This window comes from Cryobacterium mannosilyticum (assembly GCF_004402705.1).
Lineage (GTDB): Bacteria > Actinomycetota > Actinomycetes > Actinomycetales > Microbacteriaceae > Cryobacterium > Cryobacterium mannosilyticum.
In genome coordinates, this window is record NZ_SOFM01000024.1 from 1 (window position 1) to 56,112 (window position 56,112).

59 protein-coding genes and 2 tRNA genes (1 of these 61 only partly in view) are annotated in these 56,112 nt (G+C 66.5%); 44 read left to right on the forward strand and 17 right to left on the reverse strand.

The genetic code is table 11. The features are described 5' to 3' along the window. On the reverse strand, positions 1-197 hold a 197-nt coding region (locus E3O32_RS17465; protein ID WP_206750994.1), incomplete at its 3' end, for a hypothetical protein. On the opposite strand from E3O32_RS17465, the gene lepA reads away from it, so the two are divergent. Genes lepA through hemW form a run of 3 tightly spaced genes read left to right on the forward strand, consistent with a single transcriptional unit; the run spans position 196 to position 3,932 of the window. Beyond that, positions 196-2,049, forward strand: coding sequence for a translation elongation factor 4 (lepA, locus tag E3O32_RS08725; protein ID WP_134508630.1), 1,854 nt, complete (start codon positions 196-198; stop codon positions 2,047-2,049). The genes E3O32_RS17465 and lepA overlap by 2 nt on opposite strands. A 4-nt stretch (positions 2,050-2,053) precedes the next feature. Further along, on the forward strand, positions 2,054-2,701 hold the full coding sequence (locus tag E3O32_RS08730; protein WP_134508631.1) for a DUF1990 family protein: 648 nt from the start codon (positions 2,054-2,056) through the stop codon (positions 2,699-2,701). A gap of 4 nt (positions 2,702-2,705) precedes the next feature. Further along, positions 2,706-3,932, forward strand: coding sequence for a radical SAM family heme chaperone HemW (gene hemW / locus E3O32_RS08735; RefSeq protein WP_134508633.1), 1,227 nt, complete (start codon positions 2,706-2,708; stop codon positions 3,930-3,932). Positions 3,933-3,955: 23 nt separating this feature from the next. Here the strand turns inward: hemW and E3O32_RS08740 are convergent, their stop codons facing one another. Continuing rightward, complete coding sequence (locus tag E3O32_RS08740) at positions 3,956-4,327, reverse strand: DUF4870 domain-containing protein (protein WP_241974728.1); 372 nt, start codon at positions 4,325-4,327, stop codon at positions 3,956-3,958. Between the two features lie 43 nt (positions 4,328-4,370). After that, positions 4,371-4,823, reverse strand: coding sequence for a DUF4870 domain-containing protein (locus E3O32_RS08745; protein WP_134508635.1), 453 nt, complete (start codon positions 4,821-4,823; stop codon positions 4,371-4,373). A gap of 169 nt (positions 4,824-4,992) precedes the next feature. Here E3O32_RS08745 and hrcA point away from each other — a divergent pair, with 169 nt between their 5' ends. The 11 genes from hrcA to leuA all read left to right on the forward strand — a co-directional run bounded on the left by hrcA (position 4,993) and on the right by leuA (position 18,081). After that, positions 4,993-6,024 carry a heat-inducible transcriptional repressor HrcA gene (gene hrcA / locus E3O32_RS08750; protein ID WP_134508637.1) on the forward strand — a complete coding sequence of 344 codons (1,032 nt, stop codon included), beginning with the start codon at positions 4,993-4,995 and terminating at the stop codon, positions 6,022-6,024. Positions 6,025-6,103: 79 nt separating this feature from the next. Beyond that, complete coding sequence (gene dnaJ, locus E3O32_RS08755) at positions 6,104-7,213, forward strand: molecular chaperone DnaJ (protein WP_134508639.1); 1,110 nt, start codon at positions 6,104-6,106, stop codon at positions 7,211-7,213. Positions 7,214-7,219: 6 nt separating this feature from the next. Then, on the forward strand, positions 7,220-7,960 hold the full coding sequence (locus E3O32_RS08760) for a 16S rRNA (uracil(1498)-N(3))-methyltransferase (protein WP_134508640.1): 741 nt from the start codon (positions 7,220-7,222) through the stop codon (positions 7,958-7,960). Between the two features lie 19 nt (positions 7,961-7,979). Continuing rightward, positions 7,980-8,372: an HIT domain-containing protein gene (locus E3O32_RS08765; protein ID WP_134508642.1), complete on the forward strand. Its 393-nt coding sequence runs from the start codon at positions 7,980-7,982 to the stop codon at positions 8,370-8,372. 82 nt (positions 8,373-8,454) lie between these two features. Then, positions 8,455-9,468, forward strand: coding sequence for a PhoH family protein (locus E3O32_RS08770; protein ID WP_134508737.1), 1,014 nt, complete (start codon positions 8,455-8,457; stop codon positions 9,466-9,468). Further along, complete coding sequence (gene ybeY / locus E3O32_RS08775) at positions 9,465-9,932, forward strand: rRNA maturation RNase YbeY (RefSeq protein ID WP_134508644.1); 468 nt, start codon at positions 9,465-9,467, stop codon at positions 9,930-9,932. Before E3O32_RS08770 ends, ybeY begins: the two co-directional genes overlap by 4 nt. Next, the gene (locus E3O32_RS08780) at positions 9,929-11,257 is read left to right on the forward strand and encodes a hemolysin family protein (RefSeq protein ID WP_134508646.1); all 1,329 of its coding nucleotides are present in this window, start codon (positions 9,929-9,931) and stop codon (positions 11,255-11,257) included. The genes ybeY and E3O32_RS08780 overlap by 4 nt, the downstream gene beginning before the upstream one ends. Next, the gene (era, locus tag E3O32_RS08785; RefSeq protein ID WP_134508648.1) at positions 11,241-12,143 is read left to right on the forward strand and encodes a GTPase Era; all 903 of its coding nucleotides are present in this window, start codon (positions 11,241-11,243) and stop codon (positions 12,141-12,143) included. Before E3O32_RS08780 ends, era begins: the two co-directional genes overlap by 17 nt. Before the next feature lie 155 nt (positions 12,144-12,298). After that, the gene (locus tag E3O32_RS08790; protein ID WP_134508650.1) at positions 12,299-13,561 is read left to right on the forward strand and encodes an alpha/beta hydrolase; all 1,263 of its coding nucleotides are present in this window, start codon (positions 12,299-12,301) and stop codon (positions 13,559-13,561) included. Positions 13,562-13,638: 77 nt separating this feature from the next. After that, positions 13,639-16,128 carry a bifunctional lysylphosphatidylglycerol flippase/synthetase MprF gene (locus E3O32_RS08795; protein ID WP_241974729.1) on the forward strand — a complete coding sequence of 830 codons (2,490 nt, stop codon included), beginning with the start codon at positions 13,639-13,641 and terminating at the stop codon, positions 16,126-16,128. A gap of 180 nt (positions 16,129-16,308) precedes the next feature. After that, the gene (gene leuA, locus E3O32_RS08800) at positions 16,309-18,081 is read left to right on the forward strand and encodes a 2-isopropylmalate synthase (protein ID WP_134508652.1); all 1,773 of its coding nucleotides are present in this window, start codon (positions 16,309-16,311) and stop codon (positions 18,079-18,081) included. A 130-nt stretch (positions 18,082-18,211) separates the two neighbouring features. Here the strand turns inward: leuA and E3O32_RS08805 are convergent, their stop codons facing one another. Together E3O32_RS08805 and E3O32_RS08810 are read right to left on the reverse strand one after the other, a co-directional pair. Next, positions 18,212-18,865, reverse strand: a complete 654-nt coding sequence (locus tag E3O32_RS08805) for a hypothetical protein (protein WP_198417542.1) — start codon at positions 18,863-18,865, stop codon at positions 18,212-18,214. Between the two features lie 213 nt (positions 18,866-19,078). After that, complete coding sequence (locus E3O32_RS08810) at positions 19,079-19,777, reverse strand: trimeric intracellular cation channel family protein (RefSeq protein ID WP_134508654.1); 699 nt, start codon at positions 19,775-19,777, stop codon at positions 19,079-19,081. Between the two features lie 75 nt (positions 19,778-19,852). On the opposite strand from E3O32_RS08810, the gene recO reads away from it, so the two are divergent. From recO to E3O32_RS08885, 16 genes are all read left to right on the forward strand, one after another. Then, on the forward strand, positions 19,853-20,575 hold the full coding sequence (gene recO, locus E3O32_RS08815) for a DNA repair protein RecO (RefSeq protein ID WP_134508656.1): 723 nt from the start codon (positions 19,853-19,855) through the stop codon (positions 20,573-20,575). Then, positions 20,572-21,390, forward strand: a complete 819-nt coding sequence (locus E3O32_RS08820) for an isoprenyl transferase (RefSeq protein ID WP_134508658.1) — start codon at positions 20,572-20,574, stop codon at positions 21,388-21,390. The genes recO and E3O32_RS08820 overlap by 4 nt, the downstream gene beginning before the upstream one ends. 166 nt (positions 21,391-21,556) lie before the next feature. Further along, positions 21,557-22,360, forward strand: coding sequence for a heliorhodopsin HeR (gene heR, locus E3O32_RS08825; RefSeq protein ID WP_134508660.1), 804 nt, complete (start codon positions 21,557-21,559; stop codon positions 22,358-22,360). Positions 22,361-22,435: 75 nt separating this feature from the next. After that, positions 22,436-23,095 (forward strand): DsbA family oxidoreductase, encoded by a 660-nt coding sequence (locus E3O32_RS08830; RefSeq protein WP_134508662.1) that lies wholly within the window; start codon positions 22,436-22,438, stop codon positions 23,093-23,095. Next, positions 23,092-23,223 carry a hypothetical protein gene (locus tag E3O32_RS17710; RefSeq protein WP_255453687.1) on the forward strand — a complete coding sequence of 44 codons (132 nt, stop codon included), beginning with the start codon at positions 23,092-23,094 and terminating at the stop codon, positions 23,221-23,223. The genes E3O32_RS08830 and E3O32_RS17710 overlap by 4 nt, the downstream gene beginning before the upstream one ends. An 82-nt stretch (positions 23,224-23,305) precedes the next feature. Further along, entirely contained in the window at positions 23,306-24,481 is a 1,176-nt protein-coding gene (gene dusB / locus E3O32_RS08835) for a tRNA dihydrouridine synthase DusB (RefSeq protein WP_134508664.1), read from the forward strand. Further along, on the forward strand, positions 24,474-25,721 hold the full coding sequence (locus E3O32_RS08840; RefSeq protein ID WP_134508666.1) for a deoxyguanosinetriphosphate triphosphohydrolase: 1,248 nt from the start codon (positions 24,474-24,476) through the stop codon (positions 25,719-25,721). Before dusB ends, E3O32_RS08840 begins: the two co-directional genes overlap by 8 nt. Positions 25,722-25,746: 25 nt before the next feature. Further along, complete coding sequence (dnaG, locus tag E3O32_RS08845; RefSeq protein ID WP_134508668.1) at positions 25,747-27,630, forward strand: DNA primase; 1,884 nt, start codon at positions 25,747-25,749, stop codon at positions 27,628-27,630. A gap of 179 nt (positions 27,631-27,809) precedes the next feature. Continuing rightward, the gene (locus tag E3O32_RS08850) at positions 27,810-29,441 is read left to right on the forward strand and encodes an ABC transporter substrate-binding protein (RefSeq protein ID WP_134508670.1); all 1,632 of its coding nucleotides are present in this window, start codon (positions 27,810-27,812) and stop codon (positions 29,439-29,441) included. Positions 29,442-29,538: 97 nt separating this feature from the next. Continuing rightward, positions 29,539-30,624: an ABC transporter permease gene (locus tag E3O32_RS08855; protein ID WP_134508672.1), complete on the forward strand. Its 1,086-nt coding sequence runs from the start codon at positions 29,539-29,541 to the stop codon at positions 30,622-30,624. A 16-nt stretch (positions 30,625-30,640) separates the two neighbouring features. Continuing rightward, positions 30,641-31,681, forward strand: a complete 1,041-nt coding sequence (locus E3O32_RS08860; protein WP_174776498.1) for an ABC transporter permease — start codon at positions 30,641-30,643, stop codon at positions 31,679-31,681. After that, positions 31,678-33,366, forward strand: coding sequence for an ABC transporter ATP-binding protein (locus E3O32_RS08865; protein ID WP_134508674.1), 1,689 nt, complete (start codon positions 31,678-31,680; stop codon positions 33,364-33,366). The genes E3O32_RS08860 and E3O32_RS08865 overlap by 4 nt, the downstream gene beginning before the upstream one ends. Positions 33,367-33,371: 5 nt before the next feature. Next, positions 33,372-34,298, forward strand: a complete 927-nt coding sequence (locus E3O32_RS08870; RefSeq protein WP_134508676.1) for an ATP-binding cassette domain-containing protein — start codon at positions 33,372-33,374, stop codon at positions 34,296-34,298. 109 nt (positions 34,299-34,407) lie between these two features. After that, positions 34,408-35,316, forward strand: coding sequence for a D-isomer specific 2-hydroxyacid dehydrogenase family protein (locus tag E3O32_RS08875; RefSeq protein WP_420898104.1), 909 nt, complete (start codon positions 34,408-34,410; stop codon positions 35,314-35,316). 61 nt (positions 35,317-35,377) lie between these two features. Continuing rightward, positions 35,378-35,450 (forward strand) — tRNA-Asn (locus tag E3O32_RS08880). Between the two features lie 79 nt (positions 35,451-35,529). Further along, the gene (locus tag E3O32_RS08885) at positions 35,530-36,393 is read left to right on the forward strand and encodes a sensor histidine kinase (protein ID WP_134508678.1); all 864 of its coding nucleotides are present in this window, start codon (positions 35,530-35,532) and stop codon (positions 36,391-36,393) included. A gap of 26 nt (positions 36,394-36,419) precedes the next feature. On the opposite strand, the gene def is transcribed toward E3O32_RS08885, so the two are convergent. After that, a complete protein-coding gene (gene def / locus E3O32_RS08890) occupies positions 36,420-36,986 on the reverse strand; it encodes a peptide deformylase (RefSeq protein ID WP_134508680.1) in 567 nt (188 codons plus the stop codon). A 40-nt stretch (positions 36,987-37,026) separates the two neighbouring features. On the opposite strand from def, the gene E3O32_RS08895 reads away from it, so the two are divergent. From E3O32_RS08895 to E3O32_RS17245, 6 genes are all read left to right on the forward strand, one after another. Further along, positions 37,027-37,941 carry a DMT family transporter gene (locus E3O32_RS08895; RefSeq protein ID WP_134508682.1) on the forward strand — a complete coding sequence of 305 codons (915 nt, stop codon included), beginning with the start codon at positions 37,027-37,029 and terminating at the stop codon, positions 37,939-37,941. A gap of 197 nt (positions 37,942-38,138) precedes the next feature. Then, positions 38,139-39,395: a glycosyltransferase gene (locus E3O32_RS08900; RefSeq protein WP_241982360.1), complete on the forward strand. Its 1,257-nt coding sequence runs from the start codon at positions 38,139-38,141 to the stop codon at positions 39,393-39,395. An 11-nt stretch (positions 39,396-39,406) separates the two neighbouring features. Then, positions 39,407-39,480, forward strand: a tRNA-Ile gene (locus E3O32_RS08905). A gap of 171 nt (positions 39,481-39,651) precedes the next feature. Continuing rightward, complete coding sequence (locus tag E3O32_RS08910) at positions 39,652-39,888, forward strand: helix-turn-helix transcriptional regulator (protein WP_134508686.1); 237 nt, start codon at positions 39,652-39,654, stop codon at positions 39,886-39,888. Beyond that, positions 39,888-41,156, forward strand: a complete 1,269-nt coding sequence (locus E3O32_RS08915; RefSeq protein ID WP_134508688.1) for a tyrosine-type recombinase/integrase — start codon at positions 39,888-39,890, stop codon at positions 41,154-41,156. Before E3O32_RS08910 ends, E3O32_RS08915 begins: the two co-directional genes overlap by 1 nt. 577 nt (positions 41,157-41,733) lie before the next feature. Beyond that, positions 41,734-41,874 (forward strand): hypothetical protein, encoded by a 141-nt coding sequence (locus tag E3O32_RS17245; protein ID WP_166790806.1) that lies wholly within the window; start codon positions 41,734-41,736, stop codon positions 41,872-41,874. Here the strand turns inward: E3O32_RS17245 and E3O32_RS08920 are convergent, their stop codons facing one another. Further along, positions 41,875-42,180: a hypothetical protein gene (locus E3O32_RS08920; protein WP_134508690.1), complete on the reverse strand. Its 306-nt coding sequence runs from the start codon at positions 42,178-42,180 to the stop codon at positions 41,875-41,877. 146 nt (positions 42,181-42,326) lie between these two features. Between E3O32_RS08920 and E3O32_RS08925 the strand changes: the two genes are divergently transcribed. Further along, positions 42,327-42,752, forward strand: coding sequence for a hypothetical protein (locus tag E3O32_RS08925; RefSeq protein WP_134508692.1), 426 nt, complete (start codon positions 42,327-42,329; stop codon positions 42,750-42,752). Between the two features lie 157 nt (positions 42,753-42,909). Here the strand turns inward: E3O32_RS08925 and E3O32_RS08930 are convergent, their stop codons facing one another. From E3O32_RS08930 to E3O32_RS08945, 4 genes are all read right to left on the reverse strand, one after another. Further along, on the reverse strand, positions 42,910-43,272 hold the full coding sequence (locus E3O32_RS08930) for a GntR family transcriptional regulator (protein WP_134508694.1): 363 nt from the start codon (positions 43,270-43,272) through the stop codon (positions 42,910-42,912). Next, complete coding sequence (locus E3O32_RS08935; RefSeq protein ID WP_134508696.1) at positions 43,269-43,910, reverse strand: hypothetical protein; 642 nt, start codon at positions 43,908-43,910, stop codon at positions 43,269-43,271. Before E3O32_RS08935 ends, E3O32_RS08930 begins: the two co-directional genes overlap by 4 nt. Positions 43,911-44,504: 594 nt before the next feature. Continuing rightward, complete coding sequence (locus E3O32_RS08940) at positions 44,505-45,017, reverse strand: hypothetical protein (RefSeq protein WP_134508698.1); 513 nt, start codon at positions 45,015-45,017, stop codon at positions 44,505-44,507. Between the two features lie 200 nt (positions 45,018-45,217). Next, positions 45,218-46,387, reverse strand: a complete 1,170-nt coding sequence (locus E3O32_RS08945) for an epoxide hydrolase family protein (protein ID WP_134508700.1) — start codon at positions 46,385-46,387, stop codon at positions 45,218-45,220. 63 nt (positions 46,388-46,450) lie between these two features. Between E3O32_RS08945 and E3O32_RS08950 the strand changes: the two genes are divergently transcribed. Further along, a complete protein-coding gene (locus tag E3O32_RS08950; protein WP_166790807.1) occupies positions 46,451-47,449 on the forward strand; it encodes a helix-turn-helix transcriptional regulator in 999 nt (332 codons plus the stop codon). A gap of 74 nt (positions 47,450-47,523) precedes the next feature. Continuing rightward, positions 47,524-48,168, forward strand: a complete 645-nt coding sequence (locus tag E3O32_RS08955; RefSeq protein ID WP_166790808.1) for a 2'-5' RNA ligase family protein — start codon at positions 47,524-47,526, stop codon at positions 48,166-48,168. Between the two features lie 105 nt (positions 48,169-48,273). On the opposite strand, the gene E3O32_RS08960 is transcribed toward E3O32_RS08955, so the two are convergent. Continuing rightward, entirely contained in the window at positions 48,274-48,765 is a 492-nt protein-coding gene (locus E3O32_RS08960; protein ID WP_134508706.1) for a GNAT family N-acetyltransferase, read from the reverse strand. A 74-nt stretch (positions 48,766-48,839) separates the two neighbouring features. Further along, positions 48,840-49,451 carry a bleomycin resistance protein gene (locus E3O32_RS08965; protein ID WP_198413009.1) on the reverse strand — a complete coding sequence of 204 codons (612 nt, stop codon included), beginning with the start codon at positions 49,449-49,451 and terminating at the stop codon, positions 48,840-48,842. Positions 49,452-49,487: 36 nt separating this feature from the next. Between E3O32_RS08965 and E3O32_RS08970 the strand changes: the two genes are divergently transcribed. Together E3O32_RS08970 and E3O32_RS08975 are read left to right on the forward strand one after the other, a co-directional pair. Next, on the forward strand, positions 49,488-50,093 hold the full coding sequence (locus tag E3O32_RS08970) for a GNAT family N-acetyltransferase (RefSeq protein WP_134508708.1): 606 nt from the start codon (positions 49,488-49,490) through the stop codon (positions 50,091-50,093). 244 nt (positions 50,094-50,337) lie between these two features. After that, on the forward strand, positions 50,338-50,808 hold the full coding sequence (locus E3O32_RS08975) for a GNAT family N-acetyltransferase (protein ID WP_134508710.1): 471 nt from the start codon (positions 50,338-50,340) through the stop codon (positions 50,806-50,808). A 126-nt stretch (positions 50,809-50,934) separates the two neighbouring features. On the opposite strand, the gene E3O32_RS08980 is transcribed toward E3O32_RS08975, so the two are convergent. Both E3O32_RS08980 and E3O32_RS08985 read right to left on the reverse strand, forming a co-directional pair. Then, complete coding sequence (locus E3O32_RS08980; protein WP_134508712.1) at positions 50,935-51,282, reverse strand: type II toxin-antitoxin system PemK/MazF family toxin; 348 nt, start codon at positions 51,280-51,282, stop codon at positions 50,935-50,937. Further along, entirely contained in the window at positions 51,269-51,499 is a 231-nt protein-coding gene (locus tag E3O32_RS08985; protein ID WP_134508714.1) for a ribbon-helix-helix domain-containing protein, read from the reverse strand. The genes E3O32_RS08980 and E3O32_RS08985 overlap by 14 nt, the downstream gene beginning before the upstream one ends. Positions 51,500-51,850: 351 nt before the next feature. On the opposite strand from E3O32_RS08985, the gene E3O32_RS08990 reads away from it, so the two are divergent. Together E3O32_RS08990 and E3O32_RS08995 are read left to right on the forward strand one after the other, a co-directional pair. Then, positions 51,851-52,354 carry a helix-turn-helix domain-containing protein gene (locus tag E3O32_RS08990; RefSeq protein ID WP_166788586.1) on the forward strand — a complete coding sequence of 168 codons (504 nt, stop codon included), beginning with the start codon at positions 51,851-51,853 and terminating at the stop codon, positions 52,352-52,354. Continuing rightward, on the forward strand, positions 52,351-52,893 hold the full coding sequence (locus E3O32_RS08995) for a DUF6036 family nucleotidyltransferase (RefSeq protein ID WP_134508718.1): 543 nt from the start codon (positions 52,351-52,353) through the stop codon (positions 52,891-52,893). The genes E3O32_RS08990 and E3O32_RS08995 overlap by 4 nt, the downstream gene beginning before the upstream one ends. A 145-nt stretch (positions 52,894-53,038) precedes the next feature. On the opposite strand, the gene E3O32_RS09000 is transcribed toward E3O32_RS08995, so the two are convergent. After that, positions 53,039-54,091, reverse strand: a complete 1,053-nt coding sequence (locus tag E3O32_RS09000; RefSeq protein ID WP_134508720.1) for an SDR family oxidoreductase — start codon at positions 54,089-54,091, stop codon at positions 53,039-53,041. A 96-nt stretch (positions 54,092-54,187) separates the two neighbouring features. Here E3O32_RS09000 and E3O32_RS09005 point away from each other — a divergent pair, with 96 nt between their 5' ends. Next, the gene (locus E3O32_RS09005; protein WP_134508722.1) at positions 54,188-54,502 is read left to right on the forward strand and encodes an ArsR/SmtB family transcription factor; all 315 of its coding nucleotides are present in this window, start codon (positions 54,188-54,190) and stop codon (positions 54,500-54,502) included. A gap of 284 nt (positions 54,503-54,786) precedes the next feature. Here the strand turns inward: E3O32_RS09005 and E3O32_RS09010 are convergent, their stop codons facing one another. After that, positions 54,787-56,112 carry the 3' portion of an oleate hydratase gene (locus tag E3O32_RS09010; protein ID WP_134508723.1) on the reverse strand. Its footprint extends 432 nt past the window's final position, so only the last 1,326 of its 1,758 coding nucleotides appear in the window; its start codon lies off the right edge, out of view; it ends in the stop codon at positions 54,787-54,789.

Sequence of the window (56,112 nt, forward strand, 5' to 3'; positions counted from 1 at the left end):
CACAGCGCCCGATCGCCCGCGCCGACACCAGCCCATCGACATCCGACATGGGACTGAGCGCTGGCCTCGATCGCCAGCCTCCAATAATCAACACGCTCGCCCGCGGTCGCGGGCTGCCGAATCCGGCGCGGCCCCAGGGCCGGCATCGGCCCGGCGAAACCGGCGGCCAGCCAGCTATGGGAGAATTGCCAGACCATGTCACCGAGACCCCTCACCGCGCTTGAACCGGCCGCAACACCTCCCGAGTTCATCCGTAACTTTTGCATCATTGCCCACATCGACCACGGAAAGTCGACGCTGGCCGACCGGATGCTGCAGATCACCGGGGTCGTCGACGACCGGGCGATGCGCGCCCAGTACCTGGACCGGATGGATATCGAGCGCGAGCGCGGCATCACCATCAAGAGCCAGGCCGTGCGGATGCCGTGGGAACTCGACGGACAGACCTACGCCCTGAACATGATCGACACCCCCGGCCACGTCGACTTCACCTACGAGGTCTCCCGTAGTCTGGCCGCCTGCGAGGGTGCCATCCTGCTCGTCGACGCCGCCCAGGGCATCGAAGCCCAGACCCTCGCCAACCTCTACCTGGCGCTCGAGAACGACCTCACGATCATCCCCGTGCTCAACAAGATCGACCTGCCGGCGGCCGACCCCGACAAGTACGCGAAGGAACTGGCCAGCCTCATCGGCGGCAGCCCCGACGACGTGCTGCGCGTCTCCGGCAAGACCGGCGTCGGCGTCGCCGAACTGCTCGACCGGGCGACCCGGTTGATCCCGGCGCCGGTCGGCGATCCGGCCGCCCCCGCCCGCGCCATGATCTTCGACTCGGTCTACGACAGCTACCGCGGCGTCGTCACCTACGTGCGCATGATCGACGGCAAGCTGAACCCGCGCGAGAAGATCCAGATGATGTCCACCCGGGCAACCCACGAGATCCTCGAGATCGGCGTGACCAGCCCGGAACCCACCGTGAGCAAGGGACTCGGCGTCGGCGAGGTCGGCTACCTGATCACCGGGGTCAAGGACGTGCGCCAGTCGAAGGTGGGCGACACCGTCACCACCGCCCTGCGTCCCGCCACCGTGGCCCTGCCCGGCTACACCGAGCCCAAGCCGATGGTGTTCTCCGGCCTGTACCCGATCGACGGCAGCGACTACCCGGCCCTCCGCGAGGCCCTCGACAAGCTCAAGCTGTCGGATGCCTCCCTCGTCTACGAGCCGGAGACATCCGTCGCCCTCGGCTTCGGTTTCCGCTGCGGCTTCCTCGGCCTGCTGCACCTGGAGATCATCACCGAACGCCTCGACCGTGAGTTCGGGCTCGACCTGATCACCACCGCGCCCAGCGTGATCTACGAGGTCACCACCGACGACAAGAAGACCGTCACGGTCACCAACCCGAGCGAGTTCCCCAACGGCAAGATCGCGAAGGTCGAGGAACCGATCGTCAAGGCCGCGATCCTCGCGCCCAAGGACTACGTCGGCGTGATCATGGAACTCTGCCAGAGCCGCCGCGGCACCCTGCTCGGCATGGACTACCTCGGTGAGGACCGGGTCGAGATCCGCTACACGATGCCGCTCGGCGAGATCGTCTTCGACTTCTTCGACAACCTCAAGAGCCGCACCGCCGGCTACGGGTCGCTCGACTACGAGCCGATCGGCTCCCAGGAGGCCGACCTGGTCAAGGTCGACATCCTGCTCCAGGGCGAGCAGGTCGACGCGTTCAGCGCGATCGTGCACCGTGACAAGGCCTACGATTACGGCGTGCTGATGACGGGCAGGCTGCGCAAGCTCATCCCGCGCCAGCAGTTTGACGTGCCGATCCAGGCCGCGATCGGCGCCCGCATCATCGCCCGCGAGTCGATCAGCGCCATCCGCAAGGACGTCCTGGCCAAGTGCTACGGCGGCGACATCTCCCGCAAGCGCAAGCTGCTGGAGAAGCAGAAAGAGGGCAAGAAGCGCATGAAGATGGTCGGCCGGGTCGAGGTTCCCCAGGAGGCCTTCATCGCCGCGCTCTCCGGCGACGAGCCGCCCAAGAAAGAGAAGAAGTAACCGGATGCGACGCGCCACCTTCACCGACACGGCCGTGAGCTACGCGGCCATCGGAGGCACCCTCGCCCCCGACCTTCTCCGCTACCCGCCGAACGGCTACCGGCCGATCGAGCGCACGGTACGCCTCGGCAGCGGGGAGGAGCGCTTCCAGCTGGCCTCCAAGTCGCTGATGACCTGGGGTGTGCAGCGGGGGAGCGGGATGACCGTGACCGACCTGCTGAGCAGCACCGGAGAGCAGTACACCGGCCTCGTCTTCAACGCCGACGGCCAGGCCGCCAGGGACCAGAAGAGCGCGGCGAACGAGGCGACGTTCGGCGACGACGGCACCCCGTACATCGTCAACGGCATGTCAGCGCACCTGTCCGTCAAGGTCGGCCCGTTCACCATCGACGCCCCCGTGCGGGTCGTCTACGTGATCGACGAGCCCGACCGGGTCGGCTTCGCCTACGGCACCATGGTCGGGCACCCGGCCAGCGGCGAGGAATCCTTCATCGTCGACAAGCGGGACGACGACTCGGTCTGGCTGACCATCCGCGCCTTCTCCCGGCCGAGCACCTGGCGCTACCGGCTCGGCTGGCCCGTCGCTCGGTTGCAGCAGGCGAAGTTCACGAAACGCTACCTGCGCGCGCTGCACCCGCTCGGCGCGGCCTAACCCGATGGGCAGCGCCCTTCCCCTCGGTGACCCTGCACCCCGCGACGGTCTGCTGCCTGAGTCGGCGGCGGCCGGCGCTGCCGGACGTGACTTCGGCGTCTACCTGCACGTGCCGTTCTGCCGGGTGCGCTGCGGTTACTGCGACTTCAACACGTACACGGCCACCGAACTGCGCGGGGCGTCCCAGCACGACTACGCCGGCCAGGCGATCACCGAGGTCGAGGCGGCCGGGCGCATCCTGGACGCGTCAGGGATGCCCGCCCGTGAGGCGGCCACCGTCTTCTTCGGCGGCGGCACGCCGACCCTGCTGCCGGCCGACGACCTGATCCGGATGCTGGACTCCGTGCGCAGCACCTGGGGTCTCGCAGCAGGCGCCGAGGTCACCACCGAGGCGAACCCCGACTCCGTCGACGCGGCCTACCTCGCCCGGCTGGCCGCCGCGGGATTCACCCGGGTCTCGTTCGGCATGCAGTCGGCCGTTCCGCGCGTGCTGGCCACCCTCGAGCGCACGCACGACCCGGAGAAGGTGCCGCTCGTCGTGCAGTGGGCCCGTGACGCCGGACTCGACGTGAGCGTCGACCTGATCTACGGCACGCCGGGGGAGACGCTCGCCGACTGGCGGGCGAGCCTCGAGCAGGCCATCGGCCTGGCGCCGACCCACATCAGCGCGTATTCGCTGATCGTCGAGGAGGGCACCAAGCTCGCCCGGCAGATCAAGCGCGGCGAGCTCGTTCCGGTCGACGAAGACCAGCAGGCCGAGTTCTACGAACTCGCCGACGAGCTGCTCGCCGACGCCGGTTACGGCTGGTACGAGGTCAGCAACTGGGCGACGGATGAGGCCCACCGGTCCCGGCACAACCTCGCCTATTGGACCAGCCAGGACTGGTGGGGCGTCGGACCCGGCGCGCACAGCCACGTCGGCGGGGTGCGCTGGTGGAACGTCAAGCATCCGTCGGCGTACGCCGACCGGATCCTCGCCGGGGACTCCCCGGCGGCCGGCCGGGAGACCCTCGACGCAGCCACCCGGGAGGTCGAGCGCGTGCTGCTGCTCACCCGGATCCGGGAAGGCATCCCGATCGCTTCGCTCTCCGTGCCGGGCCGCCACGAGGTCGCCGGGCTGATCGCGGATGGGCTCATCGACGCGAAAGCCGCCCTGTCCGGGTCGATTGAACTGACTCGGAGAGGACGGCTGCTCGCGGATGCGGTCGTGCGCCGGTTGCTGACCGACTGACCGGTGTTCGAGCCTGCTCCGACCTAGCTGATGAACTTGATGGTGAGCGGGTACGTGTAGTACTCGCCCTTGTTGGCGGCCAGGGCCGCCATGATCCCGAACACGATCGTGAGGATCCACGCGGCGAACAGCACAAGGAAGCCGACCAGGACCAGGGTCAGGATTCCACCGACGATATAAGCGATGAGAAGCGTGATCTGGAAGTTCAGCGCCGTCGCGGTGTGCGCACGGATGAACGGTCCGCGGTCCTTGAGTACCAGGTAGCCGATCAGCGCCGGCAGGAAGCCGAACAGGATTCCACCGATGTGGATCAGGGTGGCCCAGAGTTTCTCATCGGACGGATTCATGGGGGTCGGCGCCTGGTAAGGGCTGGCCGGTGGGGGCATGGCGGACATTCGAACTCCTTCTATCAGTGACGGTCGACGGGCGTCGGCTGGACTACTTGATCAGGCGGAGGGCGAACGGGTACTGGTAGTGCTGACCGTCCTTTGCCTTCAGGAAGCCCATGATCGAGAAGATCACTCCGACGACCCACAGCACCCACGCTAGTCCTGCGAGGACTCCGCCGATGCCGAACGTGACCATCGCGATGAAGGTCGCGAGGATGTTGACGGCGACATAACCGATCAACAGGGTGATCTGGAAGTTCAGTGCCTCCTTCGCCTCCACCGCCGTGAACCGGCCGCGGTCCTTGAACACGAGCCAGATGATCAGCGACGGCAGGAAACCGAGCACTCCGCCGAGGTGGGCGAAGGACGCCCACTGGCGGTCATCGACGTCGGAGAGCGGTGCCGCGGCCACCGGGGCGGAGGCTGCCGGCTGGTACGGAGCTTGCGGGGGCCGTTGGCCCAGGTTCGGGTCTTCGGGGGTGTGACCGGTGGAATCGCTCATGATCGTGCCTTTCAGCGCACAGGGAGAGGTGCATTACATGCCTAAGCTACTGCGCCTATTCCTCACGGGGCAATGGGACGCGCCCAGCGGCTGGCGGTATGATTGGCAGTCAAACACCCCGAGTGCCAGCCGAGACCGGCGCTCGCGACCGACTGAGGAGGCGATTCGCATGGTGTCAGATCGCAGTCTCGAAGTTCTGCGCGTGATCGTGCAGGACTATGTCGCGTCGAGGGAGCCCGTCGGGTCCAAGTCCATCGTCGACCGCCACTCCTTCGGGGTCTCCGCGGCCACCATCCGCAACGACATGGCCATCCTTGAGGAAGAGGAGCTGATCGCGGCCCCGCACACCTCCTCCGGCCGGATTCCCACCGACAAGGGCTACCGGGTGTTCGTCGACCATCTCGCCGACCTGCGTCCCCTCTCCGTCGCACAGCGCCAGGCCATTGAGACGTTCCTCGGCCAGTCCGCCGACCTCGACGAGGTGCTGTCCCGCAGCGTGCGGCTTCTGTCCCAGCTCACCCACCAGGTCGCGCTCGTGCAATACCCGTCGCTGTCCCGGGCCAGGGTGCGGCACATCGAACTCGTGCCTCTCTCCGACACCCGGCTCCTCTCCATCCTGATCACCGACGCGGGCCGGGTCGAGCAGCGCGTGATCGAGCTGCCTCGCCCGCTCGACGAACCCGTCCTGGTCGACCTCCGGGCCCGGCTCAACGCCGCGGTCATCGGCCTGAGCATGACCGAGGCCGCGGCGGCGCTGGTCGCGACCGACCTCGCGGGTGCCTCCGGCCCCGGCCCCGCGCCGCAACAGGAGGCCGTCGACCTGATCAGGGACACCCTCCGCAACCAGATCGGCGCCAATCGGCAGGACCGGCTCGTGATGGCCGGGGCGGCGAACCTGGTCAGAACAGAGGAAGACTTCACCGGGAGCATCTACCCGGTGCTCGAGGCCATCGAGGAGCAGGTCGTGCTGCTGCGCCTCTTCGGCGAAATGGCCACCGACCAGCACGGCGTATCGGTGAGCATCGGCCGCGAGAACGCGCCGTTCGGCCTGGCCGAGACCTCCGTGCTCACGAGCGGTTATTCCTCACAGGGCGGGGACCTCGCCCGGCTGGGCGTGCTCGGCCCGACCCGGATGGACTACTCGAACAACATGGCCGCCGTGCGCGCCGTCGCCCGCTACCTGTCCCGCATCCTCGAATAAGCCCCAGATCGAATAAGCCCAGACTCCACACCGAACACACCCACAGATCCAAACCCGAACAGACCTAGGAGAGCCAGCTTTGGCTGACCATTACGAAGTACTCGGTGTCGCCCGCGACGCCACGACCGATGAAATCAAGAAGGCCTACCGGCGCCTCGCCCGGCAGCTGCACCCCGACGTGAACCCCGGTGCGGATGCGTCGGAGCGGTTCAAGTCGGTCACCCACGCCTACGACGTGCTCAGCGACGCGAAACAGCGCGACAACTACGACCGCGGTGGCAACGGCCGCTCCGGCGGAGGGTTCGACGCGGGCAACTTCGGCAACTTCGGCGACATCTTCGAGACCTTCTTCGGCGGCGGCGGCACCAGCCGCGGCCCCAAGTCCCGCCGCGACCGCGGCCAGGACGCACTGATCCGGGTCGAGCTCGACCTCGACGAGATCATCTTCGGCACCCACCGCGACCTCGAGGTCGACACGGCGGTCCTCTGCGCGAGCTGCAGCGGCACCTGCTGCCAGCCGGGAACCGCGCCGGTCACCTGCGACATCTGTCACGGCACCGGCAGCATCCAGCGGGCCGTGCGTTCGCTGCTCGGCAACGTGATGACCTCGAGCCCCTGCGGCTCCTGCCGCGGCTACGGCACCATCATCGCCACCCCGTGCGTCACCTGCCAGGGCCAGGGGCGCGTGCGCGCCCGTCGCACCGTCCCGGTCGACATCCCGGCCGGCGTCGACACCGGCCTGCGCCTGCAGATGCCCGGCAGCGGTGAGGCCGGTCCGGCCGGCGGGCCGAACGGTGACCTGTACCTCGAGATGAAGGTGCGCCACCACGACGTCTTCAGTCGCGACGGCGACGACCTGCTCGCCACCCTCGAGGTGCCGATGACGGACGCGATCCTCGGCACCACCGCCACCGTCAAGGCCCTCGACGGCGACATCGAGGTGGAGGTGCGGGCCGGCGTGCAGAGCGCGGAGGTCATCACCATCAAGGAACGCGGCGTCACCCGGCTGCGCGGCAACGGGCGCGGCGACCTCAAGATCGGCGTGCACGTCGCCACCCCCACCAAGCTCGACCACAAGGAGCGGGAGCTGATCGAAGCGTTCGCCGCCCGGCACAAGTCCCCGGCGCCCACGCTCAGCGCGGTGCAGCAGGGACTCTTCTCAAAGCTTCGCGACCGGTTCCGCGGCTAGAAGACCGTGGCGCATTTCTTCATCGACGATTCCCTGCGCGCCGGCTCGGCCGTGCCGGGCAGCGTCCTCTCCATCGACGGCGCCGAGGCGAGGCACGCCGTCACGGTGAGCCGGGTCAAGCCGGGCGAGCGGCTTCGGATCGGGAACGGCGCCGGCCTGATGCTCGACGTCACCGTGACGGGCGTCGACGGGGGCCGGCTCACCTTCCGGGTCGATGAGGCCGACGTCGTCGAACCCGGCACGCCGCGGATCCTGCTCGTGCAGGCCCTGGCCAAGGGCGACCGCGACGAGATGGCCGTGCAGGCCGCGACCGAACTCGGCATCGACGGCGTCCTCCCGTGGGCCGCGTCCCGGTCGGTCGCCCGCTGGGAGGGCCCCAAGGTCGCGAAGGGCCAGGCTCGCTGGGCGAGCATCGTCCGGGAAGCATCCAAACAGTCGATCAGGGCGTGGCTGCCGGAGGTGGCCGGGCTGACGAGCACCCGGCAACTGGCCGCCCTGGCGGGAAGCACCCGGATGCTCCTGCTCGAGCCGACCGCGGAGCTCCGGCTCACCGAAATCGCCGCCCCCACCGACGACCGGGACATCCTGCTCGTCGTCGGGCCCGAGGGCGGCATCTCGACGGCCGAACTGGACCAGCTCGAACAGGCCGGGGCCACCCGGGTGCGCCTGGGCGAGACCGTGCTGCGCACCTCGACCGCCGGACCGGCGGCCCTCGCCATCCTCAACGCAACCCTCGGCCGCTGGTAGCGCCGCTTAAGATAGAGCTATGACTTCCACCGGCCAGGAACCGTCCCTCTTCAGCCGCATCGCCGCGCGCGAAATCCCGGCGACTATCGTCGCCGAAACCGACCGGATCATCGCCTTCGAGGACATCGCCCCGCAGGCGCCGGTGCACGTCGTGATCACCACCAGGACCCAGCAGTACCGCAACGTGGTCGAGCTCGCGGCCGGGGATCCCGGGCTGCTGGCGGAGCTCGTCGCGGTCGCGGCCGGGATCGCGGCCGAGCGCTCGAACGGCCAGTTCCGACTGGTCTTCAACACCGGCCAGGCCGCCGGCCAAACCGTGTTCCACGTGCACGCCCACCTGCTCGCGCAGCCCGGACCCGGTTCGCCGGCCGGGGACGACTCGCTCGGGGAGGGCTCCCTTGCGTTCCGCTGACACCGGCGACGACGCCGGGAACCCGGCCGGGAACCAGGCCGAGAACCAGGTCGAGGAGCGGGTGTCGGTCGACGGCATCGCCATGGTCCGCCTCCTCGGCGCCCAGGACCGTCTCCTCAGCACCATCGAACGGGAGCACCCCGGTGTCTCGGTGCACGTGCGCGGCAACGAGATCACCCTGACCGGGCAGGCCGGCGAGGTCGCGGCCGCCCGCCGGCTGATCGATGAGCTGCTGCTGATGATCCGCGGCGGGCGCGACCTCGCCGAGGCCGAGGTGACCTCGTCGTCGCGGATGCTCGGCGCCGACAGTTCGACCAGCCCGTCCGAACGCCTCGGCCCGGCCATCCTCTCCTCCCGGGGAAAGAGCATCCGCGCCAAGACGCTCGGCCAGAAGGACTACGTCGACGCCATCGACACCGCGACGATCGTGTTCGGGATCGGCCCCGCCGGAACAGGCAAGACCTACCTGGCGATGGCCAAGGCGGTCCAGGCGTTGCAGCGCAAGGAGGTCGACCGGATCATCCTGACCAGGCCGGCCGTCGAGGCAGGGGAACGCCTCGGCTTCCTCCCCGGCAGCCTGACCGAGAAGATTGACCCGTACCTGCGGCCGCTCTACGACGCCCTGAACGAGATGATGGACCCGGAACTGGTGCCGAAGCTCCTCGCCTCCGGCACGATCGAGGTGGCGCCGCTCGCCTACATGCGCGGGCGCACCCTCAACTCCTCATTCGTCGTGCTCGACGAGGCGCAGAACACCACTCCCGAACAGATGAAGATGTTCCTGACCCGCCTCGGGTTCGGCTCCAAGATGGTCGTCACCGGCGACATCACCCAGATCGACCTGCCCGTCGGGTCGAGCGGGCTCCGGCTCGTCACCCGCGTGCTCGACCAGGTCGACGACATCCGTTTCGTGCGGCTGACCAGCGCCGACGTCGTGCGCCACTCCCTTGTCGGCCGGATCGTCGACGCCTGGACCGAGTACGACGCCCAGAAACAGGCCCAGCGCTACGAGAGCGAGCAGGCCCATGAATTCGCCAAGCGCGGACCCCGCTCCGGCACCCCACGCGACCGCCTTCCGAAACGGAGCACCTCTTGAGCATCGAAATCAACAACGAATCCACCATCCCGGTCGACGAGGCCGTCATCCTCCGGCTGGCCGCCTATGCCCTCGACTCGATGCACGTGCACCCGGATGCCGAGCTCGCGATCGTTCTCGTCGACGAGGGCGCCATGGAGCAGCTGCACGTGCAGTGGATGGACGAACCAGGTCCCACCGACGTGCTCAGCTTCCCGATGGACGAGCTCCGCCCGGGCACCGAAGACGAGGAGACCCCGCCCGGCCTGCTCGGCGACATCGTGCTCTGCCCGCAGGTGGCCCAGGCCCAGGCCGAGACGGCGGGGCACAGCACGCTCGAGGAACTCCTGCTCCTCACCACCCACGGCGTGCTGCACCTGCTCGGGTTCGACCACGCCGAACCGGCGGAGGAGAAGGAGATGTTCGGAATCCAGCGTGACATCCTGATCGGTTTCGCCCTGCAGGAACGCCTCCGCAACCGATGATCATCGGGTGGTTTCTCACCGCGGCCGTCTTCCTGGTGGCCTTCGGCGGCCTGATGGCCGCCGTGGACTCCGCCATCACCGCGCAGTCCCGGGCCGACATCGCCGACCTGGCTGACACCTCACGGGCCAAACGGTCCCTGGCCGCGATCGCCGCCGACACCGGGGCGCACCTGAACGCGATCAGTTTCATGCGGATCATCGCCGAGACCACCTCGGCGGTGCTCGTGACCCTGGTGTTCGCGACCACGATCGACCAGCTCTGGCTGGCACTGGTGCTGTCCGCCGCGCTGATGACGGCCGTCTCGTTCGTGCTGGTCGGCGCGAGCCCGCGCAGTGTCGGCCGTGCCCACCCGAAACAGCTCCTGGCCGGCACGGCGCCGGTGGTGCATTTCCTCCGGGTGCTCCTCGGCCCGATCGCCAACGCACTGGTCGCGCTCGGCAACCGGGTCACGCCGGGCCGCACCCGGCTCGCCACGTTCACCTCGGAGGACCAGCTGCTCAGCATGGTCGACGAGGCAACCGAACTGGATGTGCTGGAGGAGGACGACCGGGAGCTCATCCACTCCATCTTCGAGTTCAACCAGACCGTCGTGCGCGAGGTGATGATCCCGCGCACCGACATGGTCACCATCGAGGCCGACGCGTCGATCGGCGCCGCCATGGGCCTGTTCCTGAGCAAGGGCATCTCCCGGGTGCCGGTGATCGACGGCGAGGTCGACGACGTCACCGGCATCCTCTACCTGCGCGACGTCGCCCGGCTGGTCTATGAACGGCCGCCGAATGTGGAGGCCCTGACCGTCGCCGAGCTCGAACGCCCGGCCGTGTTCGTGCCGGAGTCCAAGAAGGCCGACGACCTGCTCCGCCAGATGCAGCTCGAGTCGAACCACCTCGCGATGGTGGTCGACGAGTATGGTGGAATCGCCGGGCTGGTCACGCTCGAGGACCTGATCGAGGAACTCGTCGGGGACATCTCGGACGAATACGACCGGGACGTCGTGGAGGTCGAAGACCTCGGCCACGGACGCTTCCGGGTCAGCGCCCGGCTGCCGGTCGACGAACTCGGCGAGTTGTTCGACCTGGAGTTGGACGACGACGAGGTCGATTCGGTCGGCGGGCTGCTGGCCAAGGCACTCGGCCGGCTGCCGGTGGCCGGTTCGGTCGCCCGCACCAGCGGGCTGGTCCTCACCGCGGAACGCACCGAGGGCCGCCGCAAACGAATCAGCACTGTGCTGGTTGAACGAGACGAAGCGCTGATTGACGCGCAGACCGCATTCCTCGGAGTGTCGGACGACGAGGGAGAGAACGGTCATGACGACAGAAAATGAATTCCGGGCGGGATTCGTGTCCTTCGTGGGGCGCCCGAACGTGGGCAAGTCCACCCTGACCAACGCGCTGGTGGGCGAGAAGGTCGCGATCACGTCTTCGAAGCCGCAGACGACCCGCCGTGCGATCCGCGGGATCGTGCACCAGAAGAACGGCCAGCTGATCCTGGTCGACACGCCGGGCATCCACAAGCCGCGCACCCTGCTCGGCGAGCGTCTGAACAGCCTGGTCCAGTCGACCCTGGCCGGCGTCGACGTGGTGGGCCTGTGCATCCCGGCGAACGAGCCGATCGGCCCGGGGGACCGGTTCATCAACGAGCAGCTCGACAACTTCCCGCGGGCACGCAAGGTCGCCATCGTGACCAAGATCGACGCGTCCTCGAAGACCAGCGTCGCCAACCAGTTGCTCGCCGTCTCCGAACTGCGCGACTGGGAGGCGATCGTGCCGATCTCGGCGACCAGCCGCATCCAGCTGGACATCCTCACCGCGGAACTGCTCCGGTTGCTGCCGCATTCGGACGCCCCGCTCTACCCGGCCGACGCGGTCACCGACGAGAGCCTGGAATCGCGCATCTCGGAGTTCATCCGCGAGGCCGCGCTCGAGGGCGTCACCGACGAACTCCCGCACTCGATCGCCGTGACCATCGACGACATCATCGAGCGTGACGACCAGGAACTGGTCGAGGTCTACGCCAACCTCTTCGTCGAACGCGACAGCCAGAAGGGCATCATCATCGGCAAGTCGGGCAGCCGGCTGAAGGATGTCGGCATCCGCGCCCGCAAGCAGATCGAACCGCTCGTGGGCAAACGGGTCTTCCTCTCGCTGCGGGTGAAGGTCGCCAAGGAATGGCAGCGCGACCCGAAGCAGCTCGGACGCCTCGGCTTCTAGCCGAACCGCCCCACGATCCGGCCTGAGCCGCGACCTGTGCGCCTGCAGTGAGTTTGCTGTGGCCTGGCCGACCCGAGTCTGAGGCCTCGCTCAGAACTGGGTATTTCGCGTGCGCCGGCACCGTCGCGGTGTGAGAGTGGGCACGGAGGAATCGAATGAATGCGCTGCTGGACACCAGCCTCGTCGGAGGTCCCTTCCTGATCGGACTGTATCTCCTGACCGGCCTGTTCGTCGCCGGGCTGCTGCTCCGGCGGCAGGGTGTGCGCGCCGCCGCCCTGACCCTGGCCCTCGTGCTGGCCGGCGCCGTCGCCGGCTGGGTGCTGGTCTGGCTGGTGAGCGACGTCTGGGACCTCTTCGGTGTCTCCATGTCCACCCCCACCCGGCTCTGGACGGCCAGCCTGGTCGGAGCCCTCGTGCTCGCCGTCACCAACCTGTTCGGTGCCCGGCCCCGGCGCCGGGTTCTCGCCATCGTCGCGATTCCGCTCTGCCTGCTCACGGCCGCCGCCGGGATCAATGCCGAGTTCGGCCAGTTCAACACCGTGCGAGCCGCCCTCGGCATCCCGCTCTACGGGGCGCTCACGGATGCCCTCGCCGGCCCGGTCCCTCCCATCACCGATACCAGGGGCACCGTCGGCACCGTGACGATCCCGGCCACCGTGTCGGGTTTCGCCGCCAGGGAGGCCATGGTCTACCTCCCGGCGGCGGCCCGGACTGCCAAACCCCCGGTGCTGCCGGTCATCGAGATGCTCTCCGGGCAGCCGGGCAGCCCGAGCGACCTGTTCACGGCCGGCCGGCTGGCCGGCATCCTCGACGCCTGGGCGGCCACCCACCACGGCCTGGCACCGATCGTGGTCGTTCCCGACCAGCTCGGCGCCCCCGACCGGAATCCGATGTGCGTCGATTCGAAGCTGGGCAACTCGGCCGGCTACCTCACCGTGGACGTGCCGGCCTGGATCCGCGCCCACTACCGGGTCGCGGCTGCGCCGGGCGGCTGGGCCATCGCCGGGTTCTCCCAGGGCGGCACCTGCTCGATCCAAGTCGGCGCCGACCATCCGGAGCTCTACGGGACTGTTCTCGACATCTCCGGGGAACTGGCACCCAAGGCGGGCAACCCGCAGCAGACCGTGCAGGCAGGATTCGCGGGCAGCGCGGCCGCCTACGCCGCCGCCGCACCCAGCGCCATCCTGGCCGCGCACGCGCCCTACCGGGCTCTCCACATCATCTTCGCGGTCGGCGGCGACGACACCAGGTACATCGCCTGGACGAATACCCTCAGGGCGGCGGCTGAACGGGCCGGGGCGACCACCGACCTCCTCGTGTCCCCGGGCACGGCCCACGACTGGCACACGGTGGTCTACGCCCTGACCCGGGCGCTGCCCCTGCTGGCCGCGCACACCGGGTTGACGGTGAACCCGTGACCGCGCAGCAGCCCGTGACGGCACCGCGCCGGGCGGAACGGCGCCGGCCGGCACCGCGCTGGGCTGCACTGGGTCGGGTGGTCCGGCATCAGGCGGCGCGTCAGCCGGTCACCCTCGCCTACGCGCTCATCCTCCTGGTCCTGGCCACCGCCACCGGCCCGCTCCACGGCCCGTCCCGGCAGGTGCGGCTGCTGCTGGGAACCGGCTACGAATCCGTCGTCGAGACGGGCCACTGGTGGACGCCGCTCACGTCCGTCTTCCTCGTCGACAACGGCGCCGAGCTGCTGCTCGCCCTGGCCGGCGCGGTCATCCTGCTCGGCTATGCCGAACGCCTGATGGGAAGCGGCCGCACGATCATCGTCTTCGCCGGCTCGGCCGTGCTCGGCGCCGCCGGCGGCATCCTGCTCCAGGACGCCGGGGTCGCCGGCGGCGAACTCTGGTCCCGGGGGGTGAGCGAGCTCTTCGCGCTCGACCCGTTCACGCCGATCTTCGGCACCATCATGGCCGCAAGCTGTTACGCCGGCCCCCTCTGGCGACGGCGCATCCGGGTGCTCACAATCTCCGCAGCCCTGGTCCTCCTGCTCTACTCCGGTCAGCCCTCCGACGTCTACCGGTTGATCGCCGCCCTCGTCGGCCTCGGCATCGGGGCACTGTTCCGGCCCAGCCGGATCGATTTCACCTGGCGGCGCAGTTCGCACCACGAGACCCGCACCCTGCTCGCAGCGGTCGCCGGCGTGCTCGCCGTCGGCCCGCTCATCACGATCTTCTCCGGCGCCCGGTTCGGCCTGCTCGCCCCGCTCGGCCTCCTGCTCACCCAGGACGTGCCCGCAGCCACCGACGTCGTCGACCGGTGCCTGCTCGGCAACATCACCCGGCAGTGCGTGCACGAGCTCACCCTCGAACGCATCGGCGGCGCCGGCCCGGTGCTGGTCAGCCTGCTGCCGCTGCTCACCCTCCTCGTCGCGGCATTCGGCCTGGCGCGCGGCCGACGCTTCGCGGCGTGGCTCGCGATCGTCGTCAACGCCGGGATGGCGGTGCTCGGGGCCTGGTACTACGGTCTGCTGCCAGTCTCCGGCCAGCCGTACGTCTGGCGCTGGCACTCCGCCCACTACTGGGAGATCGCCCTGGTGCTGGTGGTGTCGGTGCTCGTCCCCCTGGCCACGGCGATCGTGCTCGCCGCCAATCTCCGCCGGTTCCCGGTACGGGGCAGACCTGGGCGCCGCCGCCGGTTCGCCCTCACGGTGGTGCTCAGCTTCGTCGGGCTGGCCTCGCTCTACGTCGGCGCCGGTTGGCTGCTCCGCGACAGCTTCCGACCCAGGGTCACCCTGATCGACCTGGTCACGGATGTCCCCGAGCGCTTCATCCCGGTCGGCTTCCTCCGGCTGGAGCGGCTGTCCTTCCTCCCGACCGACTGGATCTCGGCCACCCTGTACCAGTGGGTCGGCCCCGTATTCTGGATCATCGTCATCGTCGGCGCCATCCTCGGCCTGCGCAGCGGCACCGCGGGCGTGGGCCGGGACGACCAGACCCGGTTGCGGGAGATCCTCACCCGCGGTGGTGGCGGCTCCCTCGCGTTCATGGCGACCTGGGAGGGCAATTCAATCTGGTTCACCCCAGCCGGCGACGTCGCCATCGCCTACCGGGTGGTCAACGGTGTCGCGATCACCACGACGGAGCCGATCGGCCGGGCGGAGCGGGGAGCGCAGGCGATCTCCGACTTCGCCACCATGTGTGACGACCACGGCTGGATCCCGGTCTTCTACAGCCTGCACGGCAGCTGGCAGGCGACGTTCAGCCGGATGGGCTGGCAGTCGATGGGCATCGGCGAGGAGACCGTGCTGCGCCCCCGCAGTTGGGACCCGACGGGCAAGAAGTGGCAGGACATCCGTTCGTCGATCAACCGGGCCGACCGGGCCGGAGTGCGAGCGGTCTGGACGGATCACAAGGCCCTCGGCGTGCTCCAGTCCCTGCAGATCACCGAGATCTCCGAGCTGTGGGTGCAGGAGAAGGAGCTCCCCGAACTCGGCTTCACCCTCGGCGGCCTCGATGAACTGCGGGACCCGGCCGTGCGCCTCATGCTCGCCGTCGACGCGGACGAGCGGGTGCACGCCGTGACCAGTTGGATGCCCAGCTACCGGGACGGGATCGTCGTCGGCTGGACCCTCGACTTCATGCGCCGCCGGCCGGACAGCATGAACGGTGTGATGGAGTTCCTGATCGCCCGCACCATGGCGATGATGAGCGAACAGCCGGAGATCGAATTCCTCAGCCTGTCCGCCGCCCCGCTCGCCCAGACCGGGGTGCAGCCGGGCGCGGAGGCAGGCCAGGAGCGGGCCGGCAGCCTGGCGGCACGGATGCTGGACTTCCTCGGCCGCAGCCTCGAACCCGTCTACGGCTTCCGATCCCTGCTGGCCTTCAAGCGCAAATTCCAGCCCGAATTCCAGCCCCTGTTCATGGCCTACCCCGACCCGGTGGCGCTGCCGGCCATCGGGATCGCGCTCGCCCGCGCCTACCTGCCGACGCTGTCGATGCGGGAGGCGCTGGTCTTCGTCCGCGGCCTCGGCTAGGTGCCGGTGCCCCGGCATCCGGTGTCGAAACGCAATCGAAACTGGGGCCAAACGATGCTAAGTTAAAAATGTGTTTGCCGGTGCGCTCCTCCTTAGCTGCCGCGACGAGTCCTACTGAGGCCTCCCTCGTCGCGGAGTTTGTCGTTGGCTGACCACCAATTCGCGAGGAGATGAAGGATCATGAAGAACAACCAGACCGCGTCGGCGATGCCGATCCACAAGTACCGTCCGTACCACGAGCAGTTCCGGGTTGACCTGCCCGACCGCACCTGGCCGACGAAGCAGATCAGCCAGGCACCGCGCTGGTGCGCCGTCGACCTGCGCGACGGCAACCAGGCCCTGATCGACCCGATGAGCCCCGAGCGCAAGCGCATCATGTTCGACATGCTCGTGCGCATGGGCTACAAGGAGATCGAGGTCGGCTTCCCGTCCGCGAGCCAGACCGACTTCGACTTCGTGCGCAGCCTGATCGAGCAGAACGCCATCCCCGACGACGTGACCATTCAGGTGCTCACCCAGGCCCGCGAACACCTGATCCGCCGCACCTACGAGTCGATTGCGGGCGCCAAGCAGGCGATCGTGCACCTGTACAACTCCACCAGTGTGCTGCAGCGCGAAGTGGTCTTCCGGGAAGACAAGCAGGGCATCATCGACATCGCCCTGTTCGGGGCGCGCACCTGCCGGGAGATGGAGAAGACCGTCCCCGGCACCACCGTCTACTACGAGTACTCCCCGGAGAGCTACACCGGCACCGAACTCGAGTTCGCCGTCGACGTGTGCAACCAGGTGATCGAGGTCCTCGAACCGACGCCCGAGCGCAAGGTCATCATCAACCTGCCGGCCACGGTCGAAATGACCACCCCGAACGTCTACGCCGACTCGATCGAGTGGATGGGCCGTCACCTCGCCCACCGCGAGAACGTGCTCATTTCCCTGCACCCGCACAACGACAGGGGAACGGCCATCGCGGCCGCCGAACTCGGTTACCTGGCCGGCGCCGACCGCATCGAAGGCTGCCTCTTCGGCAACGGCGAGCGCACCGGCAACGTGGACCTGGTCGCCCTCGGGGTGAACCTGTTCACCCAGGGCATCGACCCGCAGATCGACTTCAGCAATATCGACGAGATCAAGCGCACCGCCGAGTACTGCAACCAGCTGCCCGTTCCCGAGCGCAGCCCCTGGGCGGGCGACCTCGTGTTCACCGCGTTCAGCGGGTCGCATCAGGACGCCATCAAGAAGGGCTTCGAGGCCATGGCGGCGGATGCCGCGGCGCGAGGCTGCTCGGTCGACGACCTGCCGTGGGCGGTTCCCTACCTGCCGATCGACCCGAAGGACCTCGGCCGCAGCTACGAGGCCGTAATCCGGGTCAACTCCCAGTCCGGCAAGGGCGGAGTCGCCTACCTGCTCAAGACCGACCACGCGCTCGACCTGCCGCGCAAGCTGCAGATCGAGTTCTCCGGGGTCGTGCAGTCCAAGACCGACGCCGAGGGCGGTGAGGTCACCAGCGAGCAGATCTGGGAGATCTTCAACGACGAGTACCTGCCGGCGAGCCACACCACGCCCGACGCCAAGTGGGGGCGCTTCGAACTGCACGCCACCCGCACGTCGAGCGACCTGTCCGGCACGGTTGAACTCTCGGTCGACCTGCGCGACGACAGCACGGTGGCCAGCGCCGTCGGCTCCGGCAATGGCCCGATCGCGGCGTTCCTCGGTGTGATGGCCGAGCGCGGAATCGCGATCACGCTGTACGACTACGTCGAGCACGCCATGTCGGCCGGCGGGGACGCCCTCGCGGCGGCCTACGTCGAACTGGACGTGAACGGCAAGCGGTTCTGGGGCGTCGGCATCGATGCCGACATCTCGACCGCCTCGCTGAAGTCCGTCGTCTCGGCGGTCAACCGCGGCATCCGCGCCGAGGCCGGCAAGCGCCGCCTCGCCGACGCATCCGTCTGACCGCACAACTGCGTGACCGCATGACTGACTGACTGCACAACTTATTCACAACGCATCCGCCGGGAGCCGCCCCTCGTGGGCGACTCCCGGCGGATGCTGTTTGCTGTTCGGACGGACTGTTCGAGGCCGCTCAGCCGCGGGCGTCGACCGACTCGCGGACCCGGGGCTGCGCCGCTTTCGTCGGAGCCTCCGCCGCCGCGGCCGGCTGTTCCGGCGCCTTCCTGGACGTCGCTGTCCGGCCGAGCACGCCGACGCAGTCGTCGATCGACCCGGCGAGCAGCTCGTACAACCGGTCGTCGGGGTTGGGCGTGCACGCCTCGGCGATGCCCTGAACGGCCACCCGGATGATGGTCTCGGCCGTGCGGTCGGTGAACTTCGAGCGGGACCAGGACCCCATCGAGGCAATGAAATCCCGTGCCCAGCGTTCGGCTTCGGGCGCTTCGTCGAATGCTTCCCGGATCCGCAGGGCAAGGCCCTCAGGCAGCTCCCCGGTGTCACCGGCCAGGTGCCGTTCGCAGTTCAGGATCCCGACCGCGAGTGCGTGCTGGTGTTCGGCGCTGGTCACCGACAGCGCCGACGTCGCGGCGCGGACGGCGATCAGCAGGCGCACCCGGGGATCGTCGCCACGGAGGCCGATTACCGACGGGATGAGCGGAACCAGTCGAGACCTGGCCGTGTCTGAGGTGCAGTCGTTCACCATCCTGGCCAGTGAGGCCAGCAGCGGGTGGGTGCAGGTGGGGTGGTCGGTCCAGGCTTCGCCGGCGAGGTAGGAGGCGAACTCCATGAAACATGCGCCCGACCGTGGGTTTCTATGCTTTCCCCTGGAAAGCACGGGCATGAGGTCTGGCACCGGCATCGGGCCGGGTGTGTTTCCTTTCAGTAGATTCATGAGCATCCTCCAAGCAGGGTGAATTCTTCTCACTAGTGTCACCCCGTGCGGCAGGAAAGGCGAGAGTGAATTCGCCCTGCTGTGGGGGATTTCACAGGATTCTGGTCGTCAGGCCCCGCGGTTGCGGCGGCGGAAGGCGACGATGTTCTCGTTGCGTCGCCAGCGCGGCCAGCTGCCGATCGCCCGCTGCTGGGGGAGGCTCCAGCCGTAACGGGCCGCGAGCACGCGGATGACGGTCGTCACCACGACGCAGCTGATCCCGGCGATCGTGATCGGCACCTGGAGCACGAACAGCACCACGAGCAGCCCGCTGCCCACCCCGGCGGCGACGGCGTAGAACGAACCGACGTGCATCACCGCGATCGGCACGTTCAACATCATGTCCCGGAGCGCCGACCCGCCGACGGCCGTGATCACTCCCACGAACAGGGCGGGGATCTCCGGCAGCCCCTGGGCGAGCGCCTTGCTGGTGCCCAGGGCGCCGAACAGGCCGATCGTGACGGCGTCGAGGGTGATGATGAGCGGGCCGAGCCGGTTGAACAGGCTCTGCAGGAGCATGCCGAGCAGGGCTGCCCCGGCCGACACCGGCAGGTACCAGTTGCTCTGCAGGGCGGCCGGCACGCCGTCGAGCATGATGTCGCGGAGCAGGCCGCCGCCGAGCCCGACGGTGATGCCGATGAACGCGATCCCGAGCAGGTCGAAGCGGCGGTCGGTGAAGCGCCCCGCGAACATGGCGCCCTGGATCGCGCCGATCGCGACGGCCGTGAGGTCGAGCCACAGCGGGATCGTGAAGGAGGTTGTGGGCACACCCAATGAAACCACTGAAACGCGCGCTGCGGCGTGCACGCTGGCATCCGTCGCCGCAAGTGGGACAATCGTGATGTGCCTGTCTACCGTGATGAAGCCGTCGTGCTGCGCACCCAGAAGCTGGGTGAAGCCGACCGCATCGTCACCATGCTCACCCGCAAGCACGGCAAGGTGCGCGCGGTGGCCAAGGGAGTGCGGCGCACCGCGTCGAAGTTCGGGGCGCGGCTTGAGCCGTTCATGGTCGCCGACGTGCAGCTCTACGAGGGCCGCAGCCTCGACATCATCACCCAGGCCGAGTCGATCGGGTCGTACGGTGCGCAGATCACCGCCGACTACCCCAGCTACACCGCGGCCAGCGCCATGGTCGAAACCGCCGACAAGCTGACCGAGGCCGAGGGCTCGCTGCAGCAGTACCTGCTGCTGGTCGGCGCGCTGAGGTCGCTGTCCCGCCAGGAGCACGGCGCCGGCCTCACCCTCGACTCCTACCTGTTGCGCGCCCTGTCGATGGCCGGCTGGGCGCCCAGCTTCCAGGACTGCGCCCGGTGCGGCGCCCAGGGCAGCCACTCCGCGATCGTCGTGCAGGTCGGCGGGATCGTCTGCGACGACTGCGCCGCCCCCGGCTCGCCGAGGCTCGACGCCCAGACGATCGCCCTGCTCAGCTCCCTGCTCACCGGTGACTGGGACCACGCCGAATCAACCCCTGAGAAGACCAGAGCCCAGGCCACCGGGGTGGTCGCCGCGTACACGCAGTGGCACCTCGGCCGCGGCCTCCGATCGTTGGAGCATGTCAGTCGATGACCCCGAATCCGTTCGCGCCCAAACCGTTCACCCATAAGGACGCGATGCCGTTCAAGCCCCTGGACTGGACCGGGCTCTACCCGCCGACCCTTCCACTGAAGGTCGTCCCCGAGCATGTCGCCGTGGTGATGGACGGCAACGGCCGGTGGGCGAATGCCCGGGGCCTGCCACGGGTGGAAGGCCACAAGGCGGGGGAGGCGGCGCTGCTCGACGTCGTCGCCGGCGCCATCCAGATCGGCGTCAAGCACCTCAGCGTCTACGCTTTCTCCACCGAGAACTGGAAGCGCTCGCCCGACGAGGTGCGCTTCCTGATGGGGTTCAACCGGGACGTGCTGCACCGCAGGCGTGACCAGCTCAACGAATGGGGGGTGCGCGTGCGGTGGGCCGGGCGGAAGCCCCGGCTCTGGGCATCCGTCATCAACGAGCTGCAGTTCGCCGAACGACTGACCGCCGGCAACGACGTGCTCACCCTGACCATGTGCGTGAACTACGGCGGGCGCACCGAAATCGCGGATGCCGTGCGCGCCCTGGCCGAGGACGTCGCGGCCGGCCGGTTGAAGCCGTCCGGCATCACCGAGAAGTCGATCCAGCGGCACCTGTACACCGCCGACCTTCCCGACGTCGACCTGTTCGTGCGCAGTTCGGGGGAACAGCGCACCAGCAACTTCCTGCTCTGGCAGAGCGCCTACGCGGAGATGGTCTTCCTCGACACCCTGTGGCCGGACTTCAGCCGGGTCGACCTATGGCGGGCGATCGAGCTCTACGCGACCCGGAACCGCCGCTACGGCGGCGCCGTCGACGCTCCCTCCGCCTGAGTCCCGGGCCGGCCCCGCCCGTCGCGACCCGTCCAGCCCCAGCCCGAGCCCCTTTCCGCAGCCCGCGCCCGCCGTCGCTGCCGGGTCTCGACCGGCTCGAGCAGCGGAGGGGCCGAGATCGGATCAATGCTAGGTTGGCCCCAATATCAGGCGAGGGAGGCCAATCATGGCGAAGAAGACATACACCTCTGACCAGCAGATCGACCGGCTGAGGGTTTACAACCTCGTCGCGGGGAGCCTGCACCTTCTCCAGGCCATCGGCTTCGCGATCGTGCTCCTAATGCTCAGTTCGCAAGTTCTCTTCGCCGTCACGGCCGACTACCTGGCCGGTCCTCCCGGATTCCCCATACCGCCCGAGCGTGTCACGGTGTTCGAAGTGAACATCGGAATCGGCGTGGTGGCGTTCCTGGCGTTGAGCGCGTTCTTCCACTTCCTCATCTCGAGCCCCTGGTTCTTCGGCCGGTACAAGGGCGGGCTGCTGCAGAGCCGCAACTACTTCCGCTGGACCGAATACTCGCTGAGCTCCTCAATCATGATCTGGCTGATTCTGGCCATCAACGGCGTGACCGACATCGCGGCGCTGTTCGCCGTCTTCGCGGTGAACGCCGCGATGATCCTGTTCGGTGCCCTGCAAGAGAAGTACGAGCAGCCGGGATCCGGCGGAATGCTGCCGTTCATCTTCGGGTCGATGGTGGGCATCGTGCCCTGGATCCTGATTCTGATCTACTTTCTCCGGCCGGGCAGCGCGAACGAGGTTGCGGCGCCCGGTTTCGTCGTCGGCATCGTCATCTCGCTCTTCGTCTTCTTCAACACCTTTGCCATCAACCAGTGGTTGCAGTACAAGCAGGTCGGAAAGTGGAAGAGCTATCTTCAGGGGGAGCGCACGTACATCACGCTGAGCCTGGTCGCCAAGACAGCCCTGGCCTGGCAGGTCTTCTCGGGGGCGATCATTCCCGCGATAACGGGCTGACCGCGCGGGGCCTGGTCTCGACAGGATCGACCGCCGGGACGGGAATACTGGGGCGCGCCGCCGGTTGGCCTCAGAGTGAGCGAAACCATCAAAGTAGACATCTGGTCCGACGTGCAGTGCCCCTGGTGCTACATCGGAAAGCGCAAATTCGAGGCCGGCGCGGCCCTCTTCGACGGTGACGTCGAGGTCGAATACCACAGCTTCGAACTGGCGCCCGATACCCCCGTCGACTTCGACGGCAGCCCGGTCGACTACCTCAGCCAGCGCAAGGGCCTGCCCGTGGCGCAGGTCGAGGAGATGCTCGAGCGGGTCACCGGGATCGCCGAAAGCGTCGGCCTGCACTACGACTACGACTCCGTGCACCAGACGAACACCGTCATCTCGCACGAGTTGCTCCACTACGCGAAGGCACACGGGCGCCAGCTCGAGATGAAGGAGCGACTGCTCAAGGCCTACTTCGTCGACGGCCTGCACGTGGGCCGGATCGAAGACCTCGCCGACCTGGCCGCCGAAATCGGCCTCGACCGGGCCGACGTGGTCAGGGCGCTCACCGCCCACGACTACCTGGCCGACGTCAAGGCCGACGTCGCCCAGGCCAACGCCTACGGCATCCAGGGCGTTCCCTTCTTCGTCATCGACGGGAAGTACGGGATCTCCGGAGCCCAGGACCCTGATACCTTTGCGCAGGCTCTCCGCCAGGCCGCCACCGAGAAATCCGAGGAGAAGAACAAATGACCGAACAGACCAGCACCGCCGAGGCGACCACCCCGGTCGGCACCCCGGCAGCGGCTCCCGTCCCCACCATCGAACTGCTCGGCAATGCCGGCGGCGGATGCTGCGGCGGCGGCTCCTGCGGAATCTGAACACCCCGCTCGACGACACCGCTTCACGCCGTTCACCGCGGGCGTCGAGCGGTGTCGCCCGGGTCTGGGAGAATTGAACGAAATGATTCCTGAAACTGCGACCAGCCGCGCCGCGCCGCTCTCGATCGGCCCCCTCACGCTGGATGTCCCCGTCGTGCTCGCGCCGATGGCCGGCATCACCAACACCGCCTTTCGCAGGCTCTGCCGTGAATTCGGCGCTGGGCTCTACGTCAGCGAGATGATCACCTCCCGGGCGCTCGTCGAGCGCACGCCCGAATCGATGCGTCTGATCAACCATCATGAGAGCGAAACCACCCGGTCGATCCAGCTGTACGGGGTCGACCCCAAGACCGTGTCCGATGCGGTCACCATGCTCGTCGCGGAAGACCGGGCCGACCACATCGACCTCAACTTCGGCTGCCCGGTGCCCAAGGTCACCCGCAAGGGCGGCGGAGCTGCCCTCCCGTGGAAGCTCGGCCTGTTCCGGCAGATCGTCGAAGCCGCCGTCACCGCGGCCGGCGCCGTCCCGGTCACGGTGAAGATGCGCAAGGGCATCGATTCCGACCACCTCACCTACCTGGAGGCAGGCAAGGCCGCTGAAGGGGCCGGCGTCTCAGCGATCGCGCTCCACGCGCGCACCGCGTCAGAGCACTACTCCGGCGTGGCCGACTGGTCGGCGATCACGACCCTCAAGAACACCATCACCAGCGTGCCCGTGCTCGGCAACGGTGACATCTGGTCCGCCGACGACGCCCTGCGCATGGTCGCTGAGACCGGCTGCGACGGCGTCGTCGTCGGCCGCGGCTGCCTGGGCCGGCCGTGGCTGTTCGGTGACCTCGCGGGGGCCTTCCGCGGCCAGTCGACCGGGGAGCAGACCGCGCTGATCCAGCCGAACCTCGGCCGCGTCGCCGAGACCTTCCGCCGGCACGCCGAACTGCTCACCGAATTCTTCGACAGCGAAGAGCGGGCCTGCCGCGACATCCGCAAGCACGTCGCCTGGTATTTCAAGGGCTACCCGGTCGGCGGCGACCTGCGCGCGAGCCTCGCCTCGGTCGTGTCGCTCGCGCAGCTCGACGACCTGCTCGGCACCCTGGACTGGCAGCAGGAATACCCCGGCGTCGGCGCCGAGGGTCCGCGCGGCCGAGCCGGGAGCCCGAAGAAGACGTCGCTGCCCGAACACTGGCTCGACTCCCGGGAGATCGCCGGCGCGGAACGGGCCAACCTGACCGAGGGCGAAGGGGATACCAGCGGTGGCTAACGAAACCGGGTACAGCAGCACAGACGAGGAACGCTGGCTGCCGGAGGTGCACGGCTCGCGCCGCAGCGACTTCGCGCGCGACCGGGCCCGGCTCCTGCACTCCAGCGCCCTGCGCCGCCTCGCAGCCAAGACCCAGGTGCTCAGTCCCACCGCCGGCCTCGACTTCGCCCGCAACCGGCTCACCCACTCGCTCGAGGTCGCCCAGATCGGCCGGGAGCTCGCGCTCCGGCTCGGCCTCGACCCCGACATCGTCGATACGGCCTGCCTCGCGCACGACATCGGGCATCCGCCGTTCGGTCACAACGGGGAGAAGGCGCTCAACGCGTGGTCCCTGGACATCGGCGGCTTCGAGGGCAACGCGCAGACCCTGCGGCTGCTCACCCGGCTCGAACCGAAGGTCTTCGGCGACGACGGCCGCAGCTACGGGCTGAACCTGACCCGGGCCAGCGTCGACGCCAGCTGCAAGTACCCCTGGCCGGAGGACTCCTCCGTCGCCGATCCCAGCGGCCGGGCCAAGTTCGGTTTCTACCACGACGACATCGCCGCCTTCGAATGGATGCGCGCGGGCGCGCCGGAGCGCCGCCTCTGCATCGAGGCCCAGGTGATGGACCTGTCCGACGACATCGCCTACTCCGTGCACGACTTCGAAGACGCCGTCGTCAACGGGTACCTGGACATCGCCGAACTCGGTGGGCGGGCCAGCACCGAACTCGTCTCCTCGATGCACTCCTGGATCGGCGGCGCCGTCTCGCACGCCGAACTGGCGCAGGCCTATGACCGGCTGGGCGCCCTCGACTACTGGTTGCACGGCTGGACCGCCGGGCGGCGCGACCAGGGGCGGCTGAAGAACCTCACCAGCCAGCTGATCGGCCGGTTCTCCGGCGCAGCGGTGCGGGCCACCCGTCAGGCGTACTCGGGGGAGCAACTCATCCGCTTCGGCGCCCACGTCGTCGTTCCCCGCGAGGTCCAGGCGGAGATCGCCGTGCTCAAGGGCATCGTCGCCGCCTTCGTGATGTCGAAGAACACCCGCCAGCCCATCTACCAGCAGCAGCGGCAGGTGCTCACCCTGCTGGCCGAGCGCCTGCACGCCACCGGCGACGAGCACCTCGACGCCGGCTTCCGCGAGGACTGGCACGCGGCCGTAGACGACGCGGCCCGCAAGCGCGTCGTCGTCGACCAGGTTGCCAGCCTCACCGACCAGTCCGCGCTGGCCTGGTATGAACGTCTCGTGCAGAACTGACAATGGGCAGGACTAGCATTCAGCTATGGCTGGCCTGATTCGACAAAACGACATCGAAGAGGTCAAGGCCCGCACGAACATCGCGGACATCGTCGGCGACTACGTCACCCTGAAGTCGGCCGGAGTCGGCTCGATGAAGGGCCTGTGCCCCTTCCACGACGAGCGCAGCCCGAGCTTCCACGTGCGCCCCCAGGTCGGTTTCTACCACTGCTTCGGCTGCGGCGAGAGCGGCGACGTGTACTCGTTCCTGCAGAAGATGGACCACGTCTCCTTCAGCGAGGCCGTCGAGCGACTCGCCGCCCGGGTCGGGATCGAACTGCACTACGAGGGCGGCGGCGACGCCCCCGACCACACCAACCGGTCTCGCCTCTACGCGGCCAACCAGGCGGCCGCCGAATTCTTCGTCGAACGCCTCGGCAGCGCCGGCGCCCTCGTCGGCCGCAACTTCCTCGGCGAACGCGGCTTCGACTCCCAGGCCGCGGCCCTCTTCGGCGTCGGATTCGCGCCCAAGAGCTGGGACGAACTGACCAACCATCTCCGCGGCAAGGGCTACACGACCGAGGAACTGACCCTGGCCGGACTGGTCTCCAGCCGTGAGGGGTCCACCGGGGTGTACGACCGTTTCCGCGGTCGGCTCGTCTGGCCGATCCGCGACATCACCGGGCAGACCATCGGCTTCGGCGCGCGCAAGCTGCTCGAGGACGACAAAGGCCCGAAGTACCTCAACACGCCGGAGACACCGATCTACCACAAGGCCCAGGTGCTCTACGGCCTCGACCTCGCCAAGCGCGACATCTCGCGCAACCACCAGGTCGTCGTGGTCGAGGGCTACACCGACGTGATGGCCTGCCATCTCGCCGGCGTGACCACCGCGGTCGCCACCTGCGGCACCTCCTTCGGGGTCGATCACATCAAGGTGCTGCGCCGCGTCCTCGGTGATGACAGCGGCGTCGGCGAGGTCGTCTTCACCTTCGACCCGGATGCCGCGGGCCAGAAGGCCGCGATGCGCGCCTTCAGCGAGGAGCAGCGCTTCTCCGCCCAAACGTTCGTCGCCGTCGCCCCCGAGGGCCTGGACCCGTGCGACCTGCGCCTGCACCGCGGCGACGACGCGGTGCGCCGACTCGTCGACTCGAAGAAGCCGATGTTCGAGTTCATGATCCGGCAGTTGCTCGGCCAGTACAACCTCGACACCGTCGAAGGGAGGGTCGGGGCGTTGCGCCAGGCCGCTCCGCTCGTCGCCGACATCCGCGACCCGGCCCTCCGCCCCGGCTACACGCACGAACTGGCTCGCATGCTCGGCATGGAGCTTGGCGAGGTTGCCAGGGCCGTCTCGACGTCGCTGTCGCGCACCCGCTCCGCCGGCGCCGGAAACTCGGCGGGGCAGAGCCACGACGGTGCACGCCGCGACGGCACGGACGAGGCGCCGCGCGAGCAACCGTTCTCGATGACCAACCTGTCCACGGACCCGGTCACCCGGCTGGAACGGGACGGGCTGATGGCCATGCTCCAGCGCCCCGTCCTGGTCGGCGCGGACCTGATCCAGCGCGCGGTGCTGACCAGTTTCGCCCAGCCCTCACTCGCGGTCGTGCGGGATGCGATCGCGGCCAACCTCGAACACCACGACGCCCCCGACTGGCTGGACCGGATCGTGGCGGACGTGCCGCCACCGCTGGAGAACCTGGTCAAGGAGCTGGCCATGGCCCCGCTGCCCGAGCGCAGCGAACGGGAGATCAGCCGCTACGTCCGAGACATCACGGTCGCCCTCGTCGACAAGGACTTGCTCCGCCAGAAGGCTGAACTTCTCGGTCGGCTGCAGCGAGCGGATGCCGCCAACCGCGAGGTCTACGTGGCGCTCCAGCGTGAACTGGTACGGGTCGAGGCCGAACGGCGCAACCTCCGCGAGGACTAGGCACCGCCTTCCGCCGGGGCCTCCCGAGGGCCTCCGCGCTACATTGCAGCTCGGTAAAGATGCCCCGTCGTTGCCGGACGAACCTAGCATTCTGTGCTATTTCTTTCCTTACAGCTATGCCGGGTGACGCGATTGTCGGCGCCCGTGCCTGGATTTTACAGAGGAAGAGGCTCACGGATATGGCATTCTCATCCACTCCCCGCGCTCGAGGGCTCAGCGCCGCAGCAGTAGTCGCTGTCGCCGCGCTGGCCATGACGGGTTGCTCCGCAGGTGGAACCACCGGCGGGACGACCGGCGGCGCGATCACGATAGGCACGACCGACAAGATCACCACGCTTGACCCGGCCGGTTCGTACGACAACGGTTCCTTCGCCGTGCAGAACCAGGTCTTCCCGTTCCTGATGAACACCCCGTACGGCAGCCCGGATGTCCAGCCGGACATCGCGACCAAGGCCGAGTTCACCGCGCCGACCGAGTACACGGTCACCCTCAAGAAGGGCCTCAAGTTCGCCAACGGCAACGACCTGACGAGCTCGGACGTGAAGTTCAGCTTCGACCGCCAGCTCAAGATCGCCGATGACAACGGCCCCTCGTCGCTGCTGTACAACCTCGACAGCACCGAGGCCAAGAACCCGACCACCGTCGTCTTCCGCCTCAAGGCCGCTGACGACCAGATCTTCCCGCAGATCCTGACCAGCCCCGCCGGCCCGATCGTCGACGAGGAATCCTTCTCGGCCACCGCGATCACGCCGGACAACGACATCGTCAAGGCCAAGGCGTTCGCGGGCCAGTACGTGCTGACCAGCTACGACTTCAACAACCTGCTCTCCTACAAGGCGAACAAGGACTACCAGGGTCTCCTGGGCGCGGCCAAGACCGACGTCGTCAACGTCAAGTACTACTCCGACTCCTCGAACCTGAAGCTCGATGTGCAGGAAGGCAACATCGACGTCGCGTTCCGCAGCCTCTCGGCAACCGACATCGACGACCTCCGCGGCAACAAGAAGGTCAAGGTCGTCGACGGCCCCGGCGGCGAGATCCGCTACATCGTCTTCAACTTCGACACCCAGCCGTACGGGGCGAAGACCCCGGAGGCCGACCCGGCGAAGGCCCTCGCGGTTCGCGCCGCAGTGGCCGACGTCGTCGACCGCGCCGAGATCGCCGACCAGGTCTACAAGGGCACCTACACGCCGCTGTACTCCTACGTTCCGGACGGACTCACCGGCGCCACCGAGTCCCTCAAGGGGCTCTACGGAGACGGGTCGGGCAAACCGGATGTCGCCAAGGCGAAGGCGTCGCTCGCCGCCGCCGGCGTCACGACCCCGATCACCCTCAACCTGCAGTACAACACCGACCACTACGGCCCCGGTTCGAGCGACGAGTATGCGCTGATCAAGGACCAGCTGGACGCATCCGGCCTGTTCACAGTCAACCTGCAGTCGACCGAGTACGTGCAGTATGTCAAGGACCGCACCGCCGACGTCTACCCCGCCTACCAGCTCGGCTGGTTCCCGGACTACTCCGACGCTGACAACTACCTGACGCCGTTCTTCCTCACGGAGAACTTCATCAAGAACCACTACAGCGACCCTGAGGTCAACGACCTGATCCTCAAGCAGGCCGTCACCGTCGACCCGACTGCGCGCACCGCCGTGATCAAGGAGATCCAGGACAAGGTCGCGGCGCAACTGCCGACCGTGCCGCTCCTCCAGGGTGCCCAGGTGGCCGTCACCGGAACGAACGTGACCGGAACCCAGACGACGCTGGACGCGTCGTTCAAGTTCCGTTACGCCGCACTGGCGAAAGGTTAGTCCGTCAAACGGCTAGAGTTTCTCTAATTTGAAATCCGGGGGCATCCAGCAGCTCGATCGCTGGGTGCCCCCGACCCTTTCCAAGCGTTAGGCAGGCATGACAACTGTGGCAGCGCGCCCACCGGCCCAAAAAGCCGCTCGGCGCAAACGGACTTCCTCGGGTGGGGGGATCGGGCGGTACATCCTCATCCGCTTCACGCTCATCTTCCCCACCATCTTCATCCTCGTGTCGATGGTGTTCTGGCTGATGCGAGCCACCGGTGACCCGATCACGGCCGCCCTCGGCGGTCGCCTCGGTCCGGAGCAGCTCGCCGAGCGCATCCAGGCGGCCGGCTACGACCGGCCCATCCTGGTGCAGTATTTCGAGTACCTCGGGAACATCTTCACCGGCAACTTCGGCACCACGATCAGCACCAACAAGCCCGTCACCGAGGTGCTCCTCACCTACGGCGTCGCCACCGCCGAACTGGTCTTCTACTCGCTCATCGTCGCGTTCATCGTCGGCATCCCGCTCGGCCTCGTCGCCGCGTACTGGCGGGACAAGGCGCCCGACGCGTTCCTGCGGATCTTCGCGATCCTCTGCTATGCCACCCCGGTGTTCTTCTCGGCGTTGCTCTTCAAGCTCGTCTTCTCGGTCTGGCTCAAGGTCCTCCCGGTCGCCGGGCGCGCGTCGACCGGCTCTGAGCTGCAGATGCAGTTCCTGCCCGGAAAGACGGGCATCTACACCATCGACGCCCTCCAGACCGGCGACCCCCAGATCCTCCTGGACGTGGTGTCGCATGCGGTCCTCCCCGCGCTCGCGCTCGGACTGCTCACCGCCGGCGTCTTCCTCCGCCTCGTCCGCACGAACGTCATCGGCACCCTCGGCGCCGACTACGTCGACTCCGGACGCTCGCGCGGCGTCAGCGAATACCGGCTGGTCACCAAGCACGCGTACCGGCCGGCCCTGATCCCGATCATCACCGTGATCGGACTCCAGATCGCGCTGCTGCTCAGCGGCGCGGTCCTGACCGAGACCGTCTTCGAGTGGAAGGGCCTGGGCTTCGAGCTCGCCCAATTCCTCACCGCCCGCGACTTCGTCGCCGTGCAGGGCATCGTCGCCCTGCTCGCCGTGATCGTGGCCCTGTCCAACTTCGTCGTCGACATCATCGCCGCGCTCATCGACCCGAGAGTGAGGTACTGACATGACTGGTAGTGGCATGACCGATACCGAAATGATCGCCACGTCCACCGCGTCGGGCTCGAGCAAACACGGCCTGTGGAGTCGGCTGCCCGTCGTGCACCAGCTCCGCCAAAGCGTCGGGCTGCAACGCGGGATGCTCGTCGTCGGCCTCGTCATCACCGGGATCTTCATCCTCACCGCCATCCTCGCGCCCCTGGTCTCGCCGTTCGGCTACAGCCAGCTCCGCGACGCGAGCGGCGCTTTCGGCGCCCAGAAGCCCCCGGGCGGTTCGCACCTGCTCGGCACCACCGTCGGCGGCTACGACGTGCTGTCCCGGGTCATCTGGGGTGCCCAGACGGCGCTGATCGTCATCGTCATCGCCGTGATCCTCTCCATCTTCGCCGGGGTCATGCTCGGCCTGGTCTCCGGGTACTTCGGCGGCTGGCTCGACCGCGTGTTCGTCGTCGTCTTCGACGCCGTCTACGCGTTCCCGTCGCTGCTGCTGGCCATCGTGATGTCGATCGTGATCTCCGGGGGCCGGTCGAACCTGATCGGCGGTGTCCTCGCCGCGGCCATCTCCATCACCACCGTGTTCATCCCGCAGTACTTCCGGGTGATCCGGGCGGAGACGGTGCGGATCAAGGCGGAGGCCTACGTCGAGTCGGCTCGCGTGCTCGGGGCCAGCAACGCCCGGATCATGTTCCGCCACGTGCTCCGCAACGCCACCCGCACACTCCCGCTCATCTTCACGCTCAACGCCTCCGAGGCGATCCTGACCCTCGCCGGCCTGGGCTTCCTCGGCTTCGGCATCGAACCGTCCGCCGCCGCCGAGTGGGGCTACGACCTCAACAAGGCGGTGTCGGATGTCTCGAGCGGCATCTGGTGGACGGCACTCTTCCCCGGCCTCGCCATCGTGCTGGCCGTCCTCGGCATGACCCTCGTCGGTGAGAGCCTCAACGACCTGGCCGATCCCCGATTGCGCGGCCGTCGATCGGTGGCGAAGGCGTCCGGGCTGGTGGCCGAGACATCGGTCGTGCCCGGCGGCAGCCTGAAAGACGAATTCGAGGTTCCCCAGTGAGCGACGTCCTGACCATCACCGACCTGGGCATCTCCTTCTCCACGGATGCGGGTGCCGTGCGGGCCGTCGACGGCGTAAGCCTGCGGGTGGCCCCCGGTGAGGTCCTCGCCATCGTCGGCGAGAGCGGCAGTGGCAAGACCGTGACCGCCAAGACCATCCTCGGCCTGCTCCCGGAGACTGCGACCGCCTCCGGCGTGGTGCTGCTCAGCAGCAAGGACGGCTCGAGCGAGCACGACATCCTCTCCATCGGCAAGCGCAAACTGCGCCAGGTGCGCGGCACCGACGTGTCGATGGTCTTCCAGGAGCCGTCGACCGCGCTCAACCCGGTCTACACGGTCGGCTGGCAGATCGCCGAGGGCATCCGGGCGCACGGGCAGTTCAGCCGCAAGGAGGCCAAGGCCAAGGCGATCGAGATCCTCGGCCGGGTCGGGATCCCCGACCCGGAGACCCGGGTCAACTACTTCCCGCACCAGTTCTCCGGCGGCCAGAAGCAACGCGTCGTGATCGCCATGGCCCTCGTGCTCGACCCCGGCCTGATCGTCGCCGACGAGCCGACCACCGCCCTGGACGTGACCGTGCAAGCCGAGATCCTCGACCTGCTCCGGCGCTGCCGCGACGAGTTCGGCACCGCCATCGTGCTGATCACCCACAACATGGGCGTCGTTGCCGACCTCGCCGACCGGGTGGCCGTGATGTACCAGGGCAAGGTGGTCGAGGAGGCCGACGCGCAAACGCTCTTCTCGTCGCCGCAGAACGACTACACCAAGCGCCTCCTCGCCGCAGTGCCGCACGTCGGCCAGGGAATCGCGCACGCCGCGGTGCGCGCGGAGGCCAGGGAGCCGGCCTGGCTGGAACTCCCGCCGGTCGTCGTGGCCGACAACCTCACCATCGAATACCCCGGCCGGTTCGGCCGGGCCGGCTTCACCGCCGTGGACGGCGTGAGCTTCGTCATCCGCCCGGGAGAGGTTCTCGGCCTCGTCGGCGAGAGCGGATCGGGCAAGACGACGACGGGCCGGGCCATCGCCGGCCTGACCCGGGTGACCGGCGGCTCGCTCACGGTGCTCGGGCACGAAATGCACGGGTTCAAGGAACGCGAGTTCAAGAAGCTCCGCAGCGACATCGGCTTCGTGTTCCAGGACCCGGCGTCGAGCTTCAACCCGTTGCTCACGATCGCCGAATGCGTGGCGGAGCCGCTGGTGGTGCACGGGCGGGCCCAGAACCCGGCCGGGGCGCGCACCCGCGTGAACGAGCTGCTCGAGGCCGTTCAGCTGCCCCGGGCCTACGGCGACCGCTACCCGCACGAGCTCAGCGGTGGGCAACGCCAGCGGGCCAGCCTGGCCAGGGCGCTGGCGCTCGAACCGAGCCTGCTCATCGCCGATGAGCCCACCTCGGCCCTCGACGTGTCGGTCCAGGCGAGGGTGCTCGAACTGTTCGCCGAGCTGCAGGAGGAATTCGGTTTCGCCGCCCTGTTCATCAGCCACGACCTTGCCGTCGTCGACATCCTCGCGGACCGGATCGCGGTGCTGTACAAGGGCAAGCTGGTCGAAGAGGGTACCGGCGCCGAGGTCCTGGGGGCGCCGAAGGACCCGTACACGCAGCGACTGCTTGCCTCGCTTCCGGTTCCCGACCCGGCAGAACAAGCCGACCGACGGGAGAAGCTTCGCCGGCTGCGTGCGGCAGGATAGAACGCATGACTCGCGGCGCCAAACCGATTTTCCCGATCTCGACCAGCGATCTCACGGTCGAGTATCCGCCGCACGGAGTGAGCCCGGCCCATGTCGCTGTGCACGGGCTCACTCTGCAGATCAAGCCGGGCGAGGTGCTCGGGCTGCTCGGGGAGAGCGGTTCGGGCAAGAGCACCCTCGCCAGCGTTTTGTCCGGTGCTGCGTTCGCTCCGGGGCTCGGCAGCGCCCGGCCGATCATCACGGGGGGAGAGGCGACGGTGCTCGGCTTCCGGATGCGCCGGATCGGCCGCCGCAAGCTCGCCCGCCTCACCTTCGGGGTCGGCCTGCTCGAACAGAACGCGGCCGACACGCTCCCGCCGACGATGACGGTGGCGGAGATCGTGGCGGAGCCCGTGCTGGAGCGCGACCGGCGCTACAACCGCAAGGCGCTCGACGCGCGCGTGGCGACGATGGTGGACGCCGTGCGGCTCCCGCTGGCGGTGCTGCCTCGCTACCCCTACGAACTGAGCAACGGGCAACGCCAGCGGGTCGCCCTCGCCCGTGCCCTCGTCTTCGGACCAGCCCTGCTGATAGCGGACGAGCCGACCGCCGGGGTCGACGTGACGGTGCGCGACGCGGTGGTCGACCTGATCGGCGAACTCCAGCGTGAACGGTCATTTTCTGCGCTCGTGATCAGCTCGGACCTCACCGTGCTGCGCCGGGTGGCGAACCGGATCGGCGTGCTGTACCAGGGGGTGCTCGTCGGCCTCGGAACCATCGACGAGGTCTTCGAGGACCCGTGGCATCCGTATGTGGCGGGGCTGGCCGCGGCGCTGACCGGGCCGGAGGCAGACGACGAACTGGACAATGAGGCGAGCGACGGTCCGGGCGAGGACGCGGACGCCGATCCGGACGACCACGACCGAGGCGACGACCGTGCCGACGAATCCTGACCGCCGCGTCGCGGACGACACCGAGCCTGCCGCGCAGCACCGGGCCGTGCTCGCCGACGAGGTGACGCCCATTCCCGAGGGGATGCGCCCGGCCCGCGGTCCGATCGCCGTGCTGCCACGGCCCGCAGAGGTCTTCACAGCGGCCGTCCGCGCCGCCCAGGGCGAGGTGGCGGAGCTGTCGCCCGCGACCCGGGGACTGATCTGGCTCTCCTACGCCCAGGCCGACCTGCTCGGGGCCACCCTGGCCGCCAACCCGCAAATCCAGTGGGTGCAGCTGCCCTGGGCCGGCGTCGACGCGTTCAGCGCCATCCTGGCCGCGCAGGCCCGTCCGGACCTGCTCTGGACCAGCGCCAAGGGCGCCTACGCCCAGCCGGTGGCCGAACATGCGCTCGCCCTCGCACTGGCCCTGCTCCGCGTTCTGCCCACGCGGGCCAGGGCCTCAAGCTGGTCCACCGTGCCGGAGGGTCGCTCGCTGTACGGCCGTTCCGTGGTCATCATCGGCGCCGGGGGGATCGCACTGGAACTCATCCGGCTGCTGGAGCCGTTCGGGGCCCGCATCACCGTGGTGCGCCGCAGCAGCCGGCCGGTGCCCGGAGCGGACCGCACCGTGTCGACGGATGCCCTGTCCGAGGTTCTGCCCGAGGCCGACCTGGTCATCGTCGCCGCAGCGCTGACAGAGGCCACCCGGCACCTGATCGGGGCGGTAGAGCTCGCGCTGATGCGTCCGGAGGCGAACCTGGTCAACATCGCACGGGGGCCGCTGGTCGACACGGACGCGCTGGTGGCGGCCCTGGCCGCCGGCTCCATCGCCGGCGCGGCCCTGGACGTGACCGACCCGGAGCCGCTGCCCGACGGGCATCCGCTGTGGAGCGAACCGCGGTGCCTGATCACACCGCACTCGGCAGACACGCCCGAGATGACGGCGCCCCTCCTTGCTGAACGCATCCGGTTGAATGTGAGAGCGTTCCTTGGCGATGGGCGGTTCGTCGGCGTCGTCGACGCCCGGATCGGGTACTGAACCCAGGCCCCGATTTGGCAGATGCCGAACTTTTGATAAAGTAACAGAGTTGTTCAAGCATTCCTCGATAGCTCAATTGGCAGAGCAGCGCACTGTTAATGCGCAGGTTCTTGGTTCGAGTCCAAGTCGGGGAGCTAAAGGCCACCTAGGGCTCCACCCCGGGTGGCCTTTTTTGCACCCGGGGCACTAGCCGCCGCAGGAAAGGCGTAGTCCATGGATTTCTGGTTGATCGCGAGCATCGTGCTGGCAGTCCTCTCCGTGCTGTTGCTCGTGCTGTGGCTGCGAGCGCGGCGAGTCGCCGTCAACCAGTCCGCGGCCGAGCAGCTGCGGATCGACCTCGAGCTGAGCCTCGCTGAGCAGCAGGGCCGACTCGGCATCATCCGCGAGCTCCAGGACATCGCGGTGCTGGCCGTCTCCCGGTTGGTCACCGGGGCCGAGGCGGCCAGGTACACGGCCGAGACAGACCCGTCCAGCGCGGTGCGGGCCGCCACTGCCCTCGCCGAGGACGGGCGCGGCGCCCTCGCGGACATGCGCCGGGTGCTCACCATCGTGCGCGAGGGCGAATCCGTCGCCACCGCGCAGCCGGGCCTCCAGTCGGCCAGGGACCTCTTCCGGGTTATGCGCGATGCCGGCCTCGTCGTGGGTTTCACCGAGGCGGGCGAGCGGTTCCCGCTCAAGCCAGGCGCTGAGCTGGCCATCTTCCGGATTCTCCAGAGCGCGCTGGCCAACTCCCTCAAGCACGGCGGCCCGGGTACGGAAGCGAAGATCACCTTCACCTGGACCCGGGACGGCCTGCAGCTGCAGGTCGACGACGACGGCATTCGTGCCGGCGCCCGGCGTTCAAGCGCCGATGCGGGGGAGTTCGCCGCCCGCACCAGTTACACGATCGACGACGACCTCAAGGCGCTCAGTGAGAGCATCAGCGGTGCGGGGATCACCCAGATGCGGGAACGGGCCGAGTTGTTCGGCGGTGTCTTCAAAGCCGGCACCGTGCCCGGCGTCGGATTCTCCGTGTCCGCGATCTTCCCGTCGCTGCGTTTCCACAACGGTGTGCACGGCGTCGACCTCTCCCGCTGAGCGGGAGGTGGCCGTGTCCCGGTGGCTCAGTCCTCGAGGTTGTCGACCCCGGGGACCCAGCTGAGGTCGGGGATGCCCCAGCCGCGTTTGCGGGTGACCTTGTTGGCGATCTTCGCGTAGAAATGCTCGAGACGGTCCACGTAGAGCGTGCCGTCGAGGTGGTCGTATTCGTGCTGGAAGATCCGGGCCAGCCAGCCCTCGGCATGGATCTCGAACGGCTCCTGGTCCAGGTCGACCGCGCGCAGGATCGCCGACGGGGAGCGCAGGAGGGGGAAACGTTCGCCCGGGTAGGACAGGCAGCCTTCGACGTCCTCGTCCTCGTCCGCTTCACCGGCCGGGACCGGGGTGATCCACAGTTCAGGGTTGATAGCCACACCACGCCATGACCGGTCGTCATCGTCGAGGTAGCTGTAGGTGAAGAGGCGCAGCGGCACGCCGACCTGGGGCGCGGCGAGGCCGACGCCGGGGGCGGCATCCATTGTCTCGTACATGTCCTGTACCAGGACGCGCAGGTCATCGTCGAATTCTTCGACGGATGCTGCGGGGGAGTGGAGAACGGGATCTCCGGAAATAACAATTGCTCGCACGGCCATTCAGCAAGGATAACGGGCTGGTTCTCGATAGGGTCATTGAGTGACCCTCGACCTGACTGACTTGGCTGTGGACCTCACGATCGATCCCCGCCAGGCCATCGGAATCCCGCTCGCCCTGGTCGGCGCGGTCTTCCTCTCCCTCGGGGCGCAGTTTCAGCACCGCGGGGTGACCAAGGTCGAGGCCAGGACCGTGGAGGTCACCGGCGGGCTCAACCCGCGCCAGCTCGCCCTCCTGCTGGGCCGGCCCTCCTGGGTGTTCGGCACGCTGATGCTCGGCCTGGCCATCCTCTTCCAGTTGTCCAGCCTCAACTTCGCGCCGATCATCGTGGTCCAGCCTCTCGGCGCGGTGGCCCTCGTGATCACCTCGATCCTCAACGCGCGCGTCTCCGGCGTGAAGGTCAACCGGGCGTCCAAGATCGCCATCGGCATGTGCGTGGGCGGGGTCGGACTTTTCGTCACTGTCGCCGCGTTCACCGCCGTCGACAAGCCGGTCACGGATGCGAACCTCGTCACGATCCTGATCATGCTGGGCGGTGTCCTGCTCGTGTTCGGGGGCCTCTTCGGCTTTCTGCGCACCCGCTTCCCGGCGATCCTGTACATCATCGGCGCCGGAGTTCTCTATGGATTCGTCGCGACCCTCGCGAAGGTGATCATCAACCGCACCCAGAACGGCAACTTCGAGTGGCTGACGCTGACCTGCGTGGCCGGGCTGCTGCTCGGCGCGACCCTCGGGGCCTACTTCGTGCAGAACGCATACGCGTCCGGTCCGCCCGACCTGGTGATCGCCGGCCTGACCGTGATCGACCCGCTGATCGCGGTCGGCATCGGAATCGTCGTGCTCGGCGAGGTGGCGCAGGCGCCGGCCTGGGCGGCCGTGGCCTTCATCGTCGCCGGTGCCATCGCGATCTACGGCGTCTTCCTGCTCGCCCGCTACCACCCGCAGGCCGCGGGATAGCATCCGCCGGCACCCTCGTTCCGCTTGTGCGATGCCCCTCCGCGGCTCCGCGCAGTGACGCGCCGGTGCCGGGAATGGCTGTAGTCACGACGGTTTAGAATAGGGTGCTAGAAGACCTCGTCGGTGTGCGCGCCGATGAATCCTTGATTTCTTGCCGGATGACGACCTCCGGCTCACTTACGTTGGGACAATTCCACTTGTCAGATTCGACCGATTTGCCGAGCGACGCCTCCCGTGTCGAGCCGGCAACGAAGAAGCCGATTCGGGTTCTCATCGCCGCGGACACTTTTGCCCCTGACGTCAACGGTGCGGCACGCTTCGCCGAGCGGCTCGCCGCCGGCCTGGTCGCGCGCGGCCACGAGGTGCAGATCATGGCACCCGCGCCGTCCCGCAAGCACGGCACCTGGACCGAATTCCACGAAGGCCAGCCGATGGTCGTGCACCGCCTGAAGAGCTGGCGCTGGTACCCGCACGACTGGCTGCGCTTCGCCCTGCCGTGGCTGATCCACGCGGAAAGCCGCCGCATCCTCGACACGTTCAAACCGGATGTCGTGCACTTCCAGTCCCACATCAACGTGGGCCGCGGCGTCACCATCGAAGCCGCCAAGCGCGGGATCCGCATCATCGGCACGAATCACTTCATGCCGGAGAACATGCTCGAATTCACCCTGCTGCCCAAGTGGCTGCACGAGGGCATGGTCAGGGGCGCCTGGAAGGCCGCACGCCGCACCTTCGGCCGCGCCGAAGCCGTGACCACGCCGACCGTGCGTGCCGCCGAGTTCCTCGAGCGCTACACCGGGCTTGAGGGCGTCCACGCGATTTCGTGCGGCATCGACGCGCACAACTACGCGCCAAGCTTCGAACCGCGCACCGAGAACCGAATCCTCTTCGTCGGACGCGTCACCGGGGAGAAGCAGATCGATGTGCTCCTGCACGCCGTGACCCTGCTGTCACCCGACCTGGACGTCAAGGTCGAGATCGTCGGCGGCGGCGACCAGAAACGCAATCTCGAGCACCTGGCCCAGACGCTCGGCATCCGCAACCGGGTCACCTTCACCGGGTATGTGACCGACGAGGAGCTGCGCGCCGCGTATACGCGATCGACGGTCTTCGCGATGCCGTCCATTGCGGAGTTGCAGAGCATCGCCACGATGGAGGCCATGGCCTCCGGGCTTCCTGTGGTCGCCGCGAACGCGATGGCCCTGCCGCACCTCGTGCACGACGGTCAGAACGGGTACCTCTTCGAGCCGGGCAGCGCCAAGGACATGGCCGCCAAGCTCACCCAGGTGCTCACCGCGGCTCCCGACGAACTCGCCGCGCTCAAGCGCGAGTCGCTGAAACTGATCGGTGTGCACGACATCAACCGCACCCTGAACACTTTCGAGTGCCTGTATCGTGGGGAACCCGTGGTTGACACGATCACCTCCGAGGCTGCCGCACACTCCCCGGAGTAACCGCGGTTTTTGGGGCGGTAGCTCAGCTGGTTAGAGCAGCGGACTCATAATCCGTCGGTCCCGGGTTCAAGTCCCGGCCGCCCTACTTTAATTAATATCTGATCAGGGTTTCTTGTCCTCACTGAAAGGGCAAGACTTGATGCCTACATGGTTTATCCATGGTTTATTCGAAAGTGACCGCCTGATACCGGCGCTCGTAGAGAAGGTGCACGACTAGGTTCGATTGAGCTGGAGTGGCCTCGAATGCCTACTTGTCATGGATACTGAACGACTCTTCGGGCTCGGGTTAGAGCCTGTACTGACGACAAGCGTACTCGCCGAGTATCTCGGCGTGCAGGTGCAGGCCATCTATGACCTGCGTACCGACGGGCGCGGTCCCTCCGGCATTCGAGTTGGACGGGAGATCCGCTATCGAGTCTCCGACGTGCGCCGATGGCTGGACGGCCTCCACGAGCCTGAATCGTCCCTGAGTGGCCGCGGGGGTGAGCGTTGATGGCCGGGCGGCCACGACTTCCAATCAGCACGTTCGGTGCCATCAAGACGACCAAGGTCGGTCCAGACCGGTACCGGGCAACGACTGTCTTCCGCGACTGGGACGGGCAGTCGCGGCAAGTGGGTGTGACCCGTTCGAGTCGTAACGCGGCGCAGTCAGCGTTGAAAGTCGAATTGGCCGGGCGCATGCGTGCTGGTGGGGTCGGTGACGCGCTGAATGCGGGCTCGCCGTTCCCGATGCTGGCCGACGCCTGGCTTGAGGACGTGATGCTCGACGTGGACCGTTCCCAAGGGACCAAAGACACCCATAAGCGGGAGTTGCGCGTGCTCGTCCTGCCTTTCTTCGAGCACTTCACCATTCGCGAAGTGACCGTCGGCCGCATTGAGCTGTTCCTGATGAAGCAGCGTGGGAAGTCCTACACGCGAGCCAAACACTCCCGCACGATCCTCAGCATGATCTTGGCTTTCGCGGTGCGGCGGGAGATCATCGCACGCAATCCGGTGAAGGAGACCTCGCGGATGAAGAAGCCTCCTCACACCCCCAGGGCGCTCACGACGGAGCAGGTACGCACGGGGGAGGGCACGATGGGGCCACGATCCGACGGGCAGGTGCGGGACATCATCGAGGTAATGCTCGGCACAGCAACACGCATCGGGGAGGCGCTCGCGCTGCGGCAATGCGACGTGGATATCGATGCCGATCCGCCGCGAGTGACCATCAGCGGCACGCTCGTCGTGCACAACGGCACCGGTGTGCTCCGTCAGGCGCATCCCAAGACCCACGAGTCGAACCGCGTCATTGCCGTGCCTCAATTCGCGGCCGACGTGATCCGCCAACGCCTGGCGCTTATCGATCCGGACGACGCGGAACACCTACTGTTCTACTCACGGAATGGCACACCGCTCACGCCGCACAACGTCAGACGCACGTTCCGGGGGATCCTCCGGAACGCCGGCCTCAAGGACATGGAAATCACCCCACACTCCTTTCGCCGTACCGGCGCGACGCTCCTCGCCAACGAACTCGGCATACAGGCAGCGGCCGACATGCTCGGACACACCTCGACGTCGACGACGAAGGCGCACTACGCCGAGCCCGATCGCACGGTGAAGTCGGAACCGGCGTCGATGCTGCAGCGGCTGGCGCCACCGTCGGAGGGAGACCCCCAGACTCTAAGGACGCCCCACTCGGAGGCCGGTGACCCGTTGGTCGGCCCGGCGTCGGGCAAGGCAGGTGCCAAACGGAGGCTCCCTGACCGACAAGACTGATACGGCGCATACCGGACTCGGCCACACGCTGCTCTGTCCTCCTCTGCACCGCCGACCGTGGTCTGTCTCAGTTAGGGAACCCTGAACGGGCATTGGCGACCGATATCGGAGGTGAGCGGTGTCACGGCCCAACAGAGGCGCCGATGGTTCAATTGCGCTTCGCCTCTGCGCGCTGCAAACTGAAATTCGCGAGTGGGAGTTGCGCTCTGCACGGCGACAGTGAGATCAGGCACCGTCTGCTGTGTGACAATTTGCTCCGTGCTGTTCGGACACTAGTAGTGTCGACGGTAATCGACCTGGGGGGAACCAGATGAATCGCTGTTTCACAAGCTTTTTCGCGGTAGCTGCGTCACTGTTGCTCTTGACGGGCTGTTCCGCCTTCGCCGCTCCGGGACCGGATGACACGGGCACCTCAACAGTCAGTCAGCCGGATTTCCCGAATGGGTTCAAGGACCGCGGAGACGGGGTCGCAACTCGTTTCGTTGACGAGGAACACTGCGGGCGAGGCAGATGCAGCCAAATTGAGATCTACGCTTACGGATCTTGCCCCAGCGGCGTGTACGTCAGAGCAGACACCATGGATGAGTCGGGCGCCGTCGTCGGATTCACCAACGGCATCACCGGCTCACTCGCCGAAGGCGACAAAGCCATTGCCACCTTGCCGATCCACGAAGATGCCGCGACGGACGTGAAGATCACCAAAGTCAACTGCCACTGATCAGGACAAGCTGAACGCGAGGACCGCACTGAGTACTGTGGTCAGCGCCATCGTGCAACACCCGAAAAGGACCAGCCCGCCGCGGTTTCTGGCTCTGCGCGCGGCGATCACGCCGACCACGAGGGCCACCGCCATGATCACGGGGATCGCGCCCAAGCTCCATTCCGCTTGAACAACGTAGTTCGGACTCGGACGCGGCGGCTCGATGGGAGCCATCGCAAACCGGATACCCGCTACCCACCACAGCACAGCAGCCAAGAGCGCGGCCACCGTCAGGAGCGTGCCCGAGGAAACGACCCGTGTCATCCAGCCCCCTCATCGTCCTTGCCCCGACCCGAGGTCCAGGCGGTCGCCTCCAACGTAGCCGGGGACTAATTGCCGTCCAACCACCCATCACCTGTCGATGCCCAATCGTTGCCCACCGGGCGGAAGGGTGCACCTAAGGTTCAAACATGGGGCGCCGATGGTGGAACGGGATCGCGGTGCTCGGCCTGCTGGGGGCCGTCTCTACAACCCTCACAGGTTGCATCGTTGCCTGCCCGGCGATTGGCTACATCAACACCTCCCCAACCCTGTTCGAGTTCACCGGACCTTTGCCCATCGGCGCCAAGGTGTCAGCGTGCTACGGCGACGCCTGCGACCCGGCCGTCGTACAGGCAAACGACGATGGCATATGGGAGGTCCCCCAGGAAGTTCCGTATCTGGCCGACGCGAGCCCGATCGGAGGCACGCGACTGCGCGTTGTCGTTGAGTCCGGCGAGCAGAACATCATCGACAACGTATTCGACATTCCTATGTCGGTGGAACGCACGGGGTTCCTGTGGCAATGTCCCGGACCAGTGCACTTCGAACGACTCCGAATCTCGATCGCCGACTAAGTTCGGCTACCCACGACCAGTGCCGAGTCCGGTGACCGACCCAGTCCACCGGAAGAAACGCCACTGGCCTGCCCGCAAGCCGGACCGTCACGGACACAGATTCCGCCGCCGGGCCATCCGGTCGCCGGGGGGACGATTCGGGTCTCATTTGGGAACGTCATGCGAGCAGGTGCGTCGCCTCTGTTCGCCAGACTGCGCGGAGGATTGCGATGGTGTCTTCGAGGGTGACGAGTGCGCCTTCGCTTGCTTCCGCGAGTGCGCGGGCGTGCTCGATGACCGCCTGTGGCGCCCGGGATGCGCCAGGGGCCACGCGGGTGCCGGCGGCGGTGCGGGTGACGATGAGTCCGTCGCGTTCCAAAGATTTGTAGGCCTTTGCGGCTGTGGCCTGTGCGACGCTGAAATCTCGAGCGGTTTGTCGGACGGTTGGCAGGCGTTCGCCGTCACCGAGTTGTCCGGAGCGGATCGCTCCGCGGAAGAGCGCATCGATTTCATCCGCAGAGCTTGGCGTGGTCCCGGTCATCGCCGTGGTCCGTTGGTCGAGACTTCATGCTCCGGTGTTGCGAGGCGTGAGCGTCGTGTCGCGAGTGCGGCTCGGGCGGTGTCGACTGCAAGTCGGAGGAGGAACGCGACTCCGCCGGCCTGGAGTGCATAGCCCAGGAGGTTCATAGGGCGGGCGATTGCGTCGTAGCCGCCGGCTACGAGAATGCGCGGGTAGGACGCATTGTCGGATACCCACTGCTCGTCTAATCCGACCAGAGCTTGCCCGGAGGAACCGGTGTGCATCCACACGGCTCCGAGCGTTGTGATGAGTCCACCGAGCAGGATGAACGTGAACAGTCGAGCGGTTAGTTCTCGTTCCGAGCGCACGCTGGAGGCGGTCGATCGGGCGAACACGGGCCGGTTGGCGTCCGTGTGCAGCACGGCGAAAAAGACGGTGCAGGCCAGTGCCAGCGCGACGAGAGTGGCGAGATGGTTCGGCCATCCTGCTCCGGACAGGTACCCATAGCCGCTGTTGAAGCTCATGTAGATCGGGAGGTTGGTGTAGTCGGGAACGTTTCCGAAAAACGGTCCGTCTGCAGGCGCCGTCCTGGCGATCGCAATCTGCCACGCTGCCGTCAGTGCGAGCAACGTCGCGGTGATTCCGGAGATCCAGAGCAAGGTGCGAGACGCAAACGCATGCCACGGGCGGCGGGGAACAATTGAACGCTCTCCCGGCGCGGGAAGTGGCATCCGTCGAAGCGCTACGGCCGCCGCAGCCACCACGAGTGTCGCCGCGAATAGCGGAGCCGGCCTGCGCCACCAACCGTCATACCCGGATGCGTCATAGGTCGACACGGCGATCGCGCTGACTGCCGTCGCTACGACAACCACGAGCAATGAACCCGCCACTCCCGCCCAGGTGAGAGTTGCCGTGCGCCGCCCGGTTTGGGGGAGTGAAACCATGCGCCGGGGTCGAACCCACGACAGAGCGAAGAGGACCAGGCCGAAGGTGATGGCCACTTCCAGAGGTAGTAGATCTTGAACGGCGTGCACGAATAGAAAGAGGAAGTTCATCTAGGCCCCCAGAAGATCGAATCCCTCGCGAGCATCGCGAGCGTTGTGCTGTAAAAGTAGCACAAGATTGTGCTATCGAAACAGTGCAAGTAAGCGCGGGGGAATTCGTCCCCGATCGGCGAACCGTGAACGGACTTCGACGACGCGTCGAAAATGCGGAGCGATAGGAGTGATGGCTCGACGCGGTGGCGGGAACGGTTAGCGGTTCTTGATGCTGCTCAATCTGAATTGAATGATCCGCTCGACGTCGTCATAATCCGCGAGTTTCAAGACTTTGATCTCCACGTCATACCCGTCAATGATCCCTGTTGCCGAGCAGGCCGTGTACGCCCCGGTGAGCCCGGCCGGAAGCGGCGAAGTCTCGCAGTCACCTTCAACATTCGCACCGCCAAGCGCTTCATCGCTGATCCGTTGTACATCGGCGGGAGTCACGTGCTGTTCAGTCCGGTAGGCGCGCCACATGCTGTCGCAAGGCACCGTGTAGCGAATGCAGAAGGGTCCGCCAGCCACGTTGTGGCCATCCTCGCTCCAGCTCGGATCGGGACGCATTTTGTCCGCGATGGCCACCATCGGTGCCGTGGCGATGTTGAACGCGACTTCCATTACGACGAATGGGGATGCCAGCACGACCAACGCAATGAGGGCGCCCGTCAGCCATTTCCGAAGCCGACTCCTCTTGCTCGGCTGGGAGCTATCCACGGGGAAGCCCATGTTCTTCTCCGTCTCTGCGTGAAGTTGCCTCGCAAGTTGAATCGTCGAAGAGTGTTCAACGTGTCGGGTGCAAAGCTATCGGTGCTCCCGCACCTCCGGGCACTCCCTCGTTTGGGGATATCGTTCGGGAGGCCGAGTACAGGAACCCTCTACATGACGCCCTATCGGTTAGTTGGGCTGCAGAAGTAGAGAGCCTGAGGCTAGTCCTTCTCCTTCAGTTGGTGCAGGAAGCCGCGGAGGTCATTGATGAGAAGTTCGGGCTCTTCGAGGGCGGCGAAGTGGCCGCCGTGATCTTCGAAGTCGTTCCATCGAACGATCGTATTCGCTTGGATGGATTGTGAGCGGATGCCGACGTCGTGCGCGAACTGGATAGCTGCGGTCGGCACTCCAGAGTTTGCTGGCGTGGCGCCCCAGGAATTTTGGGCGTAGCCGACGTAAGCGGACGAGCCGCCGCTGGCGGTGAACCAGTACAGCGAGGCGTTCGCCAGGATCCACTCGCGCCCGAGGATCTCATCAGGCAGGGTCTCGAGTGGCCAGGTCCAGGAACGGAACTTGTCGAGCATCCAGGCCAACTGGGCAACAGGCGAGTCGGCAAGGGCGACGCCGACGAGGCCCGGCCGGGTGGACTGGATGGAAATGTAGCCATACTCCTCGTTCATGAACCTGCGAACGCGCGCCATTCGGTCCTGATCGAGGGGGCTCATCGCGGCGCGGTCGTCCTCACTGATATCGCCGGAGAAGCCCAGCGCTCCGTTGATGTGCACGCCGATCACGCGTTTAGGGGCGACGCGGGCGATTTCCGGGGAGATGACGGCGCCGAGGTCGCCGCCCTGCACCAAGAAGCGCCCGTAGCCGATGCGGTCCATCAGCTCGACCCATGCCGCAGCGATGTGCGCGGTGGTCCAGCCTGCGCTGTTGAGCGGAGTGGAGAAGCCGAAGCCGGGCAGCGAGGGGATGATCAGATGCACGGCATCTGCCCTGTCTCCGCCGTAGGCCTCCGGGTCAGTGAGCGGTCCGATGAGGTGCAGGAACTCAAGGAACGATCCGGGCCAGCCATGGGTGAGGAGCACCGGCGTCGCATCCGGCACGGCAGAGCGAACATGGGCGAAGTGGATCCGCTGACCGTCGATGACCGTCATGAACTGCGGGACCTCGTTCAGACGCGCCTCGAAGGCCCGCCAATCGAAATCCTCGGCCCAGTCGGTGACCAGATCCTGGAGGTAGCCGCTGGGGATTCCCGTGTCCCAATCGTTTCCAGGCAGCGGGGCAGGTATCCGAGTCGTACGAAGGCGGGAGGTGAGGTCGTCGATGTCTGCCTGCGGGATGTCGACGCGGAAGGAAGTGATCGTGCTGTCGTGTGTGGTGTCCATGAGCGCACTCTCGCAGGCAAGGCGGACAGGTCTTGTCCTGCTATTTACGGGATGATGGTTTCTATGTGGGATACGCCCGGGCGGCTGCTGCGACTACTGGCGCTCCTGCAGCGGCGGCGCGACTGGAACGCGGAGCAACTCGCCGAAGAGCTTGACGTGACGCCACGCACCGTGCGGCGGGACATCGGCAGGCTGCGGGAGCTCGGCTACCCTGTCACGACCGTGCTGGGTGCCGGCGGCGGCTATCAGCTCGAGGCCGGGGCAACACTGCCGCCCCTCATGTTCGACACCGACGAAGCCATCGCCGTGATGGTCTCCCTCCGGGACATGGTCGCCAACACCGCCGCCGGTACCGCCGAGGGCGCCTTGAGCGCGTTCGTCAAACTGCACCGGGTCATGCCACCCCGGTTGCAGCCCGTCGTCGAGGCGTTCCTGGCTCACACCAGCAGCCTCGACCTGGGGACAGCAATCGGTCCATCGGCTGGACCGGTCAACATCACCACGCTCGTGCTCCTCGCGCGCGCCTGCCGCGACCGCCGACAACTCCTGTGCCGATACCGCCGCTACTCGGGCGAGATCGGAAACCGGCAACTCGAACCGCTACACCTCGTGCATACGATGGGCCACTGGTACCTCCTCGCCTACAGTCTCGAGTCCTCTGGATGGCGCACATTCCGCGTCGACCGGCTCAGCGAAACGCAGATCACGAACAAGCCCAGCTACCCGCGGCAACCGCCAGCCGAGGACCTGCACGAGTATGTGACAGCGCAACTAGCGGCCGGATGGCGGCAGGTCACAGGAACCGTGCGCGTGCACGCTCCGCGCGCACAGGTTGACGCCTGGATCAGACCGGCCTGGGGAACGGTCACCGAGGAGACCGCTAATACGTGCATTGTGAACGCGGGTGCCGACAGCTACCAGGCAATGGCCAGATGGCTGCTACTCATCGGCGCCCGCCTCACCATCCTGGAGCCAGCCGAGCTCCGCACCGCATTCACGGACCTGGCAGCCGAAATCGCCCGCATCGCCGACGACAACCCCGCCGAGGAACGTGCCATCTGACGAACCGTCAGCGCATTCAGGCCGATCTGTTGCATACGCTGTCACTCGGGACTGATGTTTGGGGAAGGACCGTCATGCCGGCCGAGGCCAGGGAAGGCGCAATCGATCTACGAGACCATTGGTGGTGGCGCTCCGGCTGGGAGAGAGGGACTCGCTACTACACCTGGCATCTCACCTTTGAACATGAGCCCGCGCTGCAGCGGCTCGTCCTCGACTATCAAGAAGTCCTGAGCGGCTTCTCGTTTCTGGACCCTGTCCCGATCGAATGGCTGCATCTAACCCTCGTCGGGGTAGGGAATGCAACGGCTGTCAATGATCTGCAAGTGCGCACGGTCATTGATCAGGTTCGAGGCGAGATCGCTGGGGGGCCACCGATCTCACTCACCTTCCAGAAACCAGTTGTTCTGCGGGAGGCGGTCTCGCTCATCGTCGAACCGACCGAATCCCTTTCGAGGCTGAGGAAAACGCTCCGCCGCGCAGTGACTGGCTCCTTGGGAGCAGCGGCTCCACCTGAGGATGCCCGCTTTCCATTTGTCCCACACGTGACGATGGCCTACGTCAACGCTGACGCGGACGGACGGGGAGTCATACGTGCTCTGGAGCACAAGCCGGAGCGGGTCGCGGCCCGGGTCTCGCCGGTTCTCGCACTCATTGAGCTCCACCGTGACAACCGGCAATACGAGTGGCGAACCTTGGAGGAGATCCCGCTAGCGGATTAGAGGACATTGAGCTTCTGGGGCCCCACAGCGTGCCGTCGCGCAGCCGAACGTTAACCGGGCACCATCAACCAGCCAAGTCCTTCGCTGGGCGTCAGGAATCGGACGTCAGGCCAGTTCCTTCCGGAACCAGTGGTTAGCGTATGGGTCGGTATTGTGCGCTTCCCCTTCGATGTAGCCAAGGGACGCGTACAGGCTTCGCGCTTCGACGAGGTCCGTTCGTGTGTCCAACCGCAACGCATGGAGTCCGAATTCGAAGGATTTGCGTTCTAGTTCCTTCATGAGAAGGCGTCCCACGCCCCTACCCCGTGCCGCAGGTTCCACGAAGACTCTGGTCACCTCGCCGATGTCGCCGGGCCGTACCCGCATTCCTGCACAGCCGAGAACGGTGGCTCCTTGGCGGGCCAGCAGAAGGATGCCCAGTGGTGCGACCAGGTCATCACTGGGGTATCCGGCCTGGGCGTCCAGGGTCTCCTGTCGAGAGGCGGGTCGCCCGTAGTAGCGACTCACAAGCTCCTCGTAGTACCGACGTGACACGTCCTGGGCTTCAGCAGACGTCGGTGATGTCGCGGAGACAAGGATCGGCATCGTTGGAGTCATGCGATCCACAGTAGTTCTCGAGACACCCGACCAAGCGTGAGCTTGCTCCTACAGAGCGGCGTCAGGCTGCAGGGTTAAAGGGTGCCGGCCCCGGTAGGCCTGCGGCCCAGAGATGCTTGGAATCGGATCAAGTATCCATCCGGGTCCTGAACCAGGAACTGGGCTACGCCGGCCTCGGTCGTGCCAGTCCGGTACCACTTCGTCTCCGGTTCCATGAAAAGGGTCCAGCTCGCGGCGTCGAGAGCACTCAGCAGCGGTTGTATCGACGCCACAGTGATCTGGAAGTTGATCCCGCGGCCGAGAGGCGGTTCCAGAGGGGCAGGTATCCAGTTCCGTCCCGATCCTCTTTGTTCGAGCATGATGTGCGCCGTGCCGCTGGTGATGTAGGCAAACCCCTCGTCGGGGCGGTCGTAGAGCACCTCGAATCCGCACAGACGGCACCAGAAATCCAGGCTCGCCTCGAGAGAGGTGATCAGTAGCTCCGGGACCAGGCCGGGACCCGGCGTGCTGTCCGCGTCTGGCACGACTTCGGTTTGAAGCGAGACCTCTACCTCAGCGGACGTGGTCGATGCCGCAGGGACAAGGATCGGCGTTGGCATCATTCGGTCCACCTTACGCTCCGACCCACTGAGCGGATGTGTCGCGGCTTGATCCTCAAAACCGCCCGTGATCAGCGCCTCATTCAAGCTCAAAGAGTTTCCGAGGTGCCATAGCGTCAAAACATGGATCTCTCAGTATCGTGCACGCTCACAGGTCCGCTCGTGACCCTTGAACCGCTCTCGCTGGATCATGTGGGTGATTTGTGTGTGGCCGCGGACGAGGGTGAACTCTGGCGCGCTTGGTACACCGCGGTACCGCACCCCGAGTCGATGGCGGGAGAGATTGCCCGCCGGCTCCGTCTTCACGCACAGGGACTTGTCCTGCCCTGGGCCACCCGGCTTACATCAACAGGACGGATAGTCGGCATGACGACCTTCATGAATCCGAACGTCGATGCCCCGCGAGTGGAGATTGGATCGACCTGGCTGGCCAGAAGCGCTCAGGGCACCGGGGCGAATCGCGAGGCCAAGCTTTTGCAGCTGGGCTACGCCTTCGACGACTTGCACTGCATCGCGGTGGAATTTCGCACTCACTGGCACAACCGCATATCGAGAAAGGCGATAGCAGCATTGGGCGCGAAACAGGACGGAGTGCTACGCAGCCACTCCGTCGGACCAGACGGCGCGCTTCGGGACACCGTCGTATTCTCAAATATTCAGAGTGAGTGGCCGGCCGTTCGGGTTGGTCTCCGACACTCCCTGGCAACGGGCGGATTCTCCGCAGAATAGTTGCGCGATGGCAGAGACAGCCTCACGGGCTCAGATTCGTCTCCATCCCCGGACGATCCCCGGCACTCATTCTGCGAGAAGGGGGGAGCGGCTGCTGATGGCGTCCAGGGTTCGCAAGGGAACGCTAAGAGTGACAGATCTAGGCCAGGGCCTCATCCAATAGTTCATGCCCTCCGGCCCGTCCCCGCTCTGCTCTCGGAATCCGTCGGTGCAACTCGACGGCTCGGCCTGGAAGAATTGAGAGGTGACCGTAACCCTTCAGCGAATCTTGGCCAGCGAGTTCCCGACATGGATTGAGCAAAGCTGCGCGGAGTACGTCGGCGATTTACTTGCCCAGGGTCGATCACACGAGGAAGCTCGGCGCATAGCGGTCGAGAGCATGGCTCGTTCATTCCCGAAGAGTACTCAGAGCCCCGGCAATGAGGTCTTTCACGTTATGAACGAGGTTGGCACGGCAGTGGGATATCTGTGGATCGGGCAGGATGTCACCACCGATCCGGGGGCGTGGTGGGTCTGGGACGTTTTCATCAACGCTGACCAGCGTGGCCAGGGTCATGGGAGAACAACGATGCTGCTCGGCGAGGAATATGCACGCTCACACGGTGCGCGCTCTCTCGGCCTCAGCGTCTTCGGATTCAACACCGGTGCCAGGGGACTTTACGATTCCCTCGGCTACGAGACAACCTCGGTGAAGATGCTCAAGAAGCTCGAATGAGCCTTCTCTTCGCTATCGCTGGTTGGCGTCACCGCAGGGCGGCGCCGAGATGGATGCCCGTAGGTGGAACCCTCAGCGGGCACGCCAAAGTCCGGTAGCGGATCCCGCCGCGGAGCGGTGGGGTCGCTACAGCTGCAGGTGAAGACGTAATGCGTCGTCAAGTTGTTCCATGACATCCGCAGGGGCACGCCCGAGGATCGCGCCCAGCCGCTCGACGGCGATCGAGCGCACCTGCTCGGCCTGGGCCTTGGAGTCCTGAGGTAGCCCGGTCGCGCCGGCGGGCAACAGCGCCTGAAAAGGGAAGATCCGGTCAGTGTTGCTGGTGACGGGCACGACGGTGACCACTCCGCGGCCCAGCCGCGCCGCGATCGAATTCGCGCGATCGTTGCTGACGATTACGGCCGGACGTCGTTTGTCGGCCTCGCTCCCTCGCACCGGATCGAGATCCACGAGCCGGATCTCACCGCGCAGCATCGGCAATCCCGTCAGCCGCGGTCACGCTCCACACCGCGAGGTCACCCGAGGCTTCCCACTCGCTCCAGGCCGCCTCGTAATTCTGCTCCAGATCGGGAAGCCGCAGCATGCGCACGGCGTGGTGCACTGCGGCCGACCTAGACGAGAGGCCGGCAGCGCGAGCATATTCATCGAGGACAGCAACATCCTCGTCTGGCAGACTAACACTGATTTTCATACCATAATACTACCGCGGTACTACCAAAACGGCGATAGGTGTTCCAGGTTGCTGTCGTCATGGCGCCACACGGCTATCAAGCCAAGTTCTTGCTATCCCAGAGCGGGCACAGGGCCTGCTGCCGATGCGGGCTGACAGGAGGAAGGTGAACACCATGGACGCGGACGAGATCGTTCAGGAGGAGGAGCCTGGTCCAGTTGCCGCGGTCACGCGGTACCGCTGGCGAGCCTTGCCGGCACCCGCCTGGTCATGTCTCTAGTCGACGAGGTGCACGTCCCGGTTGGGATGGTCTGGGAAGACCTCCAGCGCCCTCGACCTTGTTGCAGTACAATGCAACACAGGAGGAATGAGATGTCGACAACGATTGCAGACACGCGCCGGTCAGTCGGGTGGACGGTTCGTGATCTCGCTGAGAATCTGGGTGTTGCTCCCAGTACGGTCACGCGGATGGAACAGTCCGAGCGGGACGACCGGATTCAGCTCGGAACGCTCAAGCGTGCCCTGGCTGTGATGGGGCGACGTCCCCGCGTGGAGGTCGTCAACACTCGTCGTGAAGAGAGGGTGACGATGGAACTGCATCGCACTCTCGCGAACAGGCTCAGGACCGATCCGCAGGCTGTGCTTGATGTGGTGCCGGACAACCTCGTTCGCCTTCGGGCTCGGCTCCGTTCCCCGATCGGGCAGAAGTGGGTTGATCGTTGGGCCGAGCTTGTGGATAGTCCCGTGGACCTACTCATCCTGGGCATGCTCGCGGACACTCCGGAGGGTCGGGAACTCCGACAGAACTCGCCGTTCGCTGGTGCCCTCACTCAAGGCGAGCGGGTCGCAGCAATCGAGCGGGCTAACCAAGAATGAAACGCAGGGAGCTCGAGGAGGCGATCCGGCACGCCACCAGGGTCACTGAGCAACGCGAGGTACTCGTCATTGGCAGCCAGGCCATCCTCGGTTCCTATGATGAGACGCAGCTGCCCGAACGGGCCACGCTCTCTGAAGAGGTCGACATTGCACCGATCACGGACGATGCGGACTACACCCTGGCTACGCTCATCGACGTCAACCTGGGGGAGTGGTCCCAGTTTCACATGGACCACGGCTTCTACGTGCAGGGTGTCAACGCTACGACCGCGGTGCTCCCGAATGGCTGGGAGACCCGCACCGTTCAGCTGGCACCAGACAGTCCCAACGGCGCACTGGCCCGATGCCTCGATCCACACGATCTGTGTGCCGCAAAGTTGGTTCGTGGTGATGAAAAGGACCTGGAGTTTGTGGACGCGCTAGTCGAAGCCGGGCTCATCGATCCCGTCTCCCTCGTTCGAATATGCAGCGAGTTCCCCGTCACCGATACCCGACGCAACATTACGATCCAGCGCGCGCAGGCCTTCCTCCGTGGATAGTTCGTCGTCGACCATGGTGCCGGGGAATTCGAGCCGGCGCCACACTCCGAAGCTGGGCAGCCGCAGCCGCATTCCGACCACCGTCCGCGTCAGTTCGGGGCATCGTCCGGGCAGGCGCTTTGGCTGCGGCGTTCCCGCCTTCCGCTTAGGGAATCAGTCGCTGGTCTCGGAGGCTCTGGAAGATTCTCAGGAACATTGCTTCGCTATCAACATAGGTGTGGAAGCCAGCACGTCTCGATTTTGAGGTGTCGGCAATGACGTCGTAATCCCACGCAAAGACGAAGTCGCCAAACTGCCAGGAGGACACATCAGAGTAGGGAGTCTTTGCCAGATCGTGCTTCGCAACCATTGCGTCCCAGAGGTCAGACTTGCCTGCCATCACGTCGCTCAGGCTCATCGGCAGCGGTGGCGCTACCTCGAGGTCGAAGAACGCTGCAATTTTCGGCCACATCGACGACCAGCGGAACATGTCCCCGTTAGTGATGTTGAAAGCTTGGTTCCTGCTACCGGGGCTCGTTGCCGCCCAGACCGTGGCTTCCGCCAGCAGCCCCGAGTCCGTCATCTCGATCAAGCTTGAGTAGGCCCCGGGCTTGCCCGGGAACCGAAACGGGACGCCGAGCTCTTTGCTGATCGAGGCGTACACCGCAAGCACCATGGCGAGGTTCATGGGGTTACCGAGCCCAATGCCGGCCACAACCGAGGGGCGCAATGCCGACCACGACCAAGCGGCGTCGGCCTGACGGCGCTCAAGGAACTGCTGCTGGTCAACGTTGAATTCCGGCGGCATGTGCGGCGGATCGTCCTCACGGGCCGGCGTCGAGAAGGGCCCCAGGTGAGCGCCATAGACCTTGTACCCCTGCATCAAACTGATGTGCTCCAGCTTCGGCGCCACGGGTTCGATCGCATCGACAACATTTGTGAGCATCGCCAAGTTCGGCGGCACCAGTTCCGCCCAACTCGCGCGATCCTGATAGGCGGCATAGAAGACATGGGTGACCTCAGTCAGGCTGGCGAGCTTCCCAGCGGTGTCGTCCTTGTCCAAAAGGTCAACGGCGATATGCCGAATCGATCCCTGACAAACCCCTCCCCGCCGAGAGAGTCCGATGATCGTCCAGCCTCCCACGCGATCGAGGTGCTCGATCAAGTTCCCGCCGATCACACCACGTGCTCCGACGACCAATGCAGTTCTCAGTGCCATGGTTCCTCTTTCATCGCAATAACGCAATTTACCGATATCAGGTCTACCACAGCATCGTGACATCGCGATATCACGATTTGACACTATGCTGGAGTCATGGAAGACCTCAGCGACGATCAACTGGTGAGCGCCTTCAAAGCGCTCGGCCACCCAACTCGCTTGGCAATCTTGGGCTGGCTCAAGGACGGCAACTCATTTCCGCCGCAGGATCGGCCAGCGGACGAGGTCGGAGTGTGCCTCAAGCACATTCAAGCGCGTGCAAACGTGTCACAGTCCACCGCTTCACAGTTCATGGCGACGCTGCAACGCGCAGATCTTGTGATCTGTACTCGTATCGGCCAGTTCTCGCACTACCGTCGTAACGAGCGGACCATTGCCAAACTCGGCGAGGCCATCGGCGGCGATATCTAGCCACATTGCCGCCCCGTTCACCGCAAGCCCCGAGCGAACCGGAACCACTATGGCGCTCTGATGTACGTCACCATGGCGGACGTCTACGGACGCAGATTTGGCCCCAATTCGCAGAGGGGACTCCGACGCCTCGGGGGAGTGGCGGTTGGGAAGGCTCGTCGGGCACTCGTACTTCCCCTGGTGCACCGAGAGCGACAGCTGACTGAGTGCATCAACCCGAAGCGCCCGCCCAACCACAAGGGGGCGGGCGCTTCACCTTGACACGCGACGGACATCACTCCGATTCAGGAGATGAGGCCGTACTCTGTGAGCATCTCGCTGATCTGGGTGTCGGCAATCCGCTTCATCACTTGCTGCTGGACCGGGCCCGGGATCTCGAGCTCCTTGCCGTCGCGAAGACGGCTGGTGGCGGCCAGTAGCTTGCGCACGTCGTAGGTGGAATTGACGACTTCTGGCACGCCGCGGTCGATGCCGAGGAGCTGGTAGGCCGCCTCCATTCCGGTGCGCACCGAATACTCGACAGTGAAGATTGTGTCGCGGGTTCCGGCTTCGGCGAACTGGCCGAGAAACGCGAAATTGACCGCGTCGGCCGGGACCACAGCGGGTCGGTCGCCTGCTTGTCGGGGCATAAAGAACGCCGTGATGTAGGGCATCATCACGGGCACGCATGTGGCGGCCTGCGCCGCGAGCTCGTCGATCTCGGCCACGGGAACGCCCATGTGGTAGAGCCACTCCTGGGTGATCTCCTCACCGGTGCACTCCTGCATGGTCTTCTTCACGTAGTCGCCAGGCTTGTCGACGAACAGCGAGTACACCCAGACGACGATCTGGTCCGGGGGCTGCTGCTTGAAGTGCGGCTGGCGGTTGACGGTCCAGCTCAGCAGCCAGGAGGAGTCCGTGGCGGTGACGATGCCGCCGGTGACCACCCTTCCGCTGAATGGATCGCGTTTGGCGATCTTCTCGATGTACGCAGGGATGCGCCGGTCCAACGTGGTGACCGTTGCCGACTCCCATTTGGTCTGCGGGATGTTCGAGCCGAAGACGTCCGGGTGCCCGAACGACGGGTCCTGTGCGGCTATGCGCCGCCACAGGTCCCAGGCCGGGGCCGGGCCCTGGTCAAGCTTTGCCGGTGTGTGCTGGTCCCCGTTGTCGGAGTTCTCGGTCAGTGAGCCGATAGTGGTGAGTACGAGGTCATCGTCGCCGAGATCGATGCCGCCGCTGACGCCCTCAGCGATCCAGTGGATGGCCGTGGCCGTCTTGCGGTCGGCCGTGATCGCGAAGTCGACGTCGGTGACCTCCGTGCCGAACCTGAACGTCACGCCCTGGTCGAGCAACCAACGGTACAAGGGCAGCACCAGTGACTCGTACTGGTTGTATTTCGTGAACTTCAGGGCCGTGAAGTCGGGCAGTCCGCCGATGAGGTGGATGAATCGGTGCAGGTACAGCTTCATCTCGAGGGCGGAGTGCCACTCCTCGAAGGCGAACATGGTTCGCCAATACATCCAGAAGGTCGTGGTGAGGAACTCCTCGCTGAAGACTTCGTTGATCCGCTTACCCTCCATCGACTCACGGGTGGCCAAGAAGACCTCGGTGAGTTCCTTTTGGGAGCT

Bases quoted from the DNA above. Each gene is read 5' to 3' on its own strand.
- lepA (WP_134508630.1), top strand. From the start codon at position 196: ATGTCACCGAGACCCCTCACCGCGCTTGAACCGGCCGCAACACCTCCC.
- E3O32_RS08925 (WP_134508692.1), top strand. From the start codon at position 42,327: ATGGGGCGCCGATGGTGGAACGGGATCGCGGTGCTCGGCCTGCTGGGG.
- def (WP_134508680.1), bottom strand. From the start codon at position 36,986: ATGGCCGTGCGAGCAATTGTTATTTCCGGAGATCCCGTTCTCCACTCC.
- E3O32_RS08770 (WP_134508737.1), top strand. From the start codon at position 8,455: ATGGTCCGCCTCCTCGGCGCCCAGGACCGTCTCCTCAGCACCATCGAA.
- E3O32_RS08765 (WP_134508642.1), top strand. From the start codon at position 7,980: ATGACTTCCACCGGCCAGGAACCGTCCCTCTTCAGCCGCATCGCCGCG.
- E3O32_RS17710 (WP_255453687.1), top strand. From the start codon at position 23,092: ATGACCGAACAGACCAGCACCGCCGAGGCGACCACCCCGGTCGGCACC.
- E3O32_RS08955 (WP_166790808.1), top strand. From the start codon at position 47,524: ATGCCGGCCGAGGCCAGGGAAGGCGCAATCGATCTACGAGACCATTGG.
- E3O32_RS08915 (WP_134508688.1), top strand. From the start codon at position 39,888: ATGGCCGGGCGGCCACGACTTCCAATCAGCACGTTCGGTGCCATCAAG.
- E3O32_RS08820 (WP_134508658.1), top strand. From the start codon at position 20,572: ATGACCCCGAATCCGTTCGCGCCCAAACCGTTCACCCATAAGGACGCG.
- E3O32_RS08855 (WP_134508672.1), top strand. From the start codon at position 29,539: ATGACAACTGTGGCAGCGCGCCCACCGGCCCAAAAAGCCGCTCGGCGC.
- E3O32_RS08740 (WP_241974728.1), bottom strand. From the start codon at position 4,327: ATGTCCGCCATGCCCCCACCGGCCAGCCCTTACCAGGCGCCGACCCCC.
- heR (WP_134508660.1), top strand. From the start codon at position 21,557: ATGGCGAAGAAGACATACACCTCTGACCAGCAGATCGACCGGCTGAGG.
- E3O32_RS09005 (WP_134508722.1), top strand. From the start codon at position 54,188: ATGGAAGACCTCAGCGACGATCAACTGGTGAGCGCCTTCAAAGCGCTC.
- E3O32_RS08780 (WP_134508646.1), top strand. From the start codon at position 9,929: ATGATCATCGGGTGGTTTCTCACCGCGGCCGTCTTCCTGGTGGCCTTC.
- E3O32_RS08960 (WP_134508706.1), bottom strand. From the start codon at position 48,765: ATGACTCCAACGATGCCGATCCTTGTCTCCGCGACATCACCGACGTCT.
- E3O32_RS08745 (WP_134508635.1), bottom strand. From the start codon at position 4,823: ATGAGCGATTCCACCGGTCACACCCCCGAAGACCCGAACCTGGGCCAA.
- E3O32_RS08995 (WP_134508718.1), top strand. From the start codon at position 52,351: ATGAAACGCAGGGAGCTCGAGGAGGCGATCCGGCACGCCACCAGGGTC.
- E3O32_RS08940 (WP_134508698.1), bottom strand. From the start codon at position 45,017: ATGGGCTTCCCCGTGGATAGCTCCCAGCCGAGCAAGAGGAGTCGGCTT.
- E3O32_RS08730 (WP_134508631.1), top strand. From the start codon at position 2,054: ATGCGACGCGCCACCTTCACCGACACGGCCGTGAGCTACGCGGCCATC.
- E3O32_RS08850 (WP_134508670.1), top strand. From the start codon at position 27,810: ATGGCATTCTCATCCACTCCCCGCGCTCGAGGGCTCAGCGCCGCAGCA.
- E3O32_RS08950 (WP_166790807.1), top strand. From the start codon at position 46,451: ATGTGGGATACGCCCGGGCGGCTGCTGCGACTACTGGCGCTCCTGCAG.
- E3O32_RS08930 (WP_134508694.1), bottom strand. From the start codon at position 43,272: ATGACCGGGACCACGCCAAGCTCTGCGGATGAAATCGATGCGCTCTTC.
- dusB (WP_134508664.1), top strand. From the start codon at position 23,306: ATGATTCCTGAAACTGCGACCAGCCGCGCCGCGCCGCTCTCGATCGGC.
- E3O32_RS08870 (WP_134508676.1), top strand. From the start codon at position 33,372: ATGACTCGCGGCGCCAAACCGATTTTCCCGATCTCGACCAGCGATCTC.
- dnaG (WP_134508668.1), top strand. From the start codon at position 25,747: ATGGCTGGCCTGATTCGACAAAACGACATCGAAGAGGTCAAGGCCCGC.
- E3O32_RS08985 (WP_134508714.1), bottom strand. From the start codon at position 51,499: ATGAAAATCAGTGTTAGTCTGCCAGACGAGGATGTTGCTGTCCTCGAT.
- leuA (WP_134508652.1), top strand. From the start codon at position 16,309: ATGAAGAACAACCAGACCGCGTCGGCGATGCCGATCCACAAGTACCGT.
- E3O32_RS08980 (WP_134508712.1), bottom strand. From the start codon at position 51,282: ATGCTGCGCGGTGAGATCCGGCTCGTGGATCTCGATCCGGTGCGAGGG.
- E3O32_RS08910 (WP_134508686.1), top strand. From the start codon at position 39,652: ATGGATACTGAACGACTCTTCGGGCTCGGGTTAGAGCCTGTACTGACG.
- E3O32_RS08885 (WP_134508678.1), top strand. From the start codon at position 35,530: ATGGATTTCTGGTTGATCGCGAGCATCGTGCTGGCAGTCCTCTCCGTG.
- E3O32_RS08805 (WP_198417542.1), bottom strand. From the start codon at position 18,865: ATGGAGTTCGCCTCCTACCTCGCCGGCGAAGCCTGGACCGACCACCCC.
- E3O32_RS08945 (WP_134508700.1), bottom strand. From the start codon at position 46,387: ATGGACACCACACACGACAGCACGATCACTTCCTTCCGCGTCGACATC.
- E3O32_RS08920 (WP_134508690.1), bottom strand. From the start codon at position 42,180: ATGACACGGGTCGTTTCCTCGGGCACGCTCCTGACGGTGGCCGCGCTC.
- E3O32_RS08990 (WP_166788586.1), top strand. From the start codon at position 51,851: ATGTCGACAACGATTGCAGACACGCGCCGGTCAGTCGGGTGGACGGTT.
- hrcA (WP_134508637.1), top strand. From the start codon at position 4,993: ATGGTGTCAGATCGCAGTCTCGAAGTTCTGCGCGTGATCGTGCAGGAC.
- E3O32_RS08790 (WP_134508650.1), top strand. From the start codon at position 12,299: ATGAATGCGCTGCTGGACACCAGCCTCGTCGGAGGTCCCTTCCTGATC.
- era (WP_134508648.1), top strand. From the start codon at position 11,241: ATGACGACAGAAAATGAATTCCGGGCGGGATTCGTGTCCTTCGTGGGG.
- hemW (WP_134508633.1), top strand. From the start codon at position 2,706: ATGGGCAGCGCCCTTCCCCTCGGTGACCCTGCACCCCGCGACGGTCTG.
- E3O32_RS08860 (WP_174776498.1), top strand. From the start codon at position 30,641: ATGACCGATACCGAAATGATCGCCACGTCCACCGCGTCGGGCTCGAGC.
- E3O32_RS09000 (WP_134508720.1), bottom strand. From the start codon at position 54,091: ATGGCACTGAGAACTGCATTGGTCGTCGGAGCACGTGGTGTGATCGGC.
- E3O32_RS17245 (WP_166790806.1), top strand. From the start codon at position 41,734: ATGGATGAGTCGGGCGCCGTCGTCGGATTCACCAACGGCATCACCGGC.
- E3O32_RS08970 (WP_134508708.1), top strand. From the start codon at position 49,488: ATGGATCTCTCAGTATCGTGCACGCTCACAGGTCCGCTCGTGACCCTT.